44 protein-coding genes, 2 tRNA genes and 1 pseudogene (1 of these 47 running past the window's edge) are annotated in these 46,232 nt (G+C 62.2%); 34 read left to right on the top strand and 13 right to left on the bottom strand.

Features of this window, described 5'->3' with window-relative positions; all coding sequences use genetic code 11:
- The 6 genes from AC1RTQ_RS01850 to AC1RTQ_RS01825 all read right to left on the bottom strand — a co-directional run bounded on the left by AC1RTQ_RS01850 (position 1) and on the right by AC1RTQ_RS01825 (position 5,108).
- Positions 1–77 (bottom strand) — tRNA-Met (locus AC1RTQ_RS01850).
- Between the two features lie 129 nt (positions 78–206).
- Positions 207–283, bottom strand: a tRNA-Met gene (locus AC1RTQ_RS01845).
- Positions 284–356: 73 nt separating this feature from the next.
- Positions 357–1,136 (bottom strand): enoyl-CoA hydratase, encoded by a 780-nt coding sequence (locus AC1RTQ_RS01840; protein ID WP_492873934.1) that lies wholly within the window; start codon positions 1,134–1,136, stop codon positions 357–359.
- Positions 1,137–1,232: 96 nt separating this feature from the next.
- Complete coding sequence (locus tag AC1RTQ_RS01835) at positions 1,233–3,050, bottom strand: M61 family metallopeptidase (RefSeq protein WP_492873932.1); 1,818 nt, start codon at positions 3,048–3,050, stop codon at positions 1,233–1,235.
- A gap of 94 nt (positions 3,051–3,144) precedes the next feature.
- Complete coding sequence (locus tag AC1RTQ_RS01830) at positions 3,145–3,852, bottom strand: DsbC family protein (RefSeq protein WP_409815383.1); 708 nt, start codon at positions 3,850–3,852, stop codon at positions 3,145–3,147.
- A 128-nt stretch (positions 3,853–3,980) separates the two neighbouring features.
- The gene (locus AC1RTQ_RS01825; protein WP_302089130.1) at positions 3,981–5,108 is read right to left on the bottom strand and encodes an FAD-dependent monooxygenase; all 1,128 of its coding nucleotides are present in this window, start codon (positions 5,106–5,108) and stop codon (positions 3,981–3,983) included.
- Positions 5,109–5,272: 164 nt separating this feature from the next.
- On the opposite strand from AC1RTQ_RS01825, the gene AC1RTQ_RS01820 reads away from it, so the two are divergent.
- The 10 genes and pseudogenes from AC1RTQ_RS01820 to AC1RTQ_RS01775 form a co-directional block, all read left to right on the top strand.
- Entirely contained in the window at positions 5,273–6,160 is an 888-nt protein-coding gene (locus AC1RTQ_RS01820; protein WP_492873930.1) for an MOSC domain-containing protein, read from the top strand.
- Between the two features lie 107 nt (positions 6,161–6,267).
- Entirely contained in the window at positions 6,268–6,591 is a 324-nt protein-coding gene (locus AC1RTQ_RS01815; protein WP_492873928.1) for a hypothetical protein, read from the top strand.
- 274 nt (positions 6,592–6,865) lie between these two features.
- Positions 6,866–7,960, top strand: a complete 1,095-nt coding sequence (gene ychF, locus AC1RTQ_RS01810; protein ID WP_304351908.1) for a redox-regulated ATPase YchF — start codon at positions 6,866–6,868, stop codon at positions 7,958–7,960.
- Positions 7,961–8,162: 202 nt separating this feature from the next.
- Complete coding sequence (locus AC1RTQ_RS01805) at positions 8,163–8,825, top strand: TetR/AcrR family transcriptional regulator (RefSeq protein ID WP_304352139.1); 663 nt, start codon at positions 8,163–8,165, stop codon at positions 8,823–8,825.
- Positions 8,826–9,031: 206 nt separating this feature from the next.
- Positions 9,032–9,877, top strand: a complete 846-nt coding sequence (locus AC1RTQ_RS01800) for a phytanoyl-CoA dioxygenase family protein (protein WP_492873926.1) — start codon at positions 9,032–9,034, stop codon at positions 9,875–9,877.
- 22 nt (positions 9,878–9,899) lie between these two features.
- Positions 9,900–10,310, top strand: a complete 411-nt coding sequence (locus AC1RTQ_RS01795; protein WP_492873924.1) for a RidA family protein — start codon at positions 9,900–9,902, stop codon at positions 10,308–10,310.
- Between the two features lie 191 nt (positions 10,311–10,501).
- Positions 10,502–11,941, top strand: coding sequence for an MFS transporter (locus tag AC1RTQ_RS01790; protein ID WP_492873922.1), 1,440 nt, complete (start codon positions 10,502–10,504; stop codon positions 11,939–11,941).
- A 37-nt stretch (positions 11,942–11,978) separates the two neighbouring features.
- Positions 11,979–14,294 (top strand): molybdopterin-dependent oxidoreductase, encoded by a 2,316-nt coding sequence (locus AC1RTQ_RS01785; protein WP_492873920.1) that lies wholly within the window; start codon positions 11,979–11,981, stop codon positions 14,292–14,294.
- Between the two features lie 71 nt (positions 14,295–14,365).
- Positions 14,366–15,457 carry a porin gene (locus AC1RTQ_RS01780; protein WP_492873918.1) on the top strand — a complete coding sequence of 364 codons (1,092 nt, stop codon included), beginning with the start codon at positions 14,366–14,368 and terminating at the stop codon, positions 15,455–15,457.
- Positions 15,458–15,692: 235 nt separating this feature from the next.
- A pseudogene (locus AC1RTQ_RS01775) lies at positions 15,693–15,971 on the top strand (IS5/IS1182 family transposase); the annotation flags it as partial.
- Positions 15,972–16,253: 282 nt separating this feature from the next.
- On the opposite strand, the gene AC1RTQ_RS01770 reads toward AC1RTQ_RS01775, so the two are convergent.
- From AC1RTQ_RS01770 to AC1RTQ_RS01760, 3 genes are read right to left on the bottom strand one after another with little or no spacing between them, the layout of a single operon-like run.
- Positions 16,254–17,057: an anti-sigma factor gene (locus AC1RTQ_RS01770; protein WP_302089135.1), complete on the bottom strand. Its 804-nt coding sequence runs from the start codon at positions 17,055–17,057 to the stop codon at positions 16,254–16,256.
- Positions 17,058–17,075: 18 nt separating this feature from the next.
- Positions 17,076–17,651, bottom strand: coding sequence for an RNA polymerase sigma factor (locus AC1RTQ_RS01765; protein WP_304352144.1), 576 nt, complete (start codon positions 17,649–17,651; stop codon positions 17,076–17,078).
- The gene (locus AC1RTQ_RS01760) at positions 17,648–17,890 is read right to left on the bottom strand and encodes a hypothetical protein (RefSeq protein ID WP_304352145.1); all 243 of its coding nucleotides are present in this window, start codon (positions 17,888–17,890) and stop codon (positions 17,648–17,650) included. Before AC1RTQ_RS01760 ends, AC1RTQ_RS01765 begins: the two co-directional genes overlap by 4 nt.
- On the opposite strand from AC1RTQ_RS01760, the gene AC1RTQ_RS01755 reads away from it, so the two are divergent.
- Complete coding sequence (locus AC1RTQ_RS01755; protein ID WP_302089138.1) at positions 17,889–18,482, top strand: ferritin-like domain-containing protein; 594 nt, start codon at positions 17,889–17,891, stop codon at positions 18,480–18,482. The genes AC1RTQ_RS01760 and AC1RTQ_RS01755 overlap by 2 nt on opposite strands.
- Positions 18,483–18,551: 69 nt before the next feature.
- Positions 18,552–19,106 (top strand): DUF3455 domain-containing protein, encoded by a 555-nt coding sequence (locus AC1RTQ_RS01750; protein ID WP_492873914.1) that lies wholly within the window; start codon positions 18,552–18,554, stop codon positions 19,104–19,106.
- Between the two features lie 138 nt (positions 19,107–19,244).
- On the opposite strand, the gene AC1RTQ_RS01745 is transcribed toward AC1RTQ_RS01750, so the two are convergent.
- Positions 19,245–19,406, bottom strand: a complete 162-nt coding sequence (locus AC1RTQ_RS01745) for a hypothetical protein (protein WP_492873912.1) — start codon at positions 19,404–19,406, stop codon at positions 19,245–19,247.
- Between the two features lie 465 nt (positions 19,407–19,871).
- Between AC1RTQ_RS01745 and AC1RTQ_RS01740 the strand changes: the two genes are divergently transcribed.
- The 10 genes from AC1RTQ_RS01740 (at position 19,872) to AC1RTQ_RS01695 (ending at position 33,879) form a co-directional block, all read left to right on the top strand.
- Positions 19,872–21,260 carry a sensor domain-containing diguanylate cyclase gene (locus AC1RTQ_RS01740; protein WP_492873910.1) on the top strand — a complete coding sequence of 463 codons (1,389 nt, stop codon included), beginning with the start codon at positions 19,872–19,874 and terminating at the stop codon, positions 21,258–21,260.
- A 46-nt stretch (positions 21,261–21,306) separates the two neighbouring features.
- Positions 21,307–22,245 carry an NUDIX hydrolase gene (locus AC1RTQ_RS01735; protein ID WP_302089141.1) on the top strand — a complete coding sequence of 313 codons (939 nt, stop codon included), beginning with the start codon at positions 21,307–21,309 and terminating at the stop codon, positions 22,243–22,245.
- Positions 22,246–22,395: 150 nt separating this feature from the next.
- Complete coding sequence (gene nadC / locus AC1RTQ_RS01730; RefSeq protein WP_492873907.1) at positions 22,396–23,265, top strand: carboxylating nicotinate-nucleotide diphosphorylase; 870 nt, start codon at positions 22,396–22,398, stop codon at positions 23,263–23,265.
- A 102-nt stretch (positions 23,266–23,367) separates the two neighbouring features.
- On the top strand, positions 23,368–24,366 hold the full coding sequence (locus tag AC1RTQ_RS01725; RefSeq protein WP_492873905.1) for a tripartite tricarboxylate transporter substrate binding protein: 999 nt from the start codon (positions 23,368–23,370) through the stop codon (positions 24,364–24,366).
- 423 nt (positions 24,367–24,789) lie between these two features.
- On the top strand, positions 24,790–25,935 hold the full coding sequence (locus AC1RTQ_RS01720) for an efflux RND transporter periplasmic adaptor subunit (RefSeq protein WP_492873903.1): 1,146 nt from the start codon (positions 24,790–24,792) through the stop codon (positions 25,933–25,935).
- On the top strand, positions 25,932–29,102 hold the full coding sequence (locus AC1RTQ_RS01715) for an efflux RND transporter permease subunit (RefSeq protein WP_492873901.1): 3,171 nt from the start codon (positions 25,932–25,934) through the stop codon (positions 29,100–29,102). Before AC1RTQ_RS01720 ends, AC1RTQ_RS01715 begins: the two co-directional genes overlap by 4 nt.
- A 38-nt stretch (positions 29,103–29,140) precedes the next feature.
- Positions 29,141–30,466, top strand: a complete 1,326-nt coding sequence (locus AC1RTQ_RS01710; protein ID WP_492873899.1) for a TolC family protein — start codon at positions 29,141–29,143, stop codon at positions 30,464–30,466.
- An 89-nt stretch (positions 30,467–30,555) separates the two neighbouring features.
- A complete protein-coding gene (locus tag AC1RTQ_RS01705) occupies positions 30,556–31,656 on the top strand; it encodes a sensor histidine kinase (protein WP_492874509.1) in 1,101 nt (366 codons plus the stop codon).
- The gene (locus AC1RTQ_RS01700) at positions 31,649–32,269 is read left to right on the top strand and encodes a response regulator transcription factor (RefSeq protein WP_492873897.1); all 621 of its coding nucleotides are present in this window, start codon (positions 31,649–31,651) and stop codon (positions 32,267–32,269) included. The genes AC1RTQ_RS01705 and AC1RTQ_RS01700 overlap by 8 nt, the downstream gene beginning before the upstream one ends.
- A 242-nt stretch (positions 32,270–32,511) precedes the next feature.
- Positions 32,512–33,879, top strand: a complete 1,368-nt coding sequence (locus tag AC1RTQ_RS01695; RefSeq protein ID WP_492873895.1) for a carbohydrate porin — start codon at positions 32,512–32,514, stop codon at positions 33,877–33,879.
- Between the two features lies 1 nt (position 33,880).
- On the opposite strand, the gene AC1RTQ_RS01690 is transcribed toward AC1RTQ_RS01695, so the two are convergent.
- Positions 33,881–34,402, bottom strand: a complete 522-nt coding sequence (locus AC1RTQ_RS01690) for a YqaA family protein (RefSeq protein WP_012839739.1) — start codon at positions 34,400–34,402, stop codon at positions 33,881–33,883.
- Positions 34,403–34,691: 289 nt separating this feature from the next.
- On the opposite strand from AC1RTQ_RS01690, the gene AC1RTQ_RS01685 reads away from it, so the two are divergent.
- The 8 genes from AC1RTQ_RS01685 to AC1RTQ_RS01650 all read left to right on the top strand — a co-directional run bounded on the left by AC1RTQ_RS01685 (position 34,692) and on the right by AC1RTQ_RS01650 (position 42,496).
- Positions 34,692–35,345: a M15 family metallopeptidase gene (locus AC1RTQ_RS01685; RefSeq protein WP_302089149.1), complete on the top strand. Its 654-nt coding sequence runs from the start codon at positions 34,692–34,694 to the stop codon at positions 35,343–35,345.
- A gap of 155 nt (positions 35,346–35,500) precedes the next feature.
- A complete protein-coding gene (dusB, locus tag AC1RTQ_RS01680) occupies positions 35,501–36,565 on the top strand; it encodes a tRNA dihydrouridine synthase DusB (RefSeq protein WP_302089150.1) in 1,065 nt (354 codons plus the stop codon).
- Positions 36,562–36,795 (top strand): Fis family transcriptional regulator, encoded by a 234-nt coding sequence (locus AC1RTQ_RS01675; protein ID WP_158393409.1) that lies wholly within the window; start codon positions 36,562–36,564, stop codon positions 36,793–36,795. Before dusB ends, AC1RTQ_RS01675 begins: the two co-directional genes overlap by 4 nt.
- Positions 36,796–36,883: 88 nt before the next feature.
- Positions 36,884–38,482, top strand: a complete 1,599-nt coding sequence (gene purH, locus AC1RTQ_RS01670; protein ID WP_492873891.1) for a bifunctional phosphoribosylaminoimidazolecarboxamide formyltransferase/IMP cyclohydrolase — start codon at positions 36,884–36,886, stop codon at positions 38,480–38,482.
- A gap of 185 nt (positions 38,483–38,667) precedes the next feature.
- Positions 38,668–39,120: a c-type cytochrome gene (locus AC1RTQ_RS01665; protein ID WP_492873889.1), complete on the top strand. Its 453-nt coding sequence runs from the start codon at positions 38,668–38,670 to the stop codon at positions 39,118–39,120.
- A 113-nt stretch (positions 39,121–39,233) separates the two neighbouring features.
- Positions 39,234–39,929 carry a phosphatase PAP2 family protein gene (locus AC1RTQ_RS01660; protein WP_492873887.1) on the top strand — a complete coding sequence of 232 codons (696 nt, stop codon included), beginning with the start codon at positions 39,234–39,236 and terminating at the stop codon, positions 39,927–39,929.
- 308 nt (positions 39,930–40,237) lie between these two features.
- Positions 40,238–41,722, top strand: a complete 1,485-nt coding sequence (locus tag AC1RTQ_RS01655; RefSeq protein ID WP_492873885.1) for an amino acid permease — start codon at positions 40,238–40,240, stop codon at positions 41,720–41,722.
- Between the two features lie 138 nt (positions 41,723–41,860).
- Positions 41,861–42,496, top strand: coding sequence for a DNA-3-methyladenine glycosylase I (locus tag AC1RTQ_RS01650; protein ID WP_492873883.1), 636 nt, complete (start codon positions 41,861–41,863; stop codon positions 42,494–42,496).
- A 98-nt stretch (positions 42,497–42,594) separates the two neighbouring features.
- Here AC1RTQ_RS01650 and hemL read toward each other — a convergent pair whose 3' ends face one another.
- Together hemL and thiD are read right to left on the bottom strand one after the other, a co-directional pair.
- Positions 42,595–43,899 carry a glutamate-1-semialdehyde 2,1-aminomutase gene (hemL, locus tag AC1RTQ_RS01645; RefSeq protein ID WP_304352159.1) on the bottom strand — a complete coding sequence of 435 codons (1,305 nt, stop codon included), beginning with the start codon at positions 43,897–43,899 and terminating at the stop codon, positions 42,595–42,597.
- On the bottom strand, positions 43,883–44,851 hold the full coding sequence (gene thiD / locus AC1RTQ_RS01640; RefSeq protein WP_304352160.1) for a bifunctional hydroxymethylpyrimidine kinase/phosphomethylpyrimidine kinase: 969 nt from the start codon (positions 44,849–44,851) through the stop codon (positions 43,883–43,885). The genes hemL and thiD overlap by 17 nt, the downstream gene beginning before the upstream one ends.
- A gap of 115 nt (positions 44,852–44,966) precedes the next feature.
- Between thiD and AC1RTQ_RS01635 the strand changes: the two genes are divergently transcribed.
- The 4 genes in view from AC1RTQ_RS01635 to AC1RTQ_RS01620 are tightly spaced (at most 50 nt apart) and all read left to right on the top strand, a layout consistent with a single transcriptional unit that may run on beyond the window.
- A complete protein-coding gene (locus AC1RTQ_RS01635; protein WP_034399566.1) occupies positions 44,967–45,119 on the top strand; it encodes a rubredoxin in 153 nt (50 codons plus the stop codon).
- Positions 45,120–45,169: 50 nt separating this feature from the next.
- A complete protein-coding gene (locus AC1RTQ_RS01630) occupies positions 45,170–45,577 on the top strand; it encodes a response regulator (RefSeq protein WP_302089158.1) in 408 nt (135 codons plus the stop codon).
- Positions 45,574–45,936: a response regulator gene (locus AC1RTQ_RS01625; protein ID WP_003071159.1), complete on the top strand. Its 363-nt coding sequence runs from the start codon at positions 45,574–45,576 to the stop codon at positions 45,934–45,936. The genes AC1RTQ_RS01630 and AC1RTQ_RS01625 overlap by 4 nt, the downstream gene beginning before the upstream one ends.
- A 15-nt stretch (positions 45,937–45,951) precedes the next feature.
- A protein-coding gene (locus AC1RTQ_RS01620; RefSeq protein WP_304352161.1) for a chemotaxis protein CheW crosses the window boundary here: on the top strand, positions 45,952–46,232 show its 5' portion. The gene runs 247 nt beyond the window's last position; 281 of the gene's 528 nt are visible here — the first part of the coding sequence; the start codon lies at positions 45,952–45,954; its stop codon lies off the right edge, out of view.

The raw sequence follows: 46,232 nt of genomic DNA, 5'->3' as shown, positions 1-46,232 counted from the left end.
TGGTGGTCGTAGCGGGACTCGAACCTGCGACATCAGCATTATGAATGCTGCGCTCTAACCAACTGAGCTATACGACCGACAGCCCGCAATTGTATAGGAAGAAATTGCCTTGGCAGCCAAGTTGGGATTTTTTGTGTGCAGCCTGCAGCGGTCTCGGGGACAAAGAAAAAACCGCAGTGCTTTTGCAAGCACTGCGGTTTCCTGTTTGGTGGTCGTAGCGGGACTCGAACCTGCGACATCAGCATTATGAATGCTGCGCTCTAACCAACTGAGCTATACGACCGAAGACAGCGATTATATGCAAAAAATAGCTGCTTCAATTGGTTTGCTGAAATTTCTTGCGAAAAATCTGCTGCTTACTGGTGGGTGAAGTTTGCGGGGCGCTTGTTCACGAAGGCGTCCATGCCTTCCTTCTGGTCCTGGGTGGCAAACAGGGCGTGGAACAGGCGGCGCTCGAACATCACGCCGTCGGACAGTCCGCTCTCGAAGGCGCGGTTCACGGACTCCTTGGCAGCCATTACGGCCAGCTGGGAGAAGCCGCTGATGATGATGGCGGCGCCCAGCGTCTCTTCCATGAGCTTGTCAAAAGGCACGACGCGGCTGACCAGACCGGCACGCTCGGCCTCACTGGCATCCATCATGCGGGCGGTCAGAGCCATGTCCATGGCCTTGGCCTTGCCCACGGCACGCGGCAGGCGCTGCGTGCCGCCGGCACCGGGAATCACGCCCAGCTTGATCTCTGGCTGGCCGAACTTGGCGTTATCGGCAGCGATGATGAAGTCGCACATCATCGCGAGCTCGCAGCCGCCACCCAGGGCAAAGCCGCTGACGGCGGCAATCACGGGCTTGCGGATGCTGCGAATGGTTTCCCAGTTGCGCGTGATGTAGTCGCCGCCATAGGCGTCGGCAAAGCTGTACTTGGCCATGGCACCGATGTCGGCACCGGCGGCAAAGGCGCGTTCGCTGCCGGTGATGATCATGCAGCCAATGCTTTTGTCTGCATCGAACTTCCTGAGCGCATCGCCCAGTTCGTCCATGAGCTGGTCGTTCAGGGCATTGAGCTGCTTGGGGCGGTTCAGCGTGATGATGCCGACTTTTTCCGCTTCCACGCGGACTTCGATGGTTTCGTAGGCCAAGTTTGTCTCCTGCTAAAGAATGAATCGCTGTTGCCAAGAATAACCGCTGAGCCTGGCTGCCGGCTGTCGCACAGCTGCGTCACTTTGGGGGCGGGCTCAGGCCGCAATGCCCGTCAGCCAGCGCTCTGCAGCGGCCTTGTCGCTGATTTCAAGCCCCAGATTGCTGATGGGGCTGGCGCTATCTGCATCCTCGCTGGCGGCTTTGGCGAGCAGGCCGCTCAGGTTCAGCGTCAGCTGCAGAATCTGCTGGTCACGTGCTACCCAGGCCGTGAGCTGATTGGAGCCGGCTGCGTACAGCTGCACATCGTCCAGTTTGCTGATGCGCCAGCGCTGACCATCGGCCTCGACGGCCAGCCATTCGTCCCCAGCCATCATGCCGGCCTGCTCGGCAGCTCCGCCGCGCAGCACGGTCTTGATCTGCACGCTATGGTTTTCCTGGACACGCAGGCCCAGTTTCTGTGCCAGCTGTGCAGGCTCGGCCTTGCTTTTGATTCCATGCGTGGCCAGCAGCTCGCGCAGCGGCAGGTCCTCGGTGGAATGCACCCAGGCTTGCAGCTGCCCGGCAATCTCGGGGTTGCCCACTTCGCTGACCACGGCCAGCACATCGGCTTCGCTGATGGGGCCGCCTTCACTGCAGCGCCACAGGCCGCGCATCACATCGTCCAGGCTGCCCGTACCGTTGGCGCGCAGGGCCAGATCGAGGCACAGAGCAACCAGCGAGCCCTTGGTGTAGTAGCTGACCGTGTGATTGGCAGTGTTCTCGTCCTGGCGGTAGTACTTGACCCAGGCGTCGAAGCTGGACTCGGCCACGGACTGCACCAGGCGGCCCGGCGTCTGCAGCACCTGGTTGATGGTGCGCGTGACGAGCTTGAGGTACTGGCTGTTGTCCAGCAGTCCGGCGCGGCGCAGGAACAGATCGTCGTAGTAGCTGGTGAAGCCTTCAAAGAACCACAGCAGCTCGGTGTAGTTCTCCTGCTCGTAGTCGTAGCGGGCCAGTTCTGCCGGGCGCAGGCGCTTGACGTTCCAGGTGTGGAAGTACTCGTGGCTGATCAGACCCAGCAGGGTGTTGTAGCCCTCGCCGGCCCTGGCTTCTGCCTTGCGCGGCAGATCGCGGCGGCCGCAGATCAGTGCCGTGCTGTTGCGGTGCTCGAGGCCGCCATAGTTGTCATCGACCACATTGAGCATGAAGACATAGCGATCCATGGGCGGCTGGCTGCCGTCGGCATGCCAGAAGGCGATCTCGGCCTCGCAGATCTTTTGTGTATCGGCGAGCAGGCGCTCGCCATCAAAGCTGGGCGCGGCACCGGCGACCACAAACTCATGGGGCACGCCGCCGACCGTAAAGCTGCCGCGCCAGAAGCGCCCCATTTCGACGGGGCAGTCCACCAGCTCGTCGTAATGGGCTGCCGTGTAGAGGCCGAAGCCGTTGGCGTCGACCTGCGCCGGCTTCAGGCCGGTGGCTACCTGCCAGCCCTCGGTGGCGGGGCTGCCGAGCAGCTCCAGGGCATGGGGGTGATCTTCCTTGCCATGCGCGCGCAGGCACAGGCTGGTGCCGTTGAAGAAGCCACGCCGGCGATCCAGCCAGGCCGTGCGCACCGAGGTGTCATAGGCGCAAACCTGATAGCTGATAACGCACGCTGAATCAGCGTTGCAGTCGATTTTCCATTGATTCTTGCTGAGCTGTTGCACGGTCACGGGCTCACCGTTCTGCGTGGCCTTCAAGCCCTGCAGATTCTTGGAAAACTCGCGCACCAGATAGCTGCCCGGAATCCACACCGGCAGCGACAGCAGCTGCTGCGCCGCAGGCTGGGCGATATGCAGCTCCACATCAAAAAGATGGGCGTCCACCGCGCTGGCCTGCACGGCGAAGCGGATGTCGGAGTGAATGCCGCAGGCATTGGGATCAGAGGTCATGGCAGCTCCAGAAATGCGGGCCGGAGCATGCGAACCTATCGCAGCGTGCCTGAAACTTCATCAGGTGCACGCTGCTCCGGCAATGAGACAGGGATTACTTGGCGGCGGCCAGGTGCTTTTCGACCTCGGCAGCCGAGATGGCGCCGGGCACACGCACATTGTTGGAAAAAATCACGGTGGGCGTGCCGGTGATCTTGTACTTGCGGCCGAAAGCCAGATTGCGCTGGATGGCGGCAGGGTCGCACTGGGCGGCTGGCGCGTTCTTGCTGTTCAGCATCTGCTCCTGCCAGGCCTTGGCCTGGTCCTTGGCGCACCAGATATTGCGCGACTTCTCGGCCGAGTCCGGGCTCAGGATGGGGTAGAGAAAGAGGTGGATGGTGACGTTGTCCACGCTCTGCAGGTCTTTCTCAAAGCGCTTGCAGTAGCCGCAGTTCGGGTCTTCAAACACGGCCATCTTGCGCTCGCCCTTGCCATGCACGATGGTGATGGCGTCCTTGATGGGCAACTGCTTGAAGTCCACGGCCGTGAGCTGGGTCATGCGGTCTTCGGTCAGGTTGCGGCGCGCCTTGGTGTCGATCAGCTCGCCCTGAATCAGATAGTTGCCCTTGGCATCGGTGTAGAAGATGTCCGTGCCCACGCGTACTTCGTACAGGCCGCTCATCGGGGTGGAGCGGATCTCGTCGATTTTCTCTAGCTGGGGAATGCGCTCGGTCAGCGTCTTCTTGAGGTTGGCATCCTGGGCATGCACGCTCAGGCCGAAGGTCATGCTGGCGGTGGCCAGCAGGCAGGCAACAAGTTTCATGGAAGATGTATGGGGCTGCAGCGCGCTGCAGCGTGGAAAGGATGAGGTCGGCTGCCATCCACTATGCATGAACGGCAGGGCTGTTGCTTGGACTACGGACTGAGTCAAGGGTTCCCTGAGCCGTCTTCTCAGAGCAGACCCATGGCCTGCTTGGCCATCCAGGACTTGAGCAGGCCGCTGCGCTCAAAACCCTTCATGCCCCAGTTGCGCAGCATCTGCACAGGCACTTCGGGACGGGCAAACAGCTGCTGCAGCCCGTCCATGGCCAGGCCCATGGGGGCCAGAGATGCCTTGCGCTCACGCTCGTACTGGCGCAGCAGCTTCAGATCGGCGGGGCTGCGCCAGTAGTCGCGCTCCTGAAGGATGCGTGCCAGAGTCTGCACATCGCCCAGGCCCAGGTTCAGACCCTGGCCGGCCAGCGGGTGGACGTTGTGGGCGGCGTCACCTGCCAGCACCCAGCTTTGTTGGCTGTTCCTGTCCAGCGGTCCGCACCAGCGGTCGGCCACGGCCTGCTGCAGAGGCCAGGTGGCGCGCTCGGCCACCAGCTCCAGCTGGCCCAGCGCATCCTGGCTGATGGACTGCAGGCGGGTGGTAAAGCTCTCTTCGTCGCTTTCCAGCCAGTCAGGCACCAGCGATTGTTCCAGCGACCAGACAACGGCCACTTCGTGACCGTCGGGTCCGCCCATGGGCAGAAAGGCCAGAATCCCTTCCGGCGTGAACCACTGGCGTGCAATGCCGCCATGCGCCAGCTCACAGCTCAACCGGGTGGCAATGGCGTGCTGGGAATAGGGCGTGACGGAGAACTCCACGCCGAATTCGGTGCGCGTGCTGCTGGAGCGGCCTTCGCAGACGGCGGTGAGTGCGGCCTCCACCGGTTCCTTGACGATTTCCACCTGGGGTTGATAGCGCACGGCCTCGGCCAGGCGCTGCTCCAGCGCGGGGACATCGACGATCCAGGCCAGTGCCGGCACTTCCTGAGAAGCTGCGTCGAACTGGATCTGGCCGTCCAGATCGCCAAACACCTGCATGCCGACCACGGGTGTGGCATCTTCGTCGTCAGGCCAGCAGCGCAACGACTGCAGCACGGCCCTGGAACTGGCATTGAGCGCATAGGCTCGCACATCCTTTTGCTGCGGGGATCGAGGCTGAGGTGGCGCCACCAGCGCCACACGCAGACGCTCACGCGCCAGCAAAAGAGCCAAGGTCCGGCCCACAATGCCGGCTCCACGAATACATACATCAAAGGTTTGCGCCATGTCCGGCATTGTAGGAGGCGCGGACAGGGCCTGCGCTCATAGAGGAAACCTCGTGCCATGCGGTCGCTGGCTGCAGCCAGCTATGCTGTTGATAGCGGGCTGTGCAGGTCAAGCAGGGACTAGAGGGCAAAATGAGAGATGAATCCGTATTCGAAGGAGATGTGATGACCGACAACGCCTATGACGTGCAGGGCCGGATTGCCGAACTGTGGATCTACCCCGTCAAATCCTGCGCCGGTATTGCCGTGCCGAAGGCCCGGCTCTCGCGCCATGGCCTGCAATGGGACAGGCACTGGATGGTGGTCGATGCCAATGGCGATTTCTTGACGCAGCGCAGTCATCCGCGCATGGCGCTGATCCGGCCCGAGATTACGGATGAGTACTTGCTGCTGCATTTTCCGGGCATGGACAGCTTGCAGATTCCTTTGCTGGTACAGGGCAGCAAATGCCGCGCGCGGGTCTGGAAGGATACGGTCGATGCCTGGGACCTCGGTGAATGGGCCGCGCCTGCACGCAGCTGGCTGAGTCGTGCTCTGGCGGATAACTGCCAGCTGGTGCGCTTTGATAGTTCGCAACCGCGCCGGGCCAGCGAGCGCTGGGTGGGCGATAGCGATGCTCCGGTGCATTTTGCCGACGGCTACCCTTTGCTGCTGCTCAGCCAGTCGGCCGTGGACGAGCTCAATCAGCGACTGACGCAGGCCGGCGAGGCTGCTGTCGATGCGCGGCGCTTTCGTCCGAATATCGTGATTGCCGATATCGAGGCCCATGATGAAGATCGTGTGGAACAGCTGGAGCTGCCCCAGTTGCCCGGTCTGAGCCTGCTGCCCTGCAAGCCCTGTACGCGCTGCCCGATTCCCGATGTCGATCCCGACACCGCCGAACCCGGCACGGCAGTGGGAGACTCCATTTCCAGCTATCGCCAAGATTCGCGGGTGGATGGTGCTATTACTTTTGGTATGAATGCCCTAGTGCTAGGTCTGCCTGACGCTGCGGATGCTGCCGCAGAGCTGGCTGTGGGCCAGCAACTGGTGGGTAATCTGCGCTTTGATTGAGGGAGTAGGCCTTTGACCCTCAAAGACTTGGGGCATCCCTGTAATAGTGATGCAGCGGAACCAGTGTCCAATAAGGCCATTGGCAGCGGCAACGAGGGGAGGGCGGCATGGCTGAATTCAAAACTGGCGATTTCGTGGTTCTCACCGGCAGCAGTGCGTTTGCCGGAAAGATCGCTCGCCTGACTTTTCGTGCCCCCGACAGCGATTTCTGTCTGCCCGACGGTCATGGTCATATTGGCTGTGAGGCCGGAGACTGGGTGCTGGAGTTTGCCCAGAAGGTGCCGGCCTTGATGCGCGGCTGTCGCACTCCCTGCATGACCAAATATCTGTGCAGTCCGCAATCCCAGTTCCGGCTGCTGCAGGAGACTGCCGGGCTGGAGCAATTGTTTGGCCCGATGCGGCAGAGTTCGTCTGCGTTGGCTGCTGATTGACTCGGCATTTCTCGGACTTTTTCTCCCAAGCCTGTCTTTGCGCAGGCTTTTTTGCTTTCTGGCCGGAGCAGCGGCGCAATCTACCGCAGATGAGCAGAGATTGCCGGGTCATTACAATCGAGGGCTTTCCGTGGCCAAACCAGGACGAAACTCTGGGTGAACAGAGTGCGTATGGGTCACGCTTCAAAAGAACCGGATTCGCGACGATGCGGATCGGGCACTTCCGCCACATGGGTGTGGTGCTCGATAGTGCATTGATACATAAGGAATTTCCATGAGCCTCAAATGCGGCATCGTGGGCCTGCCCAACGTGGGCAAGTCCACTCTTTTCAACGCCCTGACCAAGGCCGGCATCGCCGCCGAAAACTATCCCTTCTGCACGATCGAGCCCAACACCGGCGTGGTGGAAGTGCCCGATCCACGTCTGGATCAGCTCTCCGAGATCGTCAAGCCCGAGCGTATTGTTCCCGCGATCGTGGAGTTCGTGGACATCGCCGGCCTGGTGGCTGGTGCTTCCAAGGGCGAAGGACTGGGCAACCAGTTCCTGGCCCACATCCGCGAAACCGATGCCATCGTCAACGTGGTGCGCTGCTTTGAAGATCCCAACGTGATCCACGTGGCGGGCAAGGTGGACCCGATTTCCGACATCGAAGTCATCCAGACCGAGTTGTGCCTGGCCGACCTGGCCACGGTGGAAAAGGCGGTGAACCGCTACAGCAAGGCTGCCAAGTCCGGTAACGACAAGGAAGCTGCCAAGCTGGTGGCGCTGCTGACGCCCATTCAAGCAGCCCTGAATGAAGGCAAGCCCGCCCGTGTGGTGCCGGTGTCCAAGGAAGATGCGCCCCTGCTCAAGCCTTTCTGCCTGATCACTGCCAAGCCCGCCATGTTTGTGGGCAACGTGTCCGAAGACGGCTTTGAAAACAATCCTTTTCTGGATCGTCTCAAGGAATATGCAGAAGCTCAGGGCGCACCCGTGGTGGCCATCTGCGCCAAGATTGAGGCCGAGATGGCCGAGATGGAAGACGAAGACCGCGATATGTTCCTGCAGGAGCTGGGCCTGGAAGAGCCTGGCCTGAACCGCCTGATCCGTGCAGGCTTCAAACTGCTGGGCCTGCAGACCTATTTCACTGCCGGCGTCAAGGAAGTGCGTGCCTGGACTGTGCGTGTCGGCGCTACGGCTCCTCAGGCTGCAGGCGTGATTCACGGTGACTTCGAGCGTGGCTTCATTCGTGCCCAGACCATTGCCTTTGAAGACTTCGTCGCTTTCAAGGGCGAACAGGGTGCCAAGGACGCAGGCAAGATGCGCGCCGAAGGCAAGGAGTACGTGGTCAAGGATGGGGACGTGATGAACTTCCTGTTCAACGTCTGACTTCGGACTGTTGCCTCACATGTTGCGTGAGGTTTTGAGAAACCCCGCAAATCCATTGTTTGCGGGGTTTTTTGTTGATTGTTTGTCTCACGATACCCCATGCTGTCTTGGTAGCATGAACCGCGCTTGACGGTGCAGAGGCGGCTACCGTGGTGAGGAGTGCTTTCCCTCAGATCCGAGCCGCATTCCCCAGTATTTCTCGATGAACCAGAAAAAAACCAGACCAATACGCGCCGACGATGCGACTCAGCCTGCCCCGGCCCGGGGGCGCCCGGCCGGCGACCATGATGCGAAACGCAAGGAGTTGCTACGGGCCGCCGCTGCGGTGATTGCCCAGGAGGGCTACGCCAAAGCGTCATTGCGCACAGTTGCGCAATACGCTGGCCAATCGACGGGTGCCGTGACGTACTACTTTGCAAATAAGGAGGAGCTCATCATTGCCCTGCTTGAGAGCGCATTCGACCGCTTCGATGCCATGCTGGAGTCGGTACGGGAGAGCGGCAACATCCGGGCGCTCTTCAGGTATTGGCTGGCCCTGAGCAAACGCAGCACGCAGTTGCATGCCGTATCCGAACTGCTTGCGCAAGGGCGCTATGAGCCTGCGTTCGCGAAGGTCATCGCGCGGCGATATGCGCACTATCGCAAAACCCACACTGAGATTCTCAAAGCAGCGCAGGAGCGTGGCACGGTCCGCGGTGACATTGCGGCCGAAGTGCTTACAGACCAGCTTGTGGCAATGGGGGATGGCTGGATGCTGATGTACCCCGTAGAGCCAGAACGATTCACGCCCCAACGGATCCGGACGCTGATCGACGCAGTGGACATCCTGATCACGCCTGCCCCCGCCACACATACGGCCCCCTGATGGCCTTCTTTGAACAAATTTTGCCTGCCTGCAGCTAGCCGGCAGCAGCCCTGGGTTGAGGCTTTCAATATTGCATAACGACTGTTATGTAAATATGGGATTTCATTAACATAACGATCGTTGTGTTAAATCGTGGAGCTCGCTAAAGTGGTTTTGTCGAGGCCGGCAATCGCCTGCCGCATAGATTCACACTCAGGAGCCTGCCCATGTTGACCAACCCCGAGATGCGCGACCAGTTTCGCAACGACGGCGCTACTCTCTTTAGGAACTGTCTCAACGAAGTCCGACTGGCGCAGTGCTACGACGCCTTCAAGTGGGACATGGCCCACCCCGGCCCCAACGTCTACAAGGGGCGTCTCATCGGCACCGGGCTGGAAACCCATATCGACAACGCCAACCCCCAGGCCAAGGCCAAGCTGGACGACTTAGCGGCCTCGTTGCCCTTCGGTCAGATCTTCCAGGAGTTGTGGGGCTCGGAGAACGTCTGGTATTTCGCCGAGGAAATCTTCGCCAAGGAAGGCGGCAAGAGCGGGCGCGGCCCCTGGCACCAGGACACGGCCAACTTGCCCTGGGCCGGCCGCCATTGGGGCAATGCCTGGATCAGCTTTCAGCATTTGCCCGAAAAGAATGCGCTGCAGATCGTACGCGGTTCGCACCTGGGCATTCAGTACGACGGCGCCAGCTTCCAGAGCGCGGACGACCCGACCGACCCGCTCTACGGCGACGGCACCTACCCGCGCTTGCCGCACATCGACAAGGAGCTGGCGCAGGACTCCCAATCCTGGGACGTGCTCTCCTTCGAAATCAACCCCGGGGACGTGCTTTTTCTACACCCGCGCTCGCTGCACGGGGGGGCGCCAGTGGATGCCGATTGCCCCACCCGCCACACGCTGGTGATGCGCTTCTTCGGTGATGACGCGACCTTTCGCGAGTTGCCTACTTGCCGGACGGACTACGCCCGCAACGGCATGTTGTTCCGTGAGGAGATGGCCTCCCTCAAACAGGGCGAGCCGTTTCGTCGGCCCATGTTCCGCCAGATTGCGGGCGTTTGAGCACAGCAGGAGTATCCACAGCATGAAGCGACAAATGATTACCCCTGCATCGGTGAAGGCGCGGCAGTACGATCAGATGCATTTTTCGTCGGCTACCCGTGTCGGCGACATGATCTGGGTGTCTGGCCAAGTGGGATTCGACGCTGCAAGGGGCGAGCCGGGCGAGGGCATGGCGGAGCAGGCCAGGCTGGCCTTCCAGAATCTGAAAAACGTACTGGCCGAAGCGGGCGCCACGATGGCCGACATCGTCGAGATCATGACTTTCCATACCGATCTGCGCAGCCCTGATATCCACGCATTCGTGCAGGTCAAGGACGAGTTCCTGCCCGACCGCTATCCCTCCTGGACCGCGGTCGGCGTGGCGCAACTGGCGAATCCGGCCTTTCTGGTCGAAGTCCGCGCCATCGCGGTAGCGGGCTGCGGAGCAGATTAGCGCCCCTGGTCTGCAGGCCGTGGCCATACCCACGGCCTGGGTACGACATAAAACAGCACTGAGACAAGCGAAGGCTCGTTGGCTGGGCGGGGCCGTGCGCGCATGCCTTGCATGTGCGGCTAGTGGAAAACCTGGCCGGAAAAAACGCAAGAGCGCCTGATCAAGGCGGCACTACCCTCGGAGACAACGCCATGAATCGCATCGACGCCACGGGGCCTTCCTCGACCAGTACAACCCCCTCTTATTTGTTGGCGCGGTTCGACCGTCTGCCGATCATGACCTCGCATTACGTCTGGGCCGCTTTGCTCGCGCTCAACCTGATGCTGGAGTACTACGACAACGCGATCTTTTCCTACTCCGCGCCGACCATCAAGCAGCACACAGGCATGAGTACTGAGCAGATTGGGTTCATCAGCAGCACCTTTTACGTGGGGATGGTGATAGGCGCTCTGGTCGGCGGCTGGCTGTCAGACCGGGTGGGGCGTCGCCCGGTGCTGGTGTGGGGCACCGTCATGTATTCGCTCGGTGTGATAGCAACGGCGTCTTTTCCGGGGTTTGAGCTGATGCTGACCTCCCGCTTCATCACGGGTCTGGGGGTGCAGGCAGCCACCTCGGTGCTGCTGGTCTATATCTCCGAGATGTTCCCAAGCCATGCGCGCGGACGCTTTCTGTCCGTCGTGACGATGGGCTTCACGGTCTCGGCGCTGATCGCTGCGTCGCTGGCCATGTTCTACCTGCCTACCGGCGGCCCGAACACCTGGCGCTATCTGTTTCTGGCCGGCGGCATTGGCTTGCTGGTTGCGCCCGCCGTGCATTTTTGTCTGCCGGAGTCGGTGCGCTGGTACATCTCGCGCGGCAAGATCGAACATGCCGCACGAATCGTCAGCCGACTGGAGGAGCTCGCGCTGAAACAGGGGGCGTTGGACGAACCCAAGCCGCTGGCGATGCCGGCCCTTGCAACCCAGGCTACCGTGCGCGACCTGCTCAAGAACAAGGCGGTGCTGCGCAATCTGATCGTACTGTTCGTGTCGTATTTCGGGGTGTACTGGGCGTACTACACGTGGAGCAATTGGAGCATTTACGCGCTGGTATACGACCTCAAGTACGCACAAAAGGACGCTTACTCCATCATGTTCATCTGGGTCTTGGTCTACGGTGTCATGCCCTTTCTTGCCATGAAGTTCCTGGACCGCTGGGAGCGCAAGAACACCATCCTTTGCATGTCGGTGTGCTGCGCGTTGGCTCTTGGGGGGCTGGGCCTGTCCAGCGGCTACTGGGCCGTGGCTCTGGTCGGCGGTGTCCTCAGCATCTTCAGCGGCTTCGTCATCAACACCTACTACACCTACATCCCTGAAACCATGCCCACGCAACTGCGCGCACTGGGCAACGGCATCGTGATGTCCAGCGCCCGTGTCGGCGGCGCGTTGTCCGGCGTGATGGGGGCGGCGCTGGTCACAGCAGGCGGCCTGAGGTACGTGGCCTGGACGGCCGCTGTGATCTATGTCGTCTTCGCCATTCCTGTGCTGGTCTTTGGCCCGCGTACCACCAACCGCTCGCTGGAAGCCGTGGCTGACGAACTCGGCCAGGAGGGGAGCGACGCCTCCAATTTGTCCACGCGGGCAACGGCCTGAAATCCCTTCCATCTGCTTTGGCAGTCAGGAGTTTTCCATGTTGCCTGTTCAAGAAAATCGGGTGGTGTCCACGCACTGGGGCACCTATAACGTGACGGTTGATCAGGGGCGGGTGTCCGGCATCCGCTCCTGGTCGGGCGACCCGGCGCCAGCGCCGATCTGGGACGGCTTGGACGGCTCGCATACCAGCATGCGGGTGGCTGCGCCCGCCATCCGCCAGTCCTTCTTCGACAAGCAGCACCGAGCGGACGGTGCGGGGCGCGGGCGCGAGCCTTTCGTCGAAGTGGACTGGAAGACGGCATTGGACATGGCCGCCGAGCAATTGGAGCGAGTGCGCTCCACCTATGGCAACTCGGCGATTTTTGGCGGCTCCTACGGCTGGGCGAGTGCCGGGCGCTTCAACCATGCGCTCAGCCAGATTCACCGCTTTCTGAATCTGTTGGGCGGCTATACGTGCTCGGTCAACTCCTACAGCTATGGTGCCGGCGAGGTCATCATTCCGCACGTGCTCGGCTCCATGGACAGCCTGGGCGGCAATCAAACCTCATGGAAATCCATCGCCAGGAGTACCCGGTTACTGGTCACCTTTGGCGGACTGCCGCAGAAGAATGCGCAGGTGGGCGCGGGCGGTGTGACCCGGCATTCATACCACGACACGCTTGGGCAGCTCGCGCGGGCGGGGGTGCGGCTGGTCTCGGTGAGCCCGATCCGGGATGACACCAGCGTGCCCTGCGAATGGCTCCCTGTACGCCCGCAGACCGATGTGGCGCTGATGCTGGCTCTGGCCTACGTGATCGAATCCGAGAACCTGGCTGACCGGACTTTCCTGGCGACCTACACGACAGGCTATGCGCTCTTTCGTGACTATCTGCTTGGCGTGTCCGATGGCGTTGCCAAGACACCGCAGTGGGCTGCATCCATCTGCCAGGTGCCTGCGCAGGAGATCATTCAGCTTGCACGTGACATGACGAGGCAGCGCACCATGCTCGTCATGTCCTGGTCGCTGCAGCGCGCGGAAAACGGTGAGCAGCCCTACTGGATGCTGGTGACCCTGGCCGCCATGTTGGGGCAGATCGGTCAGGAGGGGAGTGGCTTTGGCTTCGGCTATGCCGCCACCAATGGCATCGGGCATGACGCGATCACGGTAAAAATCCCTGCCCTGCCGCAGGGCGAAAACCCCGTGTCCACCTACATTCCTGTGGCCCGCATTTCGGACATGCTGCTGGGCAAGGGGCAAACCCTGCGCTACAACGGCGAGACGCTCACTTACCCCGATATCCGGCTCATCTACTGGGCCGGCGGCAACCCCTTCCATCACCACCAGGACCTGAACCGCATGCGCAGGGCCTGGGCCGTGCCGCAGACCGTCATTGTCAACGAACCCTGGTGGACGGCGACTGCCAAGCATGCGGACATCGTTTTTCCCACCACTGTTGCCTACGAGCGCAATGACATCGCAGGCGGCAGCTACGAGCCCTTTCTTGTTGCCTCCGCCGCGCATACCAAGCCTTACGCGCTGGCGCGCAACGACCATGATGTGTTCCGCGAACTGGCCGCCCGCTTCGGTGTTCTGGAGCAGTTCACGCAAGGCCGTTCCGAAGAGGATTGGCTGCGTTCGTTCTATGCCCAGATCAAAGAGCAGGGCGATGCGCAAGACCTGAAATTGCCCGGCTTCGACGAATTCTGGGCCCGGGGCATGGTCGAGTTGCCGACGCGGGAGTCCGCCCCTGTCTTCTGCAAATTCATCCAGGATCCGGCTAGGCATCCGCTGCGCACGCCCTCGGGTCGCATTGAAATCTTCTCGCAGACCATCCGCGACTTCGCCATTGCGGGCCAGCCGGGGCACCCGGTCTGGATAGAGCCGCAGGAATGGCTGGGCGCCGCGCAGGCGCGGATGTACCCTTTGCATCTGCTGTCGAACCAGCCGTCTTCCAAGCTGCACAGCCAGTACGACCATGCGCCTCACAGCCGCATGCTGAAGATCGAGGGCAGAGAGCCCATCCGCATCCATCCCAGCGATGCGGCCAGCAGGAACATAACGACAGGCACCATCGTGCGCGTATTCAATGCACGGGGCAGTTGCCTTGCGGGCGCCGTGGTGTCCGACGCCGTTCTTGCGGGGGTGGTGCAGATGGCGACCGGCGCATGGCTGGACCTGGCACTGGAGGAGGAGGAGGGCTGTATTCCACTGGACAAGCACGGCAACCCCAATGTGCTGACCCGCGACGTGGGCACCTCGGAAATCGCGCAGGGCAGTTCGGCCAACTCCTGCCTGGTCCAGATCGAACGCTATGCCGGTGTTGCCCCTGCGGTGGCCTGCTTTGATCCGCCGCCCCTCATTCGCAAGTCCTAGCGCAGAACACCCAATGCTTCACGACGGTCCGGTCGCACACCGGTTCATCACCCAAAGAGGAGGCTTCACTCATGAGGAAAAAAACCATCGCCCTGGCAGCGGCCAGCCTGACGGCTTGTACCTTCGCGTCAGCCCAGGCGCAAAGCAGTGTCACCCTGTATGGCATCGTCGATACCGGTGTTGTCTACATCAACAACAAGGACGGCAGCAGGTCCACCGAACTGCGCGGCGGCAACAAATTTTCATCGCGCTTAGGTGTGCGCGGCGTTGAAGATTTGGGTGGCGGGCTGAACGCTCTTTTCGACCTGGAGGCTGGTATCGGTACCGATACGGGCGTCACCTACACACCCTTCTTCAACCGCCATGCGTGGGTGGGGCTGCGCTCGAACAGCCTCGGTGAAATCAAGCTGGGCCGCATGCTGCCCATCTTGACCGATGTGTTCCTCATGTCTCTGCAGGCTTTATACCTGGGCAATCCCACTGCGGCGGTGGACGGAGCGGCCACGGCAGCCGGCTCCTCTCTCGCCCGCTTCAATAATATGCTGGGTGGCACGCGCGTCAACAATGCCATCAAGTACCAAAGCCCCAGCCTGTCCGGTTTCAGAATCCATGCCATGGCGGCGCTGGACGAAAAGGCGGTCCAGGCAAGCTCTCCTTCCGGCCGCATAGGGTCCCTTGGCGGCAGCTACAGTGGCCGGCACTTCGACGCGGGACTGGTGTATCACGAGCAAAGCTGCGCCAAGTCCGAGACTGCGGCCAGCAGCTGCATGCTCAATGGCAAGGCCAAGCACAAGATCCTGGGCGCAGGCGCTGCCTACAAGCGCAATGGGGCACGCTACGACATCACCTATACGCGCCAGCACAACGCCCTCAACGTGAAGGACAGGGATGCGGACACGCTCTCGCTGATGGCGCGCTATCCGCTGAACACCCAGTGGGTCGCCGTGGCCGGCTTTCAGTACCTGAACGACAAAACCGCAGCCAACCAGGATGTGCGCCAGTACAACCTGGCGGTCAACTACCTTGTGAGCGTGCGCACGCAGCTCTATGCCATGTATTCGCGCCAGTCGGTGAGCAACGGCGGCCAGGCCAGCATGTACTCCGTCCTGTCCAGCGACAGCAAGCAAAATCAGGTGAGCCTGGGTATGCTCCATGCATTCTGACCCGCCGCCGGCTTTGTACCGGAGGTGGCGATAGCCGGTATCGGCAGGCAGCGCATCAATCCAGCGAGGGCGGGCTGCTTCTGCTTGCTGAGTCCACCGGACTCCAATTTCCGGGGCGGCGGTACTGCCGCAATTGCAGGCGCAACCCACGGCGATGAGTCGCGGTTGACCGTCACGGCTTGTGGAGCTCATGACGCACAGCCCCCAGCATGTCGCTGCGCCACACCCATCACACCCCCCGAGAGAGAATGCCCGGATGCGAAAAGGCGATGTCTTTGCACGCTGCAATGCGGCAATCGCCGCATGCAGGCGCTTTGGGCGCAAGCTATGGAAAAGTTGGAGTGGCTATCACTGGCGCAGCCTGGGGGAGACCAAGATGCATTGCGTCAAGCAACTGGGTGAGCGGGTGATGTCACGCACATTCGAGCGACAGATCAATGAGCGGCATATCCGAGCCGCCATTCTGAATCGGTTCACAGAACTGGGCTGCCCGCAAACGGTGGCGGTGGCATAGCCACGTCTGGGGGCAGGGGTAGCCTGGCACGAAACGGTTTTATGCAACAGCGCCACTGTGGTCATACAGCGATGCCGCAACTTATATTGCGGCTCCGAGAGGCCTGAAAGATGGCCGCGCCTTTGCCAGGCAATCAAAAGCGCTCATTCGGCAGAGCAAGCTGCTACACCGTTTTTGCAGCACAAAGCAGCGACAGGACTCGCCATTGATCGCAGCTGTTTGCGCCTCAATGGTTCAGGACAAATCGGGCACAGTGCGCTGCAGTGTCCATGTAGACGCCAATCAGAGATCTCGGCGAATGAGTGCGCCCTTGAAAAGCACCGGGCCAGTCGGCCCCGTTGAGCTGGGGACGCCGCCTTTCGGCTCCAGGCTGATGGCCAGGGCCGGGATTGCGTTCACATCGCTCTCCTGCGCAGTGAGTTGCTCATGCTTTCCATCACCCATGACGCCCAAGGAGCGCGGTGCGCCTTGTTGGGGCAAGGCCCACAGTTGCAAAGACTGGTTATCCGCTTCCTTAAAGCCGCTCACACGCTGCAACACCAATTGCCTATGTCGAGGATCGAACGTCACCAGCATAGATGCATCGGCCTTGCCGTCGGCCAGCACCGCCACATACTGAATCTGGGGCGTAGACTGCAGTGCAGCCTGTGTCATCTGGAGCTGAGCTTGCAGCGCAGACAGTTGTTGCTGTGAGGCGTCTTTGAGCCCCTGATGAGACCAAAGCCCCACCGAGACAGCCGCCACAGTGGCCAATCCGCCTGCCATGGCCAGTCCACGCCACCAAGAGAGTGACCGCACTGGCGACTTCGATGCAGCAGCCTCACGTTGGCGAGCCAGTCTGATGTTGGCATTTTCGGCTTGCAGCACATTGACTATGCGTGTCCAGACCGCTTCATCGGGCTGTATGGGAGTCTGAACCTCGGAGAAGGCCGACCAGCGACCTTGCCACAGCAATGCTGCCGCCCGTACCTGTGGATATTCGCGTGCCAGTTGCTCAAAGCGACGGCGTGCCCCTCCGTGCAAAGTTCCCAGTGAATAGGAGGCAGCCAGTCGGTCAAGTAATTCAGGGTTTTGGGTCAGATTCATGATGTCGACTCCTGGCACTCAGACGTGGCGCGCCATGCATTTGCGCAGTTGCTCCAAGCTGCGGCGCATCCAAGTCTTGACGGTGCCCAGCGGCAGCTTCAGGCTGCTGGCCAGTTCGCTATGACTTAATTCATTCAGATAGGCCAGGCTCACCACCTGGCGCTGTGGCTGCTCCAGCTTTTGCAGACACTGGTGCAAGACCACAGCTTGTTCACTGGCCTCCACCAATTGCATTGGTCCTTGCGCGTCCTTGTCCTGGGGCAACTCCTCAAAGTCCTCAATCGGTAAATTGAGATGCAGGCGCTCGGCTCTGCGCCGACGCAAAAAGTCCAGGGCCCGGCTGCGCACCAGCATGCCCATCCAGGCCAGGGGTGGGCTGAGCGAGTCCCGGTAGGTCTGCGCACTGCGCCAGATACCCAGAAAGCTCTCCTGCAGCACATCCTCTGCCCACTCTTTGTTACCAAGTATGCGCAGAGCCAGGCCATACAGCCGTGAGGCGGTCTGGTCGTACAGCAGCTTGAGAGCAACCTCGTCCCGGGTTGCTACGCGGTCGATCAAGTCCATCAGTTGGTTGTCCGGTGTTTTGGCGCTCATGCAGCCATTTTGATCAGTCGGACCTGCTTCATGCTGTGCTGTTGGATAACTGCCAAGGCATGTTGCAGTTCCTGGTAATCACCTATACGCAGCAACTCAGCCACTGGATTTGGACAACGCGCGAAATGGCTGAAAAAAATTTTCAGAAAACTTGAATCCACCGCGCCAAAGGATGCGTATTCCAAATGTCGGACACCGCAATAGCCGACAGATCCCCACATCCAATTAGGAGTCATCATGAGCATCCATCTGTTTGAAGGCCATTCCTCACCCATGGCCTCGCGTCGCGGATTTCTGGGTACTACCGGCACTTTGTCAGCGGTGGCGGTCGCCATGTTGGCAGGCAACGAGGCTCTGGCCCAAGGCATGGGCAATGATCCAGCCAAGGATGTATCCATTCTCAATGTGGCCCTGGGGCTGGAGCATGAGGCCATCAACGCCTACCAGCTGGGTGCTGGTAGCGGCCTGCTGCAAAAGCCCGTGCTGGATGTGGCCCTGCTGTTCCAAAGCCATCACAAGGCCCACCGTGACGCTCTGATTGCCACCATCCAGAAGATGGGCGGAAAACCGGTGGCCGAGGCCTCGATGCAGACCTATGCCGAATCGCTGAAGGCAGCAACCCTGAAAAGCCAGGCTGATGTACTGGCTCTCGCCGCAAGACTGGAGCTTGGTGCGACCAATGCCTACCTGGGCGTCATTCCTGCTTTCGAAAACCGTGACCTGGCCAAGGTCGCAGGACGTCTGGCCGCCGATGAAACCATGCACTACACGGCCCTGATCTCGGCCCTCGGCCGCCCCTTGCCAAGCAATGCCTTGTCATTTGGTGGCTGACCTAGCGAAGCCCCGGGTACCGGGCAGTCTCGCCCGGTGCATTTTTTTATCTTGTTTGAGGGAATACTCATGACGCACCGATACACACTTTCGCTGACCGCTCTGTGCCTGTCCGCGCTTGGCCTGAGCGCTTGCTCATCCATGGGCTCTCACTCCATGTACTCACAAGCCGAACTTCCGGTTTCCGTGCAAGTGCCTGCAGGACACAAAGTGGCCATGGAGACCGTGGGTGTTGGCCAGATCACCTATGAGTGCCGGGCCAAAAAGGACATGGCAGCCGAGCACGAATGGGTGTTTGTAGGCCCCGATGCCAAGCTGCAAACGCGAAGCGGTACGGTCATCGGCAAATACTGGGGGCCGCCAGCGACTTGGGAGAATAACGACGGCTCCAAGGTCACTGCCACGCAGCTTGCCGTGGCTCCTGCCGGAGCGGGCAATATCCCTGTGCAACTGGTCAAGGCCAATCCTGCCACCGGCATGGGAGCCATGCAGGGAGTGACCTATATCCAGCGTGTGGCAACCAAGGGGGGCGTCGCGCCGAGCATGGCCTGCGCAGCCGCGAATCTGGGCAGCAAGCAGATCGTGCAGTATCAGGCCGACTATATTTTCTGGAAAGCAGCCTGACAGAGAGTCCAGTGGCGCCCCTTTCCTGTCAGAGGCCGGGACGTTGCGCCTTTTTCAGTCCGGTGCGCGAGGTGCTTGTGCCTGGAGGAGCACCCCGCGCAGGTCAGGTGGCGCGAGCGTGCCCATGGGCCTCGCGGCTCAATCGCCCTGGGTAGCCAGAGCCTCGATTTCGGCACTTTGCATGGACTGGCCTGCGGCAATGGCCTGCCAGGCTTGATTTCGGCAATCACGATGCGTGCCCCGGCCCATGCCGCAGCCACTGCCGGACGCCAGAACGGTCTTGTCCTTGAGGCCAGCCACCGTGCTTTCTTTTGATGGGTGTTTACTTCCAGGAATCATGGACATGGCTGCGGCACGCCACTGGGGTGGCTGCCTTTTCCGGATTTGCCGCTCGGCGGCTTCGGCAATGCAAAACCGGCTGGTAAGGGGCGGCCCCGTGCTCTCATTGCGCTCGGACTGAGGCTGGCAGCTGCCATCTGATGGCATCCGGAGGCGGTGTTCAGTATTCGTGTCATGCAGGTATCGGGTATGCACGGTTTGAGCTGTCGATATCCCTGCGCATGGGTGGATGCGCACGGGGAGCGGGCGCGGGCAGCTCAGCCAGCGGGAAAAGCCCGGAAGTTTCCGGTTTATGGCTTGGTGGCTGGACAGCCGGGGGCCGCTCGGCGTGGACAAGCTGAGATGCTGTGTTTTTGGTATACGCAAGTGACGCAAAGTAACGAATAATGAGCCTCCACGACTGCAAGCGCGCTCGAGGTTCCAAACATGATTCGTGCCAATGCCATCACAAAGCGAACGATCACCGGCCCGCTGCTGGAGATCGCCATGGCTCAGTCCTTTTGCGCGGTAATGATTACCGATGCCAGGTTGGATGGAGAGGGGCCTGTCATCGAGTACTGCAATGCGGCCATGTGCGAGATGACCGGGTACACCGAAGCAGAGCTTCTGGGCCACTCGCCGCGCATGTTGCAGGGGCCGCTGACGGATCAACTGGTATTGCAGCGTTTGCATGAGTCCCTGGAGCAAGGCCTGCCACTTCAGGGCAGTGTGGTGAACTACCGCAAGGACGGCAGCACCTACCACGTGGAGTGGAATATCTCCCCCGTGCGTGATGACAAGGGCGTCATTCGGCATTTTGTGGCGGTGCAGCGCGATATTTCGGAGCGTGTGCAGGCCGAGCAGGAGCGCGCGCTGCTCGCCAGGGCATTGAATGCGGCCAATGACGGCATTTTGATCACGGATCGCGACTCCACCATCGTCTTTGTCAACCAGGCTTTTGAAGCTCTCACGGGCTATAGCGCGGCGGAACTGCTGGGCCAGCCCACCGAGATGCTGCGCTCGGGCCTGCATGAGCCCGAGTTCTATGCCCAGTTGCAGGAAGCATTGAGTCTTGGCCACAATTTTCGCGCCACCTTCATCAACCGTCACAAAAGCGGCGGCGTGTATTACGCCGAGCAAAGCATTGCAGCTCTGCGCGACGAGTCAGGGCAGATCAGCCACTATGTAGGGGCATCAAAAGACATCAGTCGCATGGTGCAACGAGAGATGGAGTTGCGTGAGCGTGCAAACCGCGACAAGCTGACGGGCTTGCTCAACCGCCATGCAGGCGAGATTGAGCTCAAGCGCAACCAGCTCCAGGCTCAGAATCAGCTGCGACCTTATGGCGTGATATTGGGCGATATCGATCTTTTCAAGCAGGTCAACGACCGCTTTGGTCATGTTGCCGGAGATCGCGTGCTCAAGATGGTGGCACATGTGCTTTCCGGCAAGGTTCGTCGCTATGACCATGCCGTGCGCTGGGGCGGAGAGGAGTTCCTGATCGTCCTCTCGGATGCCAGCCTCGGTGTGGCCGCAGGCTTGGCAGAGCGCATTCGCTGTGCCGTGGAGGAATGCGCGGATCCTGAGGTGGGGCGCTTTACCATCTCTTTGGGGGTTGGGCTCTGGGAGCCGGGTGAAACCGAGGACGATCTGCTCAAGCGCGCAGATGCGGCGCTCTACAGGGCCAAGCATCGGGGGCGCAATCAGGTGGCCATCGCCACGGGGTCGATGAACATGCCTTTGGTGCAAGCCCCCGAGCTGCTGGCGCAGGGCGATTCCTTGACCTTTTCGGGGAAGAGTCCGGATAAGCCGTGGACAGGGGCTGCCTCACCTTAGAATTTGCTCTTCCTCCCTGTCCTCGTCTTCATAGCTTTTGAGTGGTTTGAACAATTCCGAACTGCATTCCGTGCAGGCCGATCTGGTGGCAGTGCTGGTTGCCGTCACGGGTGGCCAGCCCCGTATCCTGACCACCGGGTCCGGGCGTGCCTTGCCTGCCGGGCCTTTTACCAGCAACCACCGCTCGCTGCAGGCCAGCCTGCGTGCCTGGGTGGAGAAACAGACCCACCATCCTCTGGGCTTTGTGGAGCAGCTCTACACCTTTGCAGACCGGGAGCGCTCGCAGCAACTGGGCATGCATGTCATCTCCATCAGCTATCTGGCGCTGACGCAGGAGCTGGACGAGGTCGGCGCCGCACAGCCGGGCTGGCAGGACTGGTATCGCTACTTTCCCTGGGAGGACTGGCGCGACGGTATGCCCGGCGTGATCGCCGAGCGCATTGCGCCGGCGCTGCATGCCTGGAGCGAAGCTGCTTCAGATAGTGTCGCTAGAAGCGCACGTTGGCAAAGAGCCTCAATGACTTTTGGCCTGGATGAGCACGAATGGAACGAGGAGTTGGTTCTGCAGCGCTACGAGCTGCTGTTCGAGGCAGGTGTGGTGCCTGAAGCCTGGGGTGAGGGCGATGAAGCACGCGCTGCCCAATTGCTGCCCGGTGCCGCCATGAGTAATGATCACCGCCGCATTCTTGCGACCGGTATGGCCCGTTTGCGCGCCAAGATCAAATATCGGCCCGTGGTGTTTGAACTGATGCCCGAGGAATTCTCGCTGCTGCAGTTGCAACAGACGGTGGAGGCATTGGCGGGGCGCGGCTTGCACAAGCAGAACTTCCGGCGCCTGATAGAGCAGCAGGCCCTGGTTGAGGAAACCGGCCAGATGACGGCCGTAGGTGCGGGCCGCCCGGCCAAGCTGTTCCGCTTCCGACGCAATGTCATGCTTGAGCGCGCCATTGCTGGCAACAAGCTGCCGCTGGCAAGAAGTCATTAGCCCCTGAGCCAGTCTTCGGATGGAGGACTGTTTTCACTGCGGGAGTGGCTTGACTTAGATAATGCTCAGACTTAGCATAAGTCGGTTTGCGTAAGGCCTGAAAGCGATCTGGAAGTCTTTGCGTTTTTTATTGAACTAAAAATACTCAAAATGAGCATTAATAAAACTGCAGCCTTGCCCGTTCCCGCCCTGCCCGATGTAATGCTGGAGCCGCTGGTACGCATGGCCTTGCTGGAAGATCTGGGACGCGCCGCAGACTTGACCACCGACACCATTGTTCCTGCCGATGCGGTAGGCGAGTTGCGCCTGGTGGCCAGGCAGGATGGCATCTTGGCCGGACTTGATCTGGCACGTCTGGCCTTTGTGCTGATGGATGCTCGCATGGAGTTTGACGTCCGCTGCGCAGACGGCACGCTGCTGCAGCCAGGCATGGAGATCGCACGCATTCGTGGCAAAAGCCGAGCCATTCTCACGGCCGAGCGTACGGCGCTCAACTACCTCTGTCATCTCAGCGGCGTGGCCAGCGCCACGCATTCGATTGCCGAGGCCATCAAGCCCTTTGGCACCCGAGTGACCTGCACGCGCAAGACCATGCCGGGCCTGCGAGCCTTGCAGAAGTACGCCGTGCGTGTCGGTGGTGGCAGCAACCACCGTTTTGGCCTGGACGACGCCGTACTCATCAAGGACAACCACATTGCACTGGCCGGCGATGTCGCCACGGCTGTGGGGCGTGCTCGTGCCGGCGTGGGTCATATGGTCAAGATCGAGCTGGAAGTGGATACGCTGGCCCAGTTGGATGTGGCACTGCAACTGGGCGTGGATGTGGTGCTGCTGGACAATATGGGTCTGGATGATCTGCGCACTGCGGTCGGCATGTGCAAGGGCCGGGCCATCACCGAAGCCTCGGGGCGTATTACCCCCGAAACCGCACCTGCCGTGGCTGCCACGGGCGTGGACCAGATCGCCGTGGGCTGGCTCACGCACAGCGCGCGCGTTCTCGATATAGGTCTGGACGCTTGATGGCCTGCCCCCCAAGCGGCTTTGGCGCTTGCCTCCATGGCAGGAGGCAAGCTTCGCTTCGCAGTGGCGCTTGCTTGCGCTCCCTTGTTTTAGGGGGCATTGATGAAGGCCGTGTTTAAGGAGCGCCGCAGCTGGGCGGTACTGGTTGCTGCAGCGCTGGCGGTGACGGCGGCGGGGATCTGGCATGCCCGCGCTGGCACGGCCGCAGTCCGTTTTGAAAAGCCCATCACCATCGTTGTGACCTTTCCGCCAGGCGGCGGCACCGACCTGTTGGCGCGTCGCCTGGGTGCGGCCATGCAGCAGCGCCTGGGCCAGTCCGTAGTGGTGGAGAACCGGCCCGGCGCCAGCGGCAATATCGGCGCGCGCGCCGTGGCCGAGGCCGCCCCCGACGGCGCCACGCTGCTGATGGTCAACAGCTCGTTTGCCATCAACCCCGGTGTCTACCGACATCTGGACTTCGATCCGCGCCGGGACTTCAAGGCCGTGTTCAATGCCGGCAGCATCGCCTCGGTGCTGGTCGTGCCCAGCCAAAGCAGCGTGCGCAATCTGCACGATGCGCTGGCCGGCGCGACCGCCGGCCAGTCCTTGCCTTTTGCCTCCTGCGGCAACGGAACGCCCCAGCATATGGCGGGTGAGATGCTGGCCCAGGCCGCCCATGCAAGCCTCCAGCATGTGCCCTACAAGGGTTGCGGCCCGGCCATCACTGCGGTAGCTGCAGCACAGCTACCTATGGCTGTGGTCACGGCCAGCAGCGCTGCGCCCCTGATAGCTGCAGGCCGCGTGCGCGCCATCGCCGTCACGGCACCGGCCCGCGTCGCATCCCTGCCCGATATCCCCACGGTGGCCGAGCAGGGTCTGGCCGGTTTTGCCGTCGAGCAGTGGCATGGCCTGCTGGCGCCGGCCGCCACGCCGCAGCCCGTGATCGCCCGTCTGCACCAGGTGCTGACGCAGATCCTGGCCGAGCCCGAGATGCAGCGGGCGCTGCACGAGCAGGGCTATACGCCGGCTGGGGAGTCTGCCGCCCAGTTCGGCAAGCTCATCGCAGCCGATATAGCGCGCTATGCGGCCGTGACCGCGCAGCTCGGGCTCACGGTCGATTGAGTGCAGGCCGGCGGCCGACGCCAGATGCCATGCTCGTGACGGGCCACCTGCAAAGGTGGCCTGTTCTGTTTCAGGCATATGACGAGTTCGCTATACGAAGGTATAGCTGGGATCAACCAAAAGCCAAGCCTCTCTTCCCAAGGCAGGCTCGCTTTGCCGACTGGCGGGTTTGATAATCAAAGGCAGTGATCAGGGCAGCAGACCCTGGCGCCACGGCGGCATGCTTTGCCGCCCATCGCATGGAGGAGTTCCCCTTGGATGACCATTCCTTGACGGCGTCATGGCGCGCGGCTTCCCCATGCTCTCCCGCTTCTCTGTCTTGCTGCAAAGCGGCTTCTGCATTCAAGAAGTTGCGAGAGCGAGACAGGATCAATCCCGGGCCGGGACCTGCCCTGGCCCTATCGATGCCACTGTTTGCTGCTTATGAAACCAGTCCTGAACTCCTGCAGTCCCGTGGGGCCTGCCTGCCTGCTGTTGTGTCTGGCGCTCGCTGCCTGCAACGGCGACAAACAGACGCCGGCCGCCGCTGCCGATAGCCGGACTGCGCTGTACCGCGAAGGCAATCTGGTCGTGGTGCCGCCGCAATCTCCGGTGCTGGCGCAGCTGAAGCTCGCCCAGGTCACCCAGGAGCAGGTCCAGACCCTGATCTCGGCGCCGGCCAATATCGAGGCCGAGCCTGAAAAGATGGTCAAGATCACGCCTCCGGTCGCGGGCCGGCTGGTGCGTCTGCACCGGCAGCTGGGCGACCCGGTCAAGGCCGGCGAGGCCTTGATCACCATGGACTCCTCCGATATCTCGGGCGCCCGGGCCGACAATGCCAAGGCCCAGTCCGCGCTGCTGCTGGCGCGCCAGGAGTTCGACCGCCAGAAGCTGCTGTTCGATGCCGAGATCGCGGCGCGCAAGGACTATGAGACCGCGCAGCAATCCCTGGCCGCAGCCAGCGCCGATGCGCGCGCGGCGACCGATCGCCTGGCCCAGCTGGGCGCCGATGTGCAGGCCAGCTCGCGCGGCAGCTATGTGATCAAGTCGCCGATCAGCGGGCGCGTGGTGGAGATGGCGGGCTCGCAGGGCGGCTACTGGAATGATGTGAATGCCTCGGTGATGACCGTGGCCGACCTCAGCAAGGTCTGGCTCAGCGCCAGCGTGCCCGAGCGCGACCTCGCTCATGTGGATGTGGGCCAGGAGGCGCATATCGCGCTGACCGCCTATCCCGATCTCAAGCTCGAAGGCCGTGTGCAATACGTGGGCGAGATCGTCGACACCGCCACGCGCAGCGTGAAGGTGCGCGTGGCGGTGGACAACCGCGAAGGGCGGCTGCGCCCCGGCATGTTTGCGCGCGTGAGCTTCGACGGCCCGGGCCGCGACGCCCTCATGGTGCCGACCACGGCGCTGCTCCAGGGCAATGTGAGCGCGCGGGTGTTCGTGGACAAGGGCCGAACGGACAAGGGTGCGCGCTTTGAGCCGCGCGACGTGCAGGTCGGCGTGCAGCAGGACGGCAAGGTGGAGATCCGCTCTGGTCTCGCGGCCGGCGAGCGCATCGTCATCAACGGTGGAGTGCTGCTGCAATGATCGAGCGCATCGTCAATCTCAGCTTCGCGCGCCGGGGCGTGGTGTGGCTGATCTTCATCTTCGCGGCCCTGTATGGCGGGTTCAGCTGGAAGCAGCTGCCGCTGGAAGCCTATCCCGACATCGCCGATGTGACCTCGCAGATCGTCACCCAGGTGCCGGGCCTGGCGGCCGAGGAAATCGAGCAGCAGATCACGATTCCGCTGGAGCGTGCGCTGCTGGCCACGCCGGCCATGCATGTGCTGCGTTCGCGCAGCCTGTTCGGCCTGTCGCTGATCACCGTGGTGTTCGAGGACGGGGTCGACGGCTACTGGGCGCGCCAGCGCCTCAAGGAGCGCATGGACGAGGTCGATCTGCCCTATGGCGCGCGCGCCGCGCTCGACCCCTACAGCTCGCCCACGGGTGAGGTCTACCGCTATACCTTGGAGAGTCCCACGCACAGCCTGCGCGAGCTGTCCGAGCTGCAGCAGTGGGTGGTGATCCCGCGGCTCAAGAAAGCCCAGTCCGTGGTGGACGTGACGAACTTCGGTGGCCTGACCACGCAGTTCATGCTCGAGCTCGACCCCGCGCGCCTGCTGCAGTACGGGCTGACCCTGTCCCAGGTGATCGATGCCATCAATGCCAACAACGCCAGCGGCGGCGGCAGCGTCATAGACCGGGGCGATGTCTCCTATGTGGTGCGCGGCGTGGGCTTGCTGAGATCGCTCGACGACATGGGTAATGTGGTGGTCAAGACCTCGGACAACGGCACGCCGATTCTGGTCAAGGACCTGGGGCAGCTGACCTATGGCAATGTGGAGCGCCGCGGCATTCTGGGCAAGGACGACAACACCGACACGCTGGAAGGCATCGTGTTGCTGCTCAAGGACGCCAATCCCTCCAAGGCGCTGGAGGGCATTCATGCTGCGGTGAAGGAGCTCAACGAGAAGCTGCTGCCGCCCGACGTCAAGGTCGTGCCCTATCTGGACCGCGCCACGCTGATCGAGCGCACCACGCATACCGTGGGCAAGACACTGGCCGAAGGCATGATCGTCGTGACCCTGGTGCTGCTGCTGTTCCTGGGCAGCCCGCGCGCGGCGCTGATTGTGGCGCTGACCATTCCCATGGCGCTGCTGCTGGCCTTTGTGTTCATGCATCACGCCAAGATCCCGGCCAATCTGCTGTCGCTGGGAGCCATCGACTTCGGCATTCTGGTCGACGGCTCCGTGGTCGTGGTCGAGAACATTCTGCGCCGCCGCGAGGCCCAGCGGGACAAGCCCTTGACGCCGCGCGATGCCATCTCGGCCACGCTGCAGGTGGCGCGTCCCATCTTCTTCGGCATGTGTGTGATCGCGGCCGCCTATCTGCCGCTGTTCGGCTTCGAGCGCATCGAGTACAAGCTGTTCTCGCCCATGGCCAGTGCCGTGGGGGCGGCCCTGGTGGGGGCGCTGGCCGTGGCGCTGCTGCTCACGCCGGGCCTGGCCTGGCTGGCCTTTCGCCGTCCGCGCAAGATCTTCCACAACCCCGTGCTCCACTTCCTGGGCGAGCGCTATGACCGCTTCCTCGGCGCGGCCGTGGGGCAGATGCGCTGGCTGGTCGGGGCTGTAGCGGCAGCACTGGTGGCGCTGGTGCTGCTGGCCGGCTCCATAGGCCGCGACTTTCTGCCCTATCTGGACGAAGGCTCGATCTGGCTGCAGGTGCAGATGCCGCCGGGCATCACGCTGGACAAGGCGCGTGACATGGCCGACGAACTGCGCCGGGCCACGCGGGAGTTCCCCGAGGTGTCCTATATCGTGACCCAGACCGGACGCAACGACGACGGCACCGACTACTGGACGCCCTCGCACATCGAGGCCAGCGTGGGCCTGCATCCCTACGACCAATGGAAGTCGGGCCTGAACAAGCAGCAGCTGATTGCCAAGATGGCCGAGCGCTTCGAGAAGCTGCCCGGCTATACAGTGGGCTTCATGCAGCCCATGATCGACGGCGTGCAGGACAAGCTCTCGGGCGCGCACAGCGATCTGACCGTGAAGGTCTACGGCCAGGACCTGAGCGAGGACCGGCGCGTGGCCGACGAGATGGTGGGCATTCTGTCCAAGGTGCCCGGTGCGGCCGATGTGGCCGTGGACATCGAGCCGCCGCTGCCCAATCTGCGCATAGACCTGGACCGTGCGGCCGCCGCACGCTACGGCATCAATGCCGCCGATGTGGCGCAGCTGATTTCCACGGGCGTGGGCGGGGCCTCCATAGGCCAGCTCTACGTGGGTGAACGCAGCTACGACATGACGGTGCGCTTCGCGCCCGGCACGCGCAGCAACCCCGAGGCCATAGGCGCGTTGCGCCTGGCCGCGACCAACGGCGCCCAGGTGCCGCTGGCCGACGTGGCGCGCATCAGCACCACGGTGGGCCAGAGCGTGATCGTGCGCGAGGGCGGCGAGCGCCACATTCTGGTCAAGCTCAATGTGCGCGGCCGCGATCTCGCGGGCTTCCTCAAGGATGCACACGATGCCCTCGATACCCAGCTCCAGTACGACCACCAGAAGACCCATATCGAGTGGGGCGGCCAGTTCGAGAACCTGCAGCGTGCCGAGGCGCGGCTGCTGGTCATCCTGCCGCTGACGCTGGGCATCATGCTGGTGCTGCTGTTCGGCGAGTTCGGCAATCTGCGCCAGCCGCTCTTGGTGCTGGGCGTGGTGCCGCTGGCCATGATCGGCGGCTTTGCCGGACTGCACCTGCGCGGCATGACGCTCAATGTATCGAGTGCCGTGGGCTTTATCGCGCTGTTTGGCGTGGCCGTGCTGTCGGGCGTGCTCATGGTCTCGCAGATCAACCGGCTGCGCTGCGAGGATGGGCTGCAGCTGCGCGAGGCCGTGCTCGAGGGGGCCTCCAGCCGCATGCGCCCGGTGCTGATGACGGCCACCGTGGCGGCCTTCGGCCTCATGCCGGCCATGCTGGCCACGGGCTTGGGCAGCGATGTGCAGCGGCCCCTGGCCACCGTGGTGGTCTGCGGCCTGGTCAGCGCCACCTTGCTGACGCTGCTGCTGCTGCCCAGTCTCTACTACGTGATCGAGCTGCGTGCCCAGCGCGCGGCAGAGCGCAAGCGCCGGCGTGCGGCCGAGCGCGGCGAACTCGACGACGAGGATGCCGCTGCCGTGACGACATCGGCCGCCGCAGAGCGCATGGCCCCCTGAGTCCGGGCCCGCGCGATACCTACCAACTTGGAAGCACCATGCAATCTCCCTTCCTCTCCCTCAAGCGCCTGGCTCTGCTGCTGGCGGCGCTGGGCCTGGGCGGCGCGGCATTGGCCCAGGCAGCAGCGCAGCCTGCGGCCGCCGGGCTGCGCTTTAGCGACTATCTGAACGCTGTCGAGCAGCACAGCCTGGACTTGCAATCCGAGCAACAGAACGTGGTGTCGGCCCAGGCCGGTGTCGGCATCGCGGGCATACGCCCCGATCCCCAGCTCTCGCTGGGGGCCGCGCGCGAACAGGTCAGCAGCGGCCTGCCGCGCCCGCTGAACCGGACCTACGAGCTCAGCATGGAGCTGGAGACCGGCGGCAAGCGCTCGGCCCGCATCCGTGCCGCACGCAGCCAGGTGAAGCTGGCCGAGGCCGGCGTCGAGGGCTTGCGCACTCAGCTGTTTTCCGATGCGGCCCAGGACTTCACCCAGGCCTGCCGCGACCGCCAGGCTCTGGAGCGCAAGGAGCAGACGCTCAAGGCCCTGTCCGATGTGGTCAAGGCCAACGAGGTGCGGCGCAAGGCCGGCGACATCGGCACAGTGGAGTGGCGGCAGTCGCGCGTGGAGCGCGACCAGTTCCAGGCCGATGTGACCCAGGCGCGCGCCGATGCCCAGACCTCGCGTCTGGCCCTGAGCGTGCCGCTGGGGCGCAAGCTCTCGGAGGTCTTCGGCTCCGAGGAACTGCAATGCGATTTCCAGCCCTTTGCGAACGACAAGAACATCGAAGCCCTGGTGGTCCAGGCCCTGCAGGTGCGCAGCGATGTGCGTGTGGCCCAGGCCACGCTGGAGAATGCGCGCGACAACGCCGGTGTGGCCCAGGCCAACCGCTGGGTCAATCCCACGCTGGCCGTGGGCATGACCGCCATTTCGGCCACCTCCGCGGGTGTGGATGCCCAGGGCAATGCCTTCGACGCGGGCAACCGCTCGCGCATGCTGTCGGTCTCGGTGAGCATGCCCATCCCGTTCTCGCGCCTGAACCGCGGCGAGGTGCTGCAGACCGAGGCCGTCGTGACCCAGGCCATGCTGGGGCTGCAGCAGTCGCAGCACAAGGCCGAGGCCGGTGTGCGTTCCGCCTACTTCCGCTTCGCGGCGGCGCAGGAGAACGTGGAGCGCTATCGCAGCAATGTGCTGGCCGATGCGCAGCGCGTGCTCGAGAGCATTCGCCTGTCCTACCGCCACGGCCAGGCTTCGCTGCTGGAGCTGCTGTCGGCCCAGCGCTCGGCCGATGATGCCTATCTCGGCTATCTGCAGGCCGATGCCGATCTGGCCAAGGCCACTGTGGACCTGCAACTGAGCATAGGCCAGCGGCCCGCGCTGTGATGAGCGCAGTCGGTGGACAGGGCTGGCGCGCGCGCATCTTGCGCCACAATCAGCGGGTCTTTCACCCCCTGAGCTCTGCCCTGCATGCCATGACCGCCGAACCGCAACGCTTTGTGCATCTGCGCCGGACCCTGATCCTGGCCGGCCTGGCCGCGACCATGGCCGCCATCTTCGCGCTGGATACGCTGACCGAGTATGCGGTGGCCGCAGCCGTGTTCCACACGGCCGTCATCCTCGTGGCGGTGCGCTGGTTCAGCCCGCGCCTGGTGATAGGCGTCACGGCGCTGTGCATAGCGCTTACCCTGGCCAGCTTTGCGCTGACGCCGGCCGGCGCCTACCGCACCGGACTCATCAACACGGGCATCAGCATCCTGGCCATCGTCATCACGGCCTATCTGGGTCTGAAGATGGTGGCCGCCCAGAATGCGGCCCACGCGGCACAGACCCAGCTGCTGCGCATCACTCAGGCCATCAGCCTGGGACAGGTGACGGCCTCGATCGCCCATGAGGTCAACCAGCCGTTGGCCGCCATCGTCACTAGCGGCAATGCCTGCCAGCGCTGGCTGGCCCAGCAGCCGCCGAATCTCGAAAAAGCCGGCCAGGCGCTGGAGCGCATCCTGGGCGATGCGCGGCGCGCCAGCGAGGTCATTGCGCGTATCCGCTCCATGGCGCGCGGCGAGGGGCCGAGCAAGCAGAAGTTCGATCTCAACGAGGCGGTGCGCGAGATGGTGAATCTGTCGGGCGCGGACCTGAACCAGCGCGCCATCGCCATGGACCTGCAACTGGCGCCGGGCCTGGCGCCCGCCTGGTGCGACCGAGTGCAGTTTTTGCAGGTGCTGGGCAATCTGCTGCTCAACGCCATGGACGCCATGCAGGACACTGCGGCCGTGCAGCGGCGCATTTCCGTGGCCACCCAGGCGCTGGGCCAGCAGCTGGTGCTGACCGTCACCGATGCGGGAGAGGGGCTGTCGCTGCAGGCCAAAAGCCATCTGTTCGACGCCTTCTGGACTACCAAGCGCGAGGGCATGGGTCTGGGGCTGAACATCAGCCGCCACATGGCCGAGGCCAACGGCGGCCGCATCTGGGCCACGGACCGCGAGGATGGGCGCTGCGGCGCAGTGTTCCATGTGAGCATCGCGGCTTTCGTCGCCCCGGGGGAGCCCGCAGCAGGAGGACACCAGCTTGGCTGAACTCGAAACCGTGTATGTGATCGATGACGACGCCTCGGTGCGCGCGGCCATCGAGGATTTGCTTCTCTCCGTGGGCCTGGCCGTGTCCGCCTTCGGCGCGACGCGCGACTTTCTTGCCCATCTGGAGCTGAGTCCGCCCGAGGGGCCGGCCTGCCTGGTGCTGGACATCCGCATGCCGGGCCAGAGCGGCATGGAGTTCAGGCGCCAGATGCTGGAGCAGGGCCTGCGCTTTCCCACCATCTTCATCACCGGGCATGGAGATATTCCCATGAGCGTGGAGGCCATGAAGACCGGGGCCATAGAGTTTCTGACCAAGCCGTTTCGCGATCAGGATCTGCTGGATGCCATACAGCAAGGTATTGCCCTTGATCGCCAGCGCCGTGCGCAGGATGGGCAGTTGCTGGAGTTGCGCTCGCGTTGGAATTCGCTGTCCAGTGGGGAGCAGTCGGTGTTGACTGGCGTGGTGCGAGGCCTGCTCAACAAGCAGATCGCGGCAGAGCTGGATGTCAGCGAGATCACCATCAAAGTCAGGCGATCTCAAGCTATGCGCAAGATGGACGCTGGCTCGGTTGCCGAGCTGGTGCGCATGCTGGAGAAGCTGAGCATCCGCTGATGCTGGCCGCATGGTTGGCCTGCCGGGCGTCACTTCGCGGGCGCAGCAGGTGTCGCGGGTGCCTGTACGGTGAACGTAAAAATTGTTCGTGTCGGTTTCCTTGTGCACTTTGCGCATGCATTTTTTGGAGTGTGTACGGGTTTGCCAGTTCACAATGGCGGGTTCGCCAGGAGCGGTCAATGCGTCAGCAAAGAACATTCAATAACAAAATGGGTTTCGGAAAGATTTGCACGGGCACCTTGATGTCCTTGTGCTTGATGTGGGGGCTGACGGCTCATGCGCAGCACAGTGCAGAGCCAGTCCCTGCAGGCAGTGAAGAAGCCTCTGCAGCAGCGTCAGCCACTGATGCGGGTGGGGCAGGCGCAGAGCCCGAGAAGTGGAATGCCAAGTTCCAGGCCACCTATGTCTGGCAGCGCAAGCCGTCCTTTTCTGCACCCTACACCGGAGAGAAAAGCTTGCTGCCAGGGCGCGAGCGCAGCTACTCCTTCACGACCACTGCATCGCTCGGATACCGTCCATGGGCCGGGGGGGAGGTCTATCTTGATCTGGAAGGCGCGCAGGGCATTCCTCTGTCGGGACTGGCAGGCCTGGGTGGCTTTACCAATGGGGAATTGGCCAAAACCTCTGGAGCAAAATTGAAGCTCTATCGCGCCCGTGCATTCTTGCGCCAGACCTGGAATCAGGGGGGTGAGCAAGAGGCGGTGGAGTCGGAGGCAAGGCAGTTGGCGGGCATGGCGGACAAGCGCCGTACTGTGCTCACGGTGGGCAATCTGGCGGTCATCGATCTCTTTGACAACAACCGCTACAGCCATGATCCGCGCACGCAGTTCATGAACTGGTCGCTGATGGCTCAAGGCGCGTTTGACTATGCCGCAGATGCCCGAGGTTATAGCTGGGGAGCGGTGCTGGAGTGGTTTCACGACGACTGGGAGGTGCGCTTCGGTCGCTTCATCCAGCCCAAGGAGCCCAACGGACAGCCGCTGGACTATCGAATTTTCAAACACTACGGCGATCAGCTGGAAGTAGCCCACGCACACACGCTGGCCGGCCAGCCGGGGAAGCTGCGGGCTTTGGTCTTTCGCAACCACGCCGTGATGACGCGCTATGACGATGCACTGAGCCTGGCGGCGCAGACCGGGGCGGTGCCGGATCTGAATGCTGCGCGCTACGGTGCCAGAAGCAAGCAGGGCTTCGGCATCAACCTGGAGCAGGCGCTGAGTGATGACGTGGGTCTGTTTGCTCGTGGCAGCTGGGCGGATGGCAAGACGGAAATCTATGCCTTCACGGAAATCGACCGCTCGCTTTCTGCAGGCCTGCTGATTCAGGGGCGCAAATGGGGAAGGGCGAACGATACGCTGGGCATAGGCGTGGCGCGCAATTTCCTCTCGTCCACACACCGCCAGTATCTGGCAGAGGGCGGGATGGGGCCGTTCATTGGTGACGGGCGTCTGAACTACAAGCCCGAGAATATTCTCGAGATGTTCTACAGCGTGGCGATCAGCAAACAATCCAGCATCAGCTTTGACTGGCAGCATATCCGCAACCCTGCATACAACGCGGACCGTGGGCCCGTCAACGCACTGGCTGTGCGTTTGCACACCGAGTTCTGATCTAGAAAAACCGCAGGATGATCTGGTGCAGGCCTGCCGTCATCAAGGTATAGCGCAGGAATTTGCCAACTGCCATGTAGGCGACGCAAGGCCAGAAAGGCAGGCGCACCCAGCCGGCGACCGCGCATAGCGGGTCGCCGACGACGGGCAGCCAGCTCAGCAGGCAGGCCTTGGCGCCGTATTTGCGCAGCCAGTAACGGGCGATGCGGTTCCAGCGTGACTTGTGGTGCATGTTCTGAGGCGGCGGCTCTCCATGTCGGCGCAGCTTTTTGGCCTTGTTCCAGGCCTGGTTGGCGGCCAGTCCCATCCACCAGCTGATGGCCCCACCCAGCGTGTTGCCCGCCGTGGCGACCACAATGGCGGGCCAGAACAGGTCGGGGTTGGCTGAGACCAGTGCGGCCACCACGGGCTCTGAGCCCAGCGGCAGCAGGGTGGCCGAGACCAGGGCCACGACAAACACGGTGCTAAGGCCCAGCTCGGGCAGGGCCAGCCATTGCAGCAACTGATGTATCCACGCTTCCATAGGGCGGCTAGTTTAGGCGGGGCGCTCAATTCCCTGAACTTTGCATCCTGTCATTTCTCAGTCATCAGCCCGGTTGCAGGCGGTTGATATATGGTTTCGTATCCAAATGCGTGCACGGGTGTTATCCGGTAACGCCAGATCAATGGGAGTAGGAATGGCTTTCAGCCCTCTAAAAAAAATGATGCGATCGAGTCAGGCAGCAGGCTTGGCGGTCGCTTTGCTTTTGATAGCTGGTTGCGCACCGAACATAAAGACCATCGCGCCGTCTGATGCCAAACCAGCTGCCACGGTGGCTGCCGATCTGGTGCCGCTGGCGACGCTGGCGCCCGGCATCAAGCAGGACATGCGCTATGTCTCCAAGCACAACTTCATGGGCCGCCCCGTGGCTGGCTATGAGGCCGGGGTTTGCTGGCTCAGCCGCGTGGCCGCCGAATCCCTGGCAGCGGTTCAAAAGGAGCTGGCAGGGCAGGGACTGGCCCTCAAGGTCTATGACTGTTACCGCCCCCAGGCGGCCGTCGACGATTTTGTGCGCTGGGGTCGCGATATGGCCGATCAGAAAAACAAGGATATGTATTACCCGCGCGTGCCCAAGAGCGAGCTCTTCAAGCGTGGCTACATCGCCGAGAAATCGGGCCACAGCCGCGCCAGCACTGTGGACATGACGCTGGTGGTGGTGGATGCCAAGCGTGCCGGAAAGCTGGTGCGTGGGCCGTTGGCTGACGGTATCGAAGTGGACATGGGCACGCCCTTCGATCTCTTTGACGAGCAGTCGCATACCGACAATGCCCAGCAGTCGCCCGATGTGCAGCACAACCGCCGCTGGCTGCGCAGCCTGATGCAGCGCAATGGCTGGAAGAATCTGCCCGAGGAGTGGTGGCATTACACGCTGGTCAGCGAGCCCTATCCAGAGCAGTACTTTGAGATGCCGGTGCGTAAAAACTGAGACGCCGGTGGTGCCATGGCTCGATAGTGACTCGCCTCGCAGGGTGATGCATGGAGTTTGGTTTTGCTGAAAATTTAAGCAGGTATAATCCAGCCCTCTTTTCCAGCGCCCGGTCTGTGTCAGACATTGCCTGCCGCAGAAACCCAATTCTCTCCATGCCCGCCCTGCACATTGGTCATATTCCATTGGCAAATCGTCTGTTTGTCGCTCCCATGGCGGGTGTGACGGACCGGCCGTTTCGTCAGCTGTGCAAGGCATTGGGGGCCGGCTACGCGGTCAGCGAGATGGTGACCAGCCGCAAGGACTTGTGGAACAGTCTCAAGACCAGTCGCCGAGCCAACCATGAAGGCGAGCCTGGGCCGATCTCGGTCCAGATTGCCGGCACCGAAGCGTCCATGATGGCCGAGGCTGCCATCTACAACATCGAGCGCGGCGCGCAGATCATCGACATCAACATGGGCTGCCCGGCCAAGAAGGTCTGCAACAAATGGGCGGGCTCCGCCCTGATGCAGAACGAGCCGCTGGCCGTGGAAATTGCCCAGGCCGTGGTGGAGGCCGCACGTCCCTACAACGTGCCCGTCACCCTGAAGATGCGCACCGGCTGGTGCGATACGCACAAGAACGCAGTGGTGCTGGCGCGCCAGTTTGAAGATGTCGGCATCCAGATGCTGACCGTGCACGGCCGCACGCGCGAGCAAGGCTACAAGGGCTTTGCCGAGTACGACACGGTTGCGGCCGTCAAGCAGGCCGTCAAGGTGCCCGTGGTGGCCAATGGCGATATCAGCAGTCCTGAAAAAGCCCGCGATGTGCTGGCCTATACGGGGGCGGACGCCATCATGGTCGGCCGTGCAGCCCAGGGCAGACCGTGGATCTTCCGCGAGATCGCGCATTTTCTGGCCACCGGCGAGCATCTGGCTCCCCCCCTGGTGGCCGAGCTGCGTCGTCTGCTGCTCGAGCATTTGCAAGATCACTACAGCCTGTATGGCGAGGGAGTCGGCGTGCGCAGCGCCCGCAAGCATATTGCGTGGTATCTGCGAGCTCTGCCGGGCGGGGAAGAGTTCAGAAAACACATCAACACTATTGAGGACTGTGCGGTGCAATGGCAGGCCGTGGCCGACTATCTGGATGCCCTAGGGCAGCAGATGGAGCGGATCCCGGCGGCCACGGCCGCTGCTGAACCAGGCAGCGAGCTGGACGAACCGGCAGAAATGGCTGCATGAGCAATCAGAATTTAGAACAAGTCGTTCGCGATAGCCTGGAGGGCTATTTCCGCGATCTCGAGGGCGAAACACCGGCCAATGTCTATGACATGGTGATTCGTCTTGTCGAAAAACCGCTGCTGGAAGTGGTGATGGGCCAGGCCGACAACAACCAGTCGCGCGCCGCCGAATGGCTGGGCCTGAATCGCAACACCCTGCGCAAAAAGCTGGTCGATCACCAGCTGCTCTGAATCGATAAAGCTACCGAATCCATAGCTGCAAGTGCTTGATATATCTGCACTTGCAGCTTGTTTTTATCCAAACTTTGAATTGACGCCCATGAAAGCTCTGATCTCCGTCTCTGACAAGACCGGTATCGTCGAATTTGCGCAAGCCCTGCACGCTCTTGGCGTGCAGCTGCTGTCCACCGGTGGCACGGCCAAGCTGCTGGCAGGTGTGGGCCTGCCTGTGACCGAAGTGGCCGAAGTCACCCAATTTCCCGAGATGCTGGACGGCCGCGTCAAGACCCTGCACCCCATGGTGCACGGCGGTCTGCTGGCTCGCCGCGACCTGCCCGAGCACATGGCTGCTTTGAAGGAGCATGGCATCGAGACCATCGACCTGCTGGTGGTCAATCTGTATCCCTTCGAAGCCACCGTGGCCAAGGCCGGCTGCACCCTGGCTGACGCTATCGAGAACATCGACATCGGCGGCCCCGCCATGGTGCGCTCCGCCGCCAAGAACTGGAAAGACGTGGGCGTTCTGACCGCCGCCGACCAGTACGAAGCCGTGCTGGCCGAACTCAAGGCGAACGGCAAGCTGTCCGACAAGCTGCGTTTTGCGCTGTCCGTGGCAGCCTTCAACCGCATTGCCCAGTACGACGGAGCGATCAGCGACTACCTGTCTAGCGTCAAGTTCGAAGACGAAAAGCTCAGCGAAGAATATGTGCCCGAGCGCGCCCTGTTCGGCGGCCAGTCCAACGGCCATTTCATCAAGGTGCAGGATCTGCGCTACGGTGAAAACAGCCACCAGCAAGCCGCCTGGTACCGCGATCTGTACCCCGCTCCCGGCTCGCTGGCGACCGGCGTGCAATTGCAGGGCAAGGAGCTGAGCTACAACAATATCGCCGACGCCGATGCGGCCTGGGAATGCGTCAAGAGCTTTGACACCCCTGCCTGCGTTATCGTCAAGCACGCCAACCCCTGCGGCGTGGCCGTGGGCGCGAACGCCTTCGAAGCCTATTCCAAGGCCTTCCAGACCGACCCCACCAGCGCGTTTGGCGGCATCATCGCCTTCAACCGCCCTGTGGACAAGGCCGCAGCCGAAGCTGTGTCCAAGCAGTTCGTCGAAGTGCTGATGGCCCCCGAGTTCAGCGCCGAAGCCCTGGAAATCTTCAAGGCCAAGGTCAATGTGCGCCTGATGAAGATCGCTCTGCCCGCTGGCGGCGCAACCGACTGGGACAACGGCCGCAACGCCATCGAATCCAAGCGCATCGGCTCCGGCCTGCTGCTGCAGACTTCCGACAACCACGAGCTCAAGCTGGCCGACCTGAAGGTCGTGACCGTCAAGCAGCCCACGCCTGAAGAGCTTCAGGACCTGCTGTTTGCCTGGAATGTGGCCAAGTTCGTCAAGTCCAACGCCATCGTCTTCTGCAAGAACGGCATGACCATGGGCGTGGGCGCAGGTCAGATGTCGCGCCTGGATTCGGCACGCATCGCCTCCATCAAGGCCGAAGCTGCCAAGCTGTCGCTGCAGAACACGGTCGTGGCGTCGGACGCCTTCTTCCCCTTCCGCGACGGCCTGGACGTGGTGGTCGATGCAGGCGCGACCTGCGTGGCCCAGCCCGGCGGCTCCATGCGCGATCAGGAAGTGATCGATGCGGCCAATGAGCGTGGCGTGGCCATGGTGTTCACCGGCGTGCGTCACTTCAGGCACTGATTGCTCCCCCTGAGGCGCTATCGCGCCTTCCCCCTCTCTCGATGCTTGGCATCGGGAGGGGGACGACAGCCTCGCTGCGAGGCGGCTCTTGCTCGCTGTCCCTTTGATGGGACATGCTTGTTCGGGTAATGTGCTCAATGGCTGGCGTCTGCCGGCCATACTTTTTTGTGAATCTGGTGCTAGGCATGACTGATCCCATCGACGACGAAGAAAACTACCCGCCGCGTCCACGCTGGATTGGCTGGCTGATCGGGCTGGTCATGGTGGCTAGCGCCTTAGGTGTGGCCAATATTGGCTGGCGCATCATGCGGGTCAGCACGGCCGAGAAGGCCGCTGATACGCTGGTTGCAGCCAAGCCCGAGCTGGCGGCAGCCCGAAAGCTGGTGGAGAGCGCAGATTGCATGCGCTGCCATGGTCTGGACCGCAAATTTGTGGGCCCGGGCTTTACGGAGATCGCACAGAAGTACGGCTCGCAAGCCGATGCCCAGAGCTATCTGGCAGACAAGATTCGCAGCGGCAGCGTAGGTGTCTGGGGCAATGTGATCATGCCGCGCCACCCGCAAATCAGCGAGGCCGATTCTCAGCAGATGGCCCGTTGGGTGCTGTCGGCTCAGGCGCTATCGGCTGCGGCGCAATAAGCCCGGTTGCGGAGATCCTGCGTGAATTCAAAGGCTGCTGGCGCTTGGCGCTGGCAGCTTTTTTTGCTTTGCAGCCTACGCAGGGGGGCCGGCCTTGCTTTCATAATCCGCACATGAGAAAACCCGCGCCCGCTCCTGTGCCGAGTCAAGCCGATCAAGCCCCGCACAGGCCTGTGCACGCCCTGGCCCGTCAGCGTGGCTTTGTCTTCTGGGCCATATGGGTGAACATCGCCACCTACGCGATCTATCCCACGGCCAACTGGCTGGCCAGCCTGCGCGAGCAGCGCTATGACTTCATCACGCGCTGGGATGCCATGATTCCGCTGGTGCCGGAATTCATCTTTGTCTATTTCTCGTTTTTCCCGTTTCTGGCCCTGCCGTTCTGGCTGGTGGGACAGCCCGGTACGGCGGCGCTGGGCAAGCGCCAGGTGTTGGGTACGCTGATCTGCGGTCTGATCTTCGTGCTGTTCCCGGCAAATTTGGCCTTCGAGCGCGCGACTCCCGAATTCGAGCCCTATCGCAGCATTTTTGCGACCATGTTCCTGGTGGACAAGCCGCACAATCTGCTGCCCTCGCTGCACATCGTCTACACGGCGCTGACCTGTCTGGCCATCTGCCAGGCGCAATGGCAGCGTGGTCGCTGGGGGCTGTGTCTGCTGATTGCGCTGTGGAGCGCGGCCATCTGCGCCTCAACCATGCTGGTGCATCAGCACCATGTGCTGGATGTGGTCACTGCGCTGCTGCTGGTGCCAGTGCTGTGCTTGCTGATTCGTCCGGCCGATGTGCCGCCGCAGCCTCCGCGCATCTGACTTTTCGGGGCTGGCCCGGCCCATTGCGAATCCTGCGTCAGTGCTCGCTTGCATGCAGGACTGCAGCGCGATTTTTGAGCGCGGTGCAGGCTTTGTGAAGCGTGGGCCTGACTAGTCTGTTTTGAGACGGGTGTGCAGCCGGGCCTGCACAAAACATGCAAATGGACTGGTGATGCTGCAGGGAATCTGCGCGTTATTGGTGAAATCCCTAGGATGCCGTTTTGAACAAAAGGACCGGGCCGAAGGCGCCGCGCAAAAAGCGCGGCTAAGACGTGTTTACGATCTCCTCCAAGAGCCCGGAGATATGCATGCAGTGGCTGAAAACCAAAACCATTGAACAGGCGCTGGCCGATTCGGACGAGCCGGGCCGTCAACTTCAACGCAGCCTGGGCGCGTTCGACCTGATGATTCTCGGCGTGGCCGTGGCCGTCGGAGCCGGCATTTTCTCGGTGGGTGCGCGCGCGGCGGGCAGCTTTGCGGGACCGGCCGTGATCTTCTCCTTCATCCTGGCGGCTGCCACCTGCGCGCTGGCCACCATGTGCTATGCGGAGTTTGCCTCCAGCGTGCCGGTCACGGGCAGCGCCTATACCTATACCTATCTGACGCTGGGCGAGGGCGTGGCCTGGATCATCGGCTGGAATCTGCTGCTGGAGATGATTGCCGCCGGCGCGGTGATCGCCAAGTACTGGGGCATCTACCTGTCCACGGTGTTTGCCACGGCAGGTGTGGATATTCCCAGCACCCTGCATCTGGGAGCCATCAGCCTGGAGTGGGGGCCGTTCTTCATCGTGACGGTGTTCACCGGGCTGCTGATCCTGGGCACGCAGGAGTCGGCCCGAGTTAACAATGTGTTCACCCTGATCAAGATCGCCATCACCCTGTTCGTGATCGTGGTGGGCTTCACCTATATGGACCTGAAGAACTTCACGCCCTTTGTGCCGCCGGCCCAGCCGCCCGTGGCAGGCCATGGCGTGACCGCCGATGTCTGGGGCCAGCCCATGCTGGCCTGGCTGTTCGGTGCCCGCCCCAGCCAGTACGGCTGGCTGGGCGTGATCTCGGGCGCATCACTGGTGTTCTTTGCCTTCATCGGCTTCGACGTGGTCGCCACCTCGGCCGAAGAAGTCAGGGAGCCACAGAAAACGCTGCCGCGCGGCATCTTCGGCGGCCTGGCGCTGGTGACGGTGCTCTACATCCTGGTCACGCTGGCGCTGACCGGCATGGTGCCTTATACCGAGCTGGCCAAGGCCGAGAATCCCTCGCTGGCCACAGCCTTCATCAGCGTGGGCGCCAACTGGGCTGCCCAGGTGATCGCCGTGGGCGTGCTGCTGGGTCTGACCACGGTGGTCATGGTGCTGCTCATGGGCTCGGCCCGGATCCTGATGGCGCTATCGCGCGACGGCCTGCTGCCGCGCAGCTGGAGCGTGACCTCGGCCAGGCGCAAGACGCCGGTACGCCTGCAGCTGATGGTGGGTGCCGTCGTCGCATTGCTGGCAGGCTTTACCAAGGTGGAGCTGCTGGAGGAGATGATCAACATCGGCACGCTGTCGGCCTTTGTGCTGGTCAGCATCGGCGTGCTGGTGCTGCGCAAAAAGCGTCCCGACGCCGGAGCCGGCTACCGAGTGCCTTTTGTGCCTGTGCTGCCTGTGCTCTCGGCCCTGCTGTGCTTTTATCTGATGCTGAATCTGACCACGCTGACCTGGCTGCGCTTTGTGGGCTGGATGGCGCTGGGAGCGCTGATCTACATGGCCTATGGCATGCGCCATTCGCGACTGGCTCAGGCAGATAAAAAGTGAGCTGCTAGCGCATGATAGAAAAGGATTTCAGTATGTTTTCTATCTGAAATCGTTTGGTAACAAGCGAAAGTAGCTATCAAAATAAAAGACCTGCAGGGAATGCCCTGCAGGGCTTTTGCATTGGTTAGAGTGCTGGGCATGAGTACCGAACCCACCGAGACCACGCCGACCCGCTCCCCCACCCAGTCCGCCGAAGACGGCCAGCAGCGCTGCCGCTGGTGTCTGGCCACGCCGGGCTATGTGCTCTATCACGACCGCGAATGGGGGTTCCCGGTGGACAGCGATCAGCGCCTGTTCGAGAAACTCTGTCTGGAAGGCTTTCAGTCCGGCCTGAGCTGGCTGACCATTCTCAACAAGCGCGAGAACTTCCGTGCCGCCTTTGCGGGTTTCGATTTCCATCGCGTGGCGCAGTTCGGCGAGGCCGATGTGCAGCGCCTGCTGCAGGACGCCGGCATCGTGCGCCATCGCGGCAAGATCGAGGCCGTGATCAACAACGCCCAGCGGGCCATCGAAATGGTCCAGGCCGAAGGCTCGCTGGCCGCGTTCTTCTGGCGCCATCAGCCGGCTGTGCCCTCGACGGGAGGGACCATTCAGGCCCAGACACCGGAGTCGCAAACCCTGTCCAAGGAGCTCAAGAAGCGCGGCTGGAAGTTTGTCGGGCCGACCACCATGTATGCGCTGATGCAGGCCATGGGCATGGTCAACGACCATGCGCCGGGCTGCATCACCAGAGCTGAAGTGGAGCGCGCCAGAGCCGCCTTTCAGCGACCCTGAGAAAAGCTCGGCGAGCTGCCCAGCTGCGCTCACTGTCGGCCGCAACAACAAAAAGCCCTGCAGGCATAGACTGCAGGGCCTGGTGGGCGGGCGGGGATTTACAGCGTCTTGAACACTTCGCGTGCCGCTTCGATGGTGCGGTCGATATCTTCGTCGCTGTGCGCCGCGCTGACAAAGCCTGCCTCGTACAGCGCCGGAGCAAAGTAGTGGCCGCGCTCCAGCATGCCGTGGTAGAACTTGTTGAAGACCTTGCCGTCGGTCTTCATGACCTGGGCGTAGTGCGTGGGCAGCTCGGGCAGGAAATAGAAGCCGAACAGCCCGCCTTGCCAGTCCACGCTGAAGGGAATGCCGGCGGCATTGGCTTCGGCCTTCAGGCCCTGCATCAGGTGGCCGGTCTTGAGGTGCAGCTCGGCGTGGAAGCCGGGACGGCTGATCAGCTCCAGCGTCTTCAGGCCGCAGGCCGTGGCAATGGGGTTGCCCGACAGCGTGCCGGCCTGATAGACGGGTCCCAGCGGCGAGAGCTTTTCCATGATCTCGCGGCGGGCACCGAACGCCGCCATGGGCATGCCGCCGCCGATGACCTTGCCCATCACGGTGATGTCGGGCGCAAAGCCTTCGATTTCCTTGGCGTACAGGCTCTGGGCGCTGCCCAGGGCGACGCGAAAGCCCGTCATGACTTCGTCATAGACCAGCAGCGCGCCATGCTCGCGGGTCAGCTCGCTGATGCGACGGGTGAAGTCCACCGAGGCGCGCACAAAGTTCATATTGCCGGCAATCGGCTCCATGATGACGCAGGCAATGTCACTGCCCATCTTGGCAAAGGCCTCCTCGAGCTGGGCCACGTCGTTGTACTCCAGCACGATGGTGTCCTTGGCCACATCGGCAGGCACACCCGCCGAGGAAGAGGCGCCAAAAGTGGCCAGGCCCGAGCCGGCCTTGACCAGCAGCGCATCCGCATGGCCGTGGTAGCAGCCGTTGAACTTGATGATCTTGTTGCGGCCGGTGTAGCCGCGCGCCAGGCGCAGCGCGCTCATGCCGGCTTCGGTGCCGGAGCTGACCAGGCGCACCATGTCCATGCTGGGCATGAGGGCGCGAATCTTCTCGGCCAGCACGACTTCACGTTCGGTGGGGGCGCCGAAGCTGAAGCCTTCGAGCACTGCGGCCTGAACGGCCTCGATCACTTCGGGGTGGCCGTGGCCCAGGATCATGGGACCCCAGCTGCCGATGTAGTCGGTGAACTGCTGATCGTTCTGGTCCCAGAAATAGGCGCCTTGCGCGCGCTTCACAAAGCGGGGGGTACCGCCCACGGCGGCAAAAGCGCGCACGGGCGAGTTCACGCCGCCGGGGATCACGCCCTTGGCGCGTTCGAACAAAGCGATATTCAGATCAGTGTTTTGTGTCATGAGAGGGGATCACAAAGCCTTCAATCGGCTTGGAGTCGGGTTCGTCATCAGTGGCGTCTTCGGCCTGCTCGTCTTCGGACTCCTCGTCCTCGGTGGGCTGGGCCCAGAACAGACGATCCGGCAGATAGTGGCCCATGCCGGGGCGAAAGCCTGCATCCAGGCTGTGGTCCAGGTATTCCAGCGCCTCCAGGGTTGCGGCGCCCAGATCGTTGCCGGTGGCCAGCAGGGCCGTGATCGCTGCGGACAGCGTATCACCGGCACCTGTGAACGTGGCGTCAAACAGCTCGTACTTGCTGTTGCCCAATACGGACTGGGCCGTGGTCAGCACGTTGTCCACGAACTGGTCGGGCAGGGGGATGCCGGTCACCAGCACATAAGGCACTTCCAGCGCCTCGGCGGCCATGGCGATATCGCGCGCCGTGGGCGCGCGGCTGTTTTCCCAGTCCGGCAGCAGCCAGCGCCACAGCGTGTTGTGGTTTCCAACCAACACCGAGGTTTGAGGCAGGACAAGCTCCTTGAACGCATCCAGGTACTGATCCTGCTTGTCGTCCTCCCACCAGGACAGGTCCGGCATGTAGCTGATGATGGGAATGTCGGGGTAGTCCGAGGAGATCGTGGCAATGGCGGCCAGATTGGCGGGACTGCCCACGAAGCCGACCTTGATGGCGGTGACGGCAATGTCCTCCAGCACCATGCGCGCCTGCTCGGTCACCGCCTCGTCGTCGAGTGCAAAGTGCTCGTAGATGCGGGCCGTGTCTCTGGCGTAGGCACCGCAGGCCACCGGCAGCGCATGACCGCCGATGGAGGAGATGGTGGCGATGTCGGCCGAGAGTCCGCTGGCTCCGCAGGGGTCACTGCTGTTGAAGGACAGCACGCAGACGGGAGCGGACTCTGTCGCTTCTTCCTGGCGGGTGCGGCGAGGGGGGGGAGAGGAGATGGGATTCAATGCCATGGCGCACCCCAGTTTGCACCCGGGAATGCAAGGGTGGGAGCCGGGGTTGTGACTAGATACAATCGTTGCATTCTATGTGAAGCCCCTTTAAGCTGTGACTGACCCTAAAACCTGGATGTGTTTGACCTGTGGCTGGCTTTATGACGAAGCCCAAGGCTGCCCCGAACATGGAATTGCTCCGAACACCCGCTGGGAAGATGTGCCCATGAACTGGACATGCCCGGAATGCGGTGCACGCAAAGAAGACTTTGAAATGGTGGAAATCTGAGTGCCACAGACACTCGATTCCATGGATGACCGAATTGGGAGGGATTCACCGTGACAGCATCTGCTGCGCCTTTGCGCGTTCTGGTTGTGGATGACAGCAACACCATCCGCCGCAGCGCTGAAATTTTCCTCAAGCAAGGTGGTCACGAAGTTCTTCTTGCCGATGATGGCTTCGATGCACTGTCCAAGGTCAACGACTACCAGCCCCAGCTCATCTTCTGCGACATTCTGATGCCCAAGCTCGATGGCTATCAGACCTGCGCCATCATCAAGCGCAATGCTCGCTTTGCCAGTACGCCCGTCGTGATGCTGTCATCCAAGGACGGTGTATTCGACAAGGCTCGCGGTCGCATGGTGGGCTGTCAAGACTATCTGACCAAACCATTTACCAAAGATCAATTGCTGCAAGCCGTACAACAATTCGCGCTGCAAGCTGCAGATGTGGGAGCTGCATCATGACAATTCAAAAAGTTCTGGTCGTTGACGATTCCAAGACGGAGCTGATGGCTCTGAGCGATATTTTGCAAAAGCAGGGCATGCAGGTGCGTACTGCGGAAAATGGCGAGGAAGCGATGAAGCGCCTGGCCGAAGACAAGCCCGACCTGATCCTGATGGACGTGGTCATGCCCGGACAGAACGGCTTTCAGCTGACGCGCGCCATCTCGCGCGATCCTCTGTATGCCGATGTGCCCATCATCATGTGCACCAGCAAGAATCAGGAAACCGACCGGGTCTGGGGCATGCGTCAGGGCGCACGTGGCTATATCACCAAGCCCGTGGATGCAGCCGAGCTGCAAGCCAAGATCGCCGCTCTGTAACGAGCTGCGCTGCTTATGGCGAACCGTGAAGCCCTCCGAGATCTTCAATCCCGTCTGGCCGGGCGTCTGCAGGCAGCACGCAGCGAAGGCGTCAGCGTGGCTGCCTGGCTGGCAGTGCAGGCTGGCGGACGGGATTATTTGCTGCCGCTGAATCAGGCGGGAGAAATCTTTCCCTGGACTGGCGTTCAGCCCGTCCCATACACACAGGCCTGGTTTCTGGGCATCGCCAATCTGCGCGGTGCTTTGATGGGGGTTGTGGACCTGGCTCAATTGCTGGGCCATGGAAATGTCCGCAA

The organism is Comamonas sp. GW821-FHT11H03 (genome assembly GCF_058807955.1).
The sequence above is the reverse complement of the archived record's forward strand: the minus strand, read 5'-3'. Positions and strand labels throughout refer to the sequence as shown.

Bases quoted from the DNA above. Each gene is read 5' to 3' on its own strand.
- AC1RTQ_RS01695 (WP_492873895.1), top strand. From the start codon at position 32,512: ATGTCCTTGTGCTTGATGTGGGGGCTGACGGCTCATGCGCAGCACAGT.
- AC1RTQ_RS01800 (WP_492873926.1), top strand. From the start codon at position 9,032: ATGTTGACCAACCCCGAGATGCGCGACCAGTTTCGCAACGACGGCGCT.
- thiD (WP_304352160.1), bottom strand. From the start codon at position 44,851: ATGGCATTGAATCCCATCTCCTCTCCCCCCCCTCGCCGCACCCGCCAG.
- AC1RTQ_RS01815 (WP_492873928.1), top strand. From the start codon at position 6,268: ATGGCTGAATTCAAAACTGGCGATTTCGTGGTTCTCACCGGCAGCAGT.
- AC1RTQ_RS01715 (WP_492873901.1), top strand. From the start codon at position 25,932: ATGATCGAGCGCATCGTCAATCTCAGCTTCGCGCGCCGGGGCGTGGTG.
- AC1RTQ_RS01625 (WP_003071159.1), top strand. From the start codon at position 45,574: ATGACAATTCAAAAAGTTCTGGTCGTTGACGATTCCAAGACGGAGCTG.
- AC1RTQ_RS01780 (WP_492873918.1), top strand. From the start codon at position 14,366: ATGAGGAAAAAAACCATCGCCCTGGCAGCGGCCAGCCTGACGGCTTGT.
- purH (WP_492873891.1), top strand. From the start codon at position 36,884: ATGAAAGCTCTGATCTCCGTCTCTGACAAGACCGGTATCGTCGAATTT.
- AC1RTQ_RS01650 (WP_492873883.1), top strand. From the start codon at position 41,861: ATGAGTACCGAACCCACCGAGACCACGCCGACCCGCTCCCCCACCCAG.
- AC1RTQ_RS01725 (WP_492873905.1), top strand. From the start codon at position 23,368: ATGAAGGCCGTGTTTAAGGAGCGCCGCAGCTGGGCGGTACTGGTTGCT.
- AC1RTQ_RS01720 (WP_492873903.1), top strand. From the start codon at position 24,790: ATGAAACCAGTCCTGAACTCCTGCAGTCCCGTGGGGCCTGCCTGCCTG.
- AC1RTQ_RS01755 (WP_302089138.1), top strand. From the start codon at position 17,889: ATGAGCATCCATCTGTTTGAAGGCCATTCCTCACCCATGGCCTCGCGT.
- AC1RTQ_RS01820 (WP_492873930.1), top strand. From the start codon at position 5,273: ATGACCGACAACGCCTATGACGTGCAGGGCCGGATTGCCGAACTGTGG.
- AC1RTQ_RS01675 (WP_158393409.1), top strand. From the start codon at position 36,562: ATGAGCAATCAGAATTTAGAACAAGTCGTTCGCGATAGCCTGGAGGGC.
- dusB (WP_302089150.1), top strand. From the start codon at position 35,501: ATGCCCGCCCTGCACATTGGTCATATTCCATTGGCAAATCGTCTGTTT.
- AC1RTQ_RS01835 (WP_492873932.1), bottom strand. From the start codon at position 3,050: ATGACCTCTGATCCCAATGCCTGCGGCATTCACTCCGACATCCGCTTC.
- AC1RTQ_RS01690 (WP_012839739.1), bottom strand. From the start codon at position 34,402: ATGGAAGCGTGGATACATCAGTTGCTGCAATGGCTGGCCCTGCCCGAG.
- AC1RTQ_RS01785 (WP_492873920.1), top strand. From the start codon at position 11,979: ATGTTGCCTGTTCAAGAAAATCGGGTGGTGTCCACGCACTGGGGCACC.
- AC1RTQ_RS01665 (WP_492873889.1), top strand. From the start codon at position 38,668: ATGACTGATCCCATCGACGACGAAGAAAACTACCCGCCGCGTCCACGC.
- AC1RTQ_RS01635 (WP_034399566.1), top strand. From the start codon at position 44,967: ATGTGTTTGACCTGTGGCTGGCTTTATGACGAAGCCCAAGGCTGCCCC.
- AC1RTQ_RS01770 (WP_302089135.1), bottom strand. From the start codon at position 17,057: ATGAATCTGACCCAAAACCCTGAATTACTTGACCGACTGGCTGCCTCC.
- AC1RTQ_RS01830 (WP_409815383.1), bottom strand. From the start codon at position 3,852: ATGAAACTTGTTGCCTGCCTGCTGGCCACCGCCAGCATGACCTTCGGC.
- AC1RTQ_RS01710 (WP_492873899.1), top strand. From the start codon at position 29,141: ATGCAATCTCCCTTCCTCTCCCTCAAGCGCCTGGCTCTGCTGCTGGCG.
- AC1RTQ_RS01765 (WP_304352144.1), bottom strand. From the start codon at position 17,651: ATGAGCGCCAAAACACCGGACAACCAACTGATGGACTTGATCGACCGC.
- nadC (WP_492873907.1), top strand. From the start codon at position 22,396: ATGAGCATTAATAAAACTGCAGCCTTGCCCGTTCCCGCCCTGCCCGAT.
- ychF (WP_304351908.1), top strand. From the start codon at position 6,866: ATGAGCCTCAAATGCGGCATCGTGGGCCTGCCCAACGTGGGCAAGTCC.
- hemL (WP_304352159.1), bottom strand. From the start codon at position 43,899: ATGACACAAAACACTGATCTGAATATCGCTTTGTTCGAACGCGCCAAG.
- AC1RTQ_RS01790 (WP_492873922.1), top strand. From the start codon at position 10,502: ATGAATCGCATCGACGCCACGGGGCCTTCCTCGACCAGTACAACCCCC.
- AC1RTQ_RS01795 (WP_492873924.1), top strand. From the start codon at position 9,900: ATGAAGCGACAAATGATTACCCCTGCATCGGTGAAGGCGCGGCAGTAC.
- AC1RTQ_RS01825 (WP_302089130.1), bottom strand. From the start codon at position 5,108: ATGGCGCAAACCTTTGATGTATGTATTCGTGGAGCCGGCATTGTGGGC.
- AC1RTQ_RS01740 (WP_492873910.1), top strand. From the start codon at position 19,872: ATGATTCGTGCCAATGCCATCACAAAGCGAACGATCACCGGCCCGCTG.
- AC1RTQ_RS01660 (WP_492873887.1), top strand. From the start codon at position 39,234: ATGAGAAAACCCGCGCCCGCTCCTGTGCCGAGTCAAGCCGATCAAGCC.
- AC1RTQ_RS01750 (WP_492873914.1), top strand. From the start codon at position 18,552: ATGACGCACCGATACACACTTTCGCTGACCGCTCTGTGCCTGTCCGCG.
- AC1RTQ_RS01760 (WP_304352145.1), bottom strand. From the start codon at position 17,890: ATGATGACTCCTAATTGGATGTGGGGATCTGTCGGCTATTGCGGTGTC.
- AC1RTQ_RS01705 (WP_492874509.1), top strand. From the start codon at position 30,556: ATGACCGCCGAACCGCAACGCTTTGTGCATCTGCGCCGGACCCTGATC.
- AC1RTQ_RS01655 (WP_492873885.1), top strand. From the start codon at position 40,238: ATGCAGTGGCTGAAAACCAAAACCATTGAACAGGCGCTGGCCGATTCG.
- AC1RTQ_RS01805 (WP_304352139.1), top strand. From the start codon at position 8,163: ATGAACCAGAAAAAAACCAGACCAATACGCGCCGACGATGCGACTCAG.